The following is a 53,736-nucleotide window of genomic DNA, read 5'->3' as shown; positions in this document are numbered from 1 at the left end:
CAGAACAGGAAATGGTATCTGATCTGCGAATCTTCAGATTCTTCCTGATCTTTCTCTCTATCTTTTGTCTTTTGTCTTTCGTCTTGTTATGTCTCGAAATCGCCACCACGGCCAGTGGACCCGGCTGGAACGTAAGAACACGCTCCCAACCGCGGAGTCAGGTCAGGAAAGAATCCCAACGCCACCACACTGCTTCCTCTTCGTTCCCCAACGCAACCACCGCACAGTGGCCGTCAAAATTTGGAAACAACCAAAGCCACGAGCCCCCCAACCCACAATCAACTCAGCTGAACCGGAAACACAGCCAAATCATTCTGAGTAAGCACAGGCAAATTCCCAATCTCCTCAACCGGAACCGCCAACCGCACCCCCGGAAACCGCTCAAACAGCGCAGGAAGCGCAATAGCAGCCTCGAGCCGAGCCAACGCCGCCCCCGGACAGATATGCGGCCCATAACCAAAGGAAATATTGCGGTGAGCCGTCGGCCGAGTGATATCGAACTCGTCGGCATCCTCGCCGTGAATCGCGGTATCGCGCCCAATAGCACGGTAGGACATAACCACCCCCTCACCCTTCTCGATGACGGTGTCGCCGATGGTGATGTCCTCGGTTGCGAAACGCATGAGCAGGTGGATCACAGGCCCGTCGAACCGCAGGGTTTCCTCGATGACGGCCTTCCACTCGTACTCCCCGCTGCGGACCTTCTCGAGCTGTTCGGGGTTGGTGAGCAGCGCGCGCACAGCACTGAGGATGAGGCTGACAGTGGTTTCGTGGCCAGCGGCGACGAGGGCCTTGAGGTTGCCGACCACTTCTTCCTCGGTCAGCGGCTCGCCGCCCTCATCGGCCTGGATGAGGGCACTGGTGAGATCGTCGGTAGGTGTCGCGGTCTTGTCGCGCACCATCTTCTCGTAGAATATGTCGAGGTCGGCGAGCACCTGCAACCGCTCATCCTGCGGGGTAAGCATGGAGAAGAACTTCTTGTACGACTCCAACAGCATCGAGTGCGCGGACCGGTCGACGCCCATGAGTTCGCTGACCACCCGCATCGGCAGCGGGTAGGCGAAGATCTGCTTCAGGTCCACGACCGCGCCGTCACGCGAGGCCTCATCGAGGTCGTCGAGCAGTTCTTTGACGAACCGTTCGATCATGGGCCGCAACGCTTCCAGCCGCCGTGGCGTGAGTGCCTGCGTGGTCTTGATGCGCAGCCGCCGGTGCTCGGCACCGTCGACGGTGAACATGGAGCGGCCCGCGTCGATCATGCCGATGAGCGGCCACTGCCGGGTGATGACGCCCGAGGTCCACAGCCCCCAGGCATTGATGTCCTTGACCAGGCGGGTGTCGACCAGCAACTGTCGCGCGATGGTGTGATCGGTGACGGTCCAGGCCGGTGCGCCGAGCAGGTCGATGCGGGCCAGTGGTCCGGCGGCACGCAGCCGGTCGGTCTCCCCTGCGAGGTCGCTGATCATCGGATCGATGGCGATGGGGCATTGTGAACTCACGGGGTACCTCCGACAGCGCGAACTGGTGTGAAACGAACAGGGAGAGAGGTCATTCCGCGCAGAAATGGCGACGGTCGCCGCACCAGGTTCTGTGGCGGAATCGCCAAATCTACGTCCGGGAGCCGATCGAGCAGCACCTCGATACCGGTGCGGGCGATGACTTCCGCGATCTGCTGCGCCGGATACGGGCAGCGGTACTCGCCGTGGCTGAACGAGAAGTGTGCACTATTGCCGAGGTGCGCCGAGGTGGATCCGTCGGAAAGGTGCTGCCGCACATGCGGATCCACATTGGCCGCGCCCAAACCGAGTAGTACCAGGTCTCCGGCGCGAATTGTCTTCTCCGCCAACCGGGTATCGCGGGCGGCCCAGCGCCCGGCGAGGATCTGTGTCGGTGTGTCCTCCCACAGCGCCTCGTTCATGGCCTGTCCGACGCTGCTGCGTCCGCCGCCGAAGGCCGCCGCGAAGCGGTCATCGGTGAGCATGAGCCGCAATGAGTTGACCAGCCAGTCGGCGGTGGTGAGGTACCCGGCGGCGAGGATGGCCTGTAGATCGAGGGCGTATTCCTCGGCGGTGAACGGTTCCGGGCATGCCAGCATTACCGACACCAGATCATTGCCGGGCCGCGACTGCTTGACCGCCACCAGCCGCTGCATGGCCCCGGCGAAGCGCCCGTACGCCTCCTGAGATTCGGCGCCACCGTCGGCCATGACCTTCATGGTCGTCGCCAGCTCGAGCGCTTCTTCATCGGGAAAGCCCATGATTCGCGCCAGCGCCAGCACGGGCAGCGCCATCGCGAACGACGCGACCAGGTCGGCCTCACCGCGCCCACAGAAGCCGTCGATGAGCTGGTCGGCCAGATCCTCACAGGTGCGTCGCAAATCGAACGGATTCACCGCCTCCAGCGCGGGTTCCACCATGGCCACATGCCGTCGATGCTCGGCCCCGGCCGTGAAGTAGATGGAGGGCATGGGCTGGCCCACCATTGGCAGCAGCGGCCAATCCGGCGGAATATTGGGCCACTGATTCCACAGGGCGACATTTCGCGGGAACGAATCCGGATCACTTGTCACCTGGTGCAATTCGCGATAGCCGATCACCAGCCACGCCGGAATCCCACCGGGCAGTTCGACCGCGACCACGGGCCCGTGCTCGCGCCGCATCTCGGCGTACAGCTGAAAGGGATCGGTGTGGAAGCGCGGACCGCTCAGCGGCACAGCGGATTCGGAGTGCCGCACGGGACAGCCGCCGGTACGGTCGGACGTGACTTCGGGGGAGGTCATGACGCGGTCTCCGGGGTGAGGGCGGAACGCCGAGCGGTTTCGGCGTAGAGGTGCTCGACGAGTCCGATCAGGACCCGCTTGCTGGATTCGCGGGAGCGGGCATCGCAAGTCAGCAGTGGCACACTCGGATCAAGATCCAGGGCGTCGCGAACCTCGCCGGGCATATGCGGGTGTCCGCCGAAATCGTTGCATGCCACCACGAATGGCGTCTGCTGGTGTTCGAGTCGGTCGATGGCGTACCAGCAGTCGGCGATGCGGCGCGGATCGACCAGCACGATCGCGCCGAGCGCGCCGGTGAACAATCGGTCCCACAGGAACCAGAAGCGTTCCTGGCCGGGTGCGCCGAAAAGGTACAGCACATGCTCATTGTCGATGGTGATACGCCCGAAGTCGAAGGCGACGGTGGTGGTCGACTTACCCGGTGCCGCGGTGGGATCGTCGATGCCGACGCCCATATCGGTCATGGTCGCCTCGGTATCGAGTGGACGGATCTCGCTGACCGAACGCACCAGGGTGGTCTTGCCGACGCCGAAACCGCCTACGACGACGATTTTCAGCCCGTGGCGCGCGGTGCTGTGCAGCGGTGCGTCGGCGCGTGCCGGTCGAGGGTCGGATGCGGGCGGGATATCAGAGCTTGCGGAGTCCAACGAGTACCTTCTCGAGGGTGGAGGCATCCGCTACCGAGGACCACAGCGCACCGGGGGTGGCGGGGCCGGTGTGCGGATGGCGCACGGTGATCCTGCCCGCGTGCAGCAGGTCCGACAGCAGGATGGTGGCGATGCCGACCGGGATGCGCAGTTCCGCCGCGATTTCCACGACGGCGGTCGGGGCCTGGCACATACGGAGGATGGCCGCGTGTTCGGACTGCATACCGATCGTCGGAGCGCATTCGCTGACAACGAGAGTCACAAGGTCGAAGGCATCGGAGTCGGGTCTGGTCCGACCCCCGGTCAGCGTGTAGAGCCGATCGGGAGTGTCGTCGCGGCCTGATCTGGTCACGGCACGCTCGTTCCCCTACGTGGTGCGGCCGACAGATGGTCGCCGAGCTGCTCGACCAGTTCGCGCATATTGTGGCCGACCAGTCCGGCATCGGCGTCCTCGGCGGCGACCACCGCGATATGCGCGCCCATACCGGCCTCGACGATAAAGAGGATGCCGCCGTAGAACTCGGTCATGGATTGGCGTACCCCGCTGCGGCCGTCCCCGAATTCGACGGAAGCGCCGTGCGAGAGGCTCTGGATTCCGGCGGAGATCGCGGCCAGCTGATCGGCCGAATCGGTGGTGAGTTCCGGTGTGTGGCAGATCTTCAGCCCATCACTGGACAGCAGTAGCGCGTGTCTGGCGTTCGGGGTACGAGAGAGCAGCTGCTCCAGCAGCCACCCCAATTGTGCTGTCGCGGTCGTTGTCATCGATCATTCTCCGAGGAAGGGGTTGTGGTACTCGCGCTGTCGCGCCCGCTGACCGCGCGCTGGAAGGCACCCAGCGCGGACGGCTTGGACGGCGCGGCCGGAGCCACAACGGGATTCGGGGTGGACAGACCTTGGGGGTGCACCGCGGCGAGCGTGCTACCCCGCTGTCGCTTGGGCAGTACCGACTCGGTGGGAGCCGGCGGGATCGGGGCTATCGCGGGTTGCTCGCCGGTGATCACCAGTTGTTCCCCGGTGATCGAGGACGGTGCGACAGTGCTCGCGAGCTGCGCACCGGTGCTCGCGAACTGTCCGGTATTGCTCCCCGGCCGCGCGCCGCTGCTCTGCGACCTGTCGGAAATAGCCGCGGCCATGGGGGATAGCGTGCGCTGCGCGGGCGCTATCCGTGCGGTGAGATCGCGCGGCACCACCACGACAACCGCGGTACCGCCGATCGCCGACGGGCGATACGACACGGTGAGCCCGTGCTTGCGCGCCAGATGCCCCACCACGGCGAGTCCAAGCCGGGTGCCGGTCAGTGAGGACAGGTCCGAGCGGATATCGCGTCCGTCGCCCCCCGAGACCGCGGATTCGGCCCGGCGCAACGCGGATTCGCTCATGACCAGCCCGCTGTCCTCGATGGTGATCACCACGCCCGCGGGCACCTCGGCGGCATAGACGTGCACCTCCGTGGTGGGCGGGGAGAAGTTGCAGGCATTGTCGAGCAGCTCCGCCAGGGCGTGCATCACACCCTCGGCGGCATGGCCGGAGACAGCGATATCGGAGATGGCGCGCAGTCGAACTCGCTGATATCCGGCCACCCGTCCCATCGCCCCACGCAGGATCGATTCCATGGCAATGGGTTTGGCCCAGCGCCGTCCCGACCGCGCACCACTGAGTACGGCGATACTGTCGGCCAGCCGACCCGCCTGCGCGGTGCGGTGATCCAGATGCAGCAGATCGGTGAGCATGGCCGGATCGGCGTGCCGGTGCTCCATCTCGCGTAGTTCCGCCAGCATGCTGGTGGTCATGGCCTGCATACGGCCCGCCGCGCCGGCGAACGCGGCCATGGCCGCGGCCCGGCGGGTTTCGGCGCTCTGGGCCTCGCGCGCGTGGCGGGTCGCATTTTCGTTCACGGTCTCGATATGCGCGGCCGCATCGGTCGCAGCCGTAGTGAGGACGCGCCGGAACTGTTCGGCGTCGCGGCGCAGCCGGACGTTCTCCGCGCGGTAGTGGAAGGCGGCGGTTACGGTGGCACACAGCGCGATAGCCATCACCAGCGCACTCGCCGTTATCGGTATTCGAAGATCGGTGGGTGCGGCGAGTACCGCGGCCACCCCGAGGGCTGTGGTCAGGATCGCGCAGACCAGCAGTGCCGAATAGGGCTGGCGTAGACCACCGATGCTGGGTCGGGGTTGTTCGTCGTCCGGGGGAGTAGATGAATCTGGCAAGTTCCGCACTTCCGCACTCGTGTCGACCACGGGAAACGCAGCGGTTTCCTGGCTTCGACCCGCGTGCACGCGCCATTCCAAAAAACGTGGCCGACAAGCGGTTTCGAAGGTCGCGTGGATTGTAGCCCTCGTATTCGGTGGCCGCCAGTCGAGTCCCGCTGGCAATGTTGTACGTCCGAAAGGAAGTCCGGTCCGGTCATCGGTTGAGCTGTATGGCGACCGGCGCGCCAGTGTGACCGCGACCACCTCCAGAAGAGCAATCCTGCGGCTACCAAACTCGACCGGAAGTGATTCACAAGAAACCACTGGGAAGATCGCACTGTCAGCAGCGAGTATTGAGAGCAGGAGGTTCCGATGGCAATCAAACAGCTAGCAATTTGGCCGCGCGTCGAGACGGAAGATCCGGCATGGCGAGAACTCGGCTTGTGCGCGCAGACCGATCCGGATGTGTTCTTCCCGGAGAAGGGCGGCTCCACCCGCGAGGCCAAGCTGGTGTGCGGTCGCTGCGAAGTGCGTTGGGAATGCCTGGAATACGCGCTCGCCCACGATGAGCGCTTCGGAATCTGGGGCGGACTGTCGGAGCGGGAGCGGCGTAAGCGTAAGGAAGAGTTCCGTCAGTACGGTGAGCTGCGCCGCGCCGGATAGGTGCGACGCGGCCCCAACCCTCACTTGTGCGCGTACTCCCAATCGATGTCCTCGTCGAGCGCCTGACGGACGCGCTGTGCGAGATCCGGTGTCCAGTCCGGAGGTTGAGCGACGGCGGCCCAGCCGTCGAGGACGAGCGTCCCGTACTTGTGGCCGTGTCCGGCCGGTACCTTCTGCGCGTTCGCGAGGTCCGCGCTGATCTGCCAGAACGTGACAATGGGCCACCAGCGCACCGAGCGCGATACATCCGCGCCGCGCGGTTCGGCGAGCCAATCCGGTTCCTGGAAGAGCAGATCCGGCGACCACCACACAATCGGATCCGACGCGTGCTGGAGATAGACAATGCGCGGATCCCACCACTGATCATGCGGCCGGTCCAGGTCGGCGGCCGATCCGGCGAACCGCACCACCAGCCCGTCGGCGTAGATGGGCAGCACCTCGGGCGTACCGGGGTCGCGTCGAGCCTCCAGAGCGCTCCAGATGTGATTGGAGTTCGGCGGGCCGACCCACATCACCCCGTCGACCATGGCGCGAATGTCCTCGAGTCCGGTGAACGCGCCCTCGGAACCCTGTGAACCCAGGCTTTCGCCGTAGACGAGCAGCTTAGGTCGCGACTCCGGCGGTAATTGGGACCAGCGGGCGTGGACCGCGTCGATCACCAGTCGCCCGGCCTCGGTGGCCTTCGACCTATCCGACAGAAACGACAGCACACTCGGTAGGTACGAGTACTGTGTCGCGGCGATCGCGGTATCGCCGCCGTACATGTATTCGATGGCTTCGGCGGTCGTGGAATCCACCCAGCCGGTGCCCGTGGTGGTCACCACCACCAGAACCTTGCGTTCGAAGGCCTTGGTGCGGTCCAGTTCCCGCACCACCAGATCGGCCACGTCCTGCGGAGTAGGAGCCGATTCGAGTCCCGCGTATACGCGAATGGGTTCGCGGGCGGGCCTGCCGGTGACGGCCGTAATGCGTTCGGCCGAGGGAACATAGGACACGAACCAGCGGCCCTCGGAGCCGAGCGTATTCCAGGGCGCGAGTGACGCCGGGCTGCCCGAGCGTTCCGGAATCGTCGGCTGCGCCGCGGAGTCGGAGGTATGGCCGTTGCGCAGGCTGAATGCCGAATTCGCCACGGAGAAGCTGGCTTTCACCAGCACACCCTGGAACAGCAGTACACAGAACACGGTCACCAGCACGACCGCGCTCGGCAGCGCCAGCGCTCGCGGTATGTGTAGATCGATATTGAGTGCGCGCGTGGTCTTCTGTACCGCCCAGCGCAGTGTGCGGTACAGCCCGATGACCAAGGCGACCGTGGCGAAACCCAGCAGTTCGGTGCGCAGATATCCGGAGGTGGTGGTCGGCTCCATACCCATCAGGGTCTGGAGATCGCGCTGCCAGCGCGCCGACCGCGCCAGAATTACGGCCGCGCCGAGGACCACCACCAACATGGTCGCGACCTTGACCGGGGCGCGCACCGGGTGCGTCGGGTTCAGCAGTGCGCTCGATCGCCAGGCCTGCGGCAGGCGCGGTCGCACCCATCTCCGATACGCCCATTCCAGCTGGCAGCCCACCCCATAGCCGATGGCGGCACTGATACCGCTGACGAGGCCCTGGAACAGCCAGGTGCGTGGCAGCAGCGACGGGGATACCGACCAGGCGAAGAAGATCGCGCCAACCACTACGCCCGGGTAGTTGGGGTGGATGGCGCGTTCCGCCCGCACCAGCAGCGCCAGCCCGCGCGACAGAATGGAAACGCTCCGCTGCGGTAACTCGACACTGTGCTGTTGCTCGGCGGTCATCCACAGAGTGTTACCCGCAGTTAGCTGACATGGCGGCGAGCGACACGGATGAGAGCCGGATCACGTATTGCAGCGACTGTGCAATATGCCATTTTGCTATCGCCAATCGATTGTTCTGTGGCTATTTTCGATTCGTACCCGCAGTCCAGTGACGAAGGATTTCTTGTGCCCATTATCGACCTCGGTTCTGCCGCTTTGAATCTCGCGAATGTCGTGACGAGCATCGCTTCCAACATCACCTACCTGCTGCACGCGTGGGGTCTCGCCTGATCTGAACTATTTGCTGGCGCGGGGCGGAAATCACCGCTCCAGGAACACTTTTTCACCGTTCACCCGGGCTGTGTGCCAGACTGCAAATCGCTAGGTACAGCGGGTGTGGGGTGGAATGGTGAGCAACGAACAACTCTCCGGACGGGTGATTCAGTTCCCGGGTCGAGGGCGGCGTGGTCAGGGGCTGCCGCCCACGACCAGGTTCAAGCGAGACGCGAAACTGGCGGCGATACCCGTCGCCTACGCCGGTCGACGAGCCAAAGGCCTCGGTCAGCGGATGATCGGGAAGTCCCCGGCGGAGATCGACCTCGATATCCAAGTGCGCACGGCCGAACATCTGGTCGACGTCCTGGGGGATCTGCGTGGGTGCGCGGCCAAGGTCGGACAGATGGCATCGGTATATCGCACGGCCATGCCGCTGGTGCCGCTCGAGTTCGGCGAGTTAGCGGGGGATGCGCTGGGCCGATTGCAGACCTCCGCGCCGCCGATGATGCCCGCGCTTGTGCATCAGGTGCTCGCCGAAAACCTCGGCCCGGGGTGGCGGGAGGAATTCCGCGAATTCAATGAGCGCCCGGCCGCTGCCGCATCGCTGGGACAGGTGCATCGCGCGGTGTGGCGCGACGGTCGCGCGGTCGCCGTGAAGGTGATGTACCCGGGTGCTCGTAAAGCGGTCGATTCCGATCTGCGGTTATTGCGGAGTCTGTCCGGCGTGATCGCTGTCTTCATGCCCGGCGCGGATGTCGCGGCGGTAATCGAGACCGTCTGTGGCCTGGTGGACGACGAACTCGACTATCACCGTGAGGCCGCCCATCAGCAGGCGTGTGCCGACGCCTTCGCGGACGATCCGCAATATGTGGTGCCGAATGTCGTGGCGCATACCGACGAGGTGCTGATCAGCGACTGGGTCGAGGGTATTTCGGTGAACCGCTTGATCTCCGGGGGCAGCCCGCACGAGCGCGGCCGGTTGGGACTGCTCATCTTCCATTTCCTGGAGGAAGCGATTCATCGGGCCGGGGTGCTCTACAGCGATGTTCATCCGGGCAACTTCCTGGTGCTGCCTGACGGACGGTTGGCCGTAGTCGATTTCGGCGCGTGTGAGGACTATCCGCAGGATATGCGCAGCATTGTCATCGAACTCGGCGAGGTGGTCTACAACGGGACACCCGCACAGCTGGAAGAGGCGTTGCGCAGGCACGGATTCGTCCGTCCCGAACAGGATTTCGATGCCGAAGAGTTGTTGCGCATCGTCACTCCCTTCCGTGACGTCCTAATCCAGGAGGACTTCCGTATGTCGTCGGAATGGCTGCGCGAACAGGTGGATGCCATTGCCGTGCTGCGGTTGTCGAATGTCTTCCGGCAGATGACGCTCCCGCCCCAACTCACCGCCTTCGCCCGAAAGGTGGGCACCACAATCGGTACCCTCTCGCTGCTGGGCACCGATGGACTGGGTCCGGCATTCCTGCGCTGGTGGCCGGAGGTGGCGGAGTCGGTGCGTCGCTTCGAGAACAGTGGTCGAGTGCATTCGTGATGGTCAGCGCACCGCGGAGTTACGTCGCACCGGTCGACCGGTACGCAGCTGCCGAACTACTGCCAGATCGGTCGGCTGGTCGCGGCGGGCGTCGAAGCGCTCCAGCACCGCGGCCAATTCCGGTGAGTACCGGGTGAATTCGGCGCGGATCGCACCGTCGGTCCCGAGTCGGCAGGCCACGCCGAGCGCGGTGAGCAGGGCGCGGCCGAAGGGTGTGAACCATGGTGGGATGGTCAGCTGCCGATTGACATTGGACAGTCGCAGATCCACGTTGTGGCACACCACCCTGCGCATCCAATCCTCGGTGAGACGGAAGGTCGGCTGGGCCAGTGGTTCGGTGACCATGGTCAGCGCCTCGGCGACAGCCTCGGCGTCGAAAGGGCGACCGGGTGCGACAAAGCCGTGGGCGCGCATGGCGGTATCGATCTGTGCGGCATCGCCATTGAAGGTGGCGTCCATCATATCGCCGACCCACTCGTCGAATCCGGCCACCGGCCAGGCGAGGCAGGCGCCGAAGTCCACTACGCCGAGCCGCCCGTCCGGCATTACCCGGAAGTTTCCCGGATGCGGATCGCAGTAGAGCAATCCGCTGCGTGTCCACGCGGACAGGACGAAACGCAGAATCAGTAGGCCGACCCGGCTACGTTCCTCGGGCGCACCGGATTCCATGATGCGCGATACCGGAGTGCCGTTCAGCCATTCGCTGACGATGGTGTCGCCGCGTTGGGAAAGTACCCGGGGCACCACGAAATCCGGGTCGTCGGCATAGGCCTCGGCAAATCGCCGCTGGTACAAGGCTTCCGCCTCGTAGTCGAGTTCATCGCGCACGCAGGTGCAAATGGCCTCGGTCACCGCCTTGACGTCCGCGCCCGGTACGAACACGGTGGCCAGGATGGAGATGCGGCGCAATTGTTCGAGATCGGCGAGTACGGCTTCGCGGGCACCCGGGTACATCACCTTCACCGCCACCGGGCGACCGTCGCGCCATACGCCTCGATGTACCTGCCCGATGGAGGCGGCCGCGGCACGCCGATCATCGAATTCCTCGAAGTGCCACTGCCAACTCTCGCCCATGCTGTCGGCCATGGCGGTGCGCACGGTCTCGGGCAACATGACCGGCACGGAGTCCTGTAGCTGGGCCAATGCGGTTCGATATGGGTCGGCCAGCTCCGGCGGCAGCGCCAGTTCGAAGATGGATAGCAGCTGGCCGAGTTTCGTGGCGCAGCCCTTCAACTCGCCGAGTACCTCGAAAAGGTGCTGAGCGGTGCGCGTCTGAATGTCGTTATTGATCTCGGCTGGCGATCGGCCCAGCGTCCTCTTGCCGACACCCGCCGCTTGCCGTCCGGCGTAGGCGACCGGCAGGGCCGCCAACTTGGCATTGCGGGCCATCCCGCGCATCGGCGGTGTGCCCCCGGACCCCTTCGAACGGTCGCCGCCGATTCGTCGTATCGACATCTGCTCACCTCATCGTGTGCGCGGCCACACAGTTGTGCACGTGCAGTGTGGCATATGAGAGCCTAAACTGTCTGAGACGAGTTTGAAAGTTGTCGAAAGGAGACAGGATGGGCGCGCAGACGGTCGTCGCCGATGTGGCCGATGAACTTGTTCGCCGCATCGCGGCCGGGTAGTACGTGCTCGGTGACCTGACGCCTGCGGCTACGGCGTGGAAGTCGGCATGAAAGCTGCTGCACCGCTGCCGCTTTGGCTGTGGACAGTTCTTAGTCAACGCACAATTGACCACCTGTCTGGGACAACTTAACGTGGATCTGTGTGCTCGGCAATGACGCCGACGCGGGAATGAGGTACCACCATGGCAGGTAGCAGGCGCACGGGACTGGCACGCTCGGCGAAACTGGCGGCGCTGCCGATGGGCATAGTGGCGCGCCGCGTCGCCGCCACCGGCAAGGGCATCTTCACCGGTGCCGAGCGTGGCGAGATCGACGATGCCCTGGTCGACAAGGCCGCCGACGAGGTGTTCCGCGTACTGGGCGAACTCAAGGGCGGGGCTATGAAACTGGGCCAGGCACTGAGTGTGGCCGAGGCCGCGGTACCGCCCCGCTTCTCGGATCGGTATCGGGAAGCACTGACGCGGCTACAGTCCCAGGCCCCGCCGATGCCCGCGCAACAGGTACACCGGGTGTTGGCCGAACAACTCGGTACCCGCTGGCGGGACCGGTTCACCAGCTTCGATTCCGAGGCGGTGGCGGCGGCCAGTATCGGTCAGGTGCATCGGGCGGTGTGGGCGGACGGGCGCGCCGTGGCGGTGAAGATCCAGTACCCGGGCGCGGATGTGGCGCTCATGTCGGATCTGAAGATGCTGCAAATGCTTTCGGGTGCGTTCGGGATGTTCATGCCCGGTGTGGATGTGCGCGCGCTCATCGGTGAATTCGTCGATCGGACGGCGGAGGAACTCGACTATCGGATCGAGGGCGACCACCAGCGCCGCTTCGCGCGTGCCTATGCGGCCGATCCGCACTTCTTCGTACCGCGCGTCATCGCCAGTGCACCGAAGGTCATGGTGACCGAGTGGATGGAGGCCACACCGCTATCGACGATCATTGCGAGCGGCACCGCAGCCCAGCGTAATCGCGCCGGACTGCGGCTGGCGGAATTCGCGCTCTCCTCGCCGGAGAAGGTCGGCTACCTGCACTGCGACCCGCACCCGGGCAACTATCAGCTGCTCGACGACGGCCGCCTCGGTGTCATCGACTTCGGTGCGGCCATCGCCGTGCCCGAGGGGCTGCCGCCGGTGGTGGGCGAGCTGGCCCGTCACGCGGTCGCCGAGGACTACGACCGGCTGTTGGACTGCCTGCGCGACAACGACTTCGTGCGTGCGGGCCACCGGCTGGAACTCGATCCCATCACGCGCCTGGTCACCCCGCTGGTGGCACAGTTCGACGGCGATCGGGTGCACATCAGCCGGGAACTGCTCCAGGGCCATATGGCGCGGGCCATGGACGTGAAGAACATGTCCATGAACAACACCCTCGCCGTCCGGATGCCGGAGGACCTGCCGGATATGGTCATGCTGGGCCGGGTATTCGCCGGAATCATCGGCGTCTGTGCGCAACTCGACGCCGACGGTCCCTTCCTGGCGCTGGTGCGGCGCTGGCTGCCCGGCTACGCGGCGGCGGGCGAAGCGGCGTAGCGCGGGCCCGGTGTCATCCGGCGACGACCGTGGCGGCCGCGAACAGTGCGCCGATAATGGCGATGGCCATGACCGCCAGAATCACCAGATTCCCTCGGGTCGGCGGTTCGGCACCTGGAAGGTTGGGGTGATCGGCCATCGTCGACATCTCCTCGGCGGTATCGGTGGCGGCACGGACGCTTCGTATCGCGGTGCCTCCCAATAGGTTTGCAGACCACGACGGTAGAGCATGGGGTCACCCGTCCAACGGGCGACTCCGCTGACCGGGACAATACTGCCCGTGGCGTCGTCGGTGCGGCATCAGAAGCGGCCGAAGAGGACCGCCGCATTGTGGCCACCGAAGCCGAACGAATTATTCATGGCGAATTCGATAGTCGTATGGCGCGGCTTGGAGTGCACCACGTCGAGGTCGATTTCGGAGTCCTGGTTGTCGAGATTGAGGGTCGGGGGGATTACCTGGTCACGGAGGGTGAGGACCGAGAGCGCGGCCTCCAGCGCACCGACCGCGCCGACGGAGTGGCCGAGCGCGGATTTCGGCGCGTAGACCGACGGATGGTTGCCGATGGCGGCGGCAATCCCCTTGGCCTCGGCCAGATCCCCCATGGTGGTGCCGGTGGCGTGCGCGTTGACGTGATCGATCTCCGCAGCGGTGACCCCCGCGGTCTCGATGGCGCGGCGCATGGCACGGGCACAGCCGGTCCCCTCCGGATCGGGTGCGACCAGGTGGTAGCCGTCGGCGGTGAGGCCCGCGCCGAGCAGGCGCGCCAGGGGTTTCGCGCCGCGCGCCAGGGCGTGCGCCTCGGATTCCACGATCAGCAGAGCGGCCGCCTCGCCGAAGACGAATCCGTCGCGATCGCGGTCGAAGGGGCGGGAGGCTTTCTCCGGTTCGTCGAGTCGGGAGCTCAGCGCCCGTGCCATGGAAAACCCAGCGATGGCAACGGGATTGATATAGCCCTCCACCCCGCCCGCGACCACCATATCGGCCTCGCCGAGGATGATCGAGCGCCAGGCATGTACGAGAGCTTCGCAGCCGGAGGCGCAGGCGGATACCGGCGTCACCAGGCTGGCACGTGCGCCGATCTCCAAGCCGACCACACCGGATACCCCGTTGGGCATACTCATCGGTACCGCGAACGGCGAGACCTTGCGGTAGCCGAGATTGTGCATGGCGTCATTGGCGGCGATGATGGAGTCGGCTCCTCCCAAGCCGGTGCCGATGCACACGCCGAGGCGATCCTTATCGACGTCGGGCCGACCAATGCTGTCCCACAGGCGTTTACCCATGACGTACGACATTTGCTGGACGTAACACATGCGGCGTTTGCGGACCCGGTCCAATTCGTCGGTGGGATCGCTGACGAGTTTGCCACCGATGGCATTCGGCAGCTTGTGCCGGGTGATATCCGGATCGGTGAGTGGCTTGATTCCACTCGACCCCGATAGCAGGCCCTGCCAAGTGCCTTCGGTATCGGCGGCGAGCGAGGTGGTCAATTCCACCGCCGTCACCACGACATTGCGGAACCCGCCGGCGCGGGTGGAAAAACTGTCGAGGGTCTGCACTATGGTCCAATCCTCACTGTGTCGATCCCACAGGCTCGAACGCGGCAGCACCGGAAGGTCGGCCGAGACGGCGTTGTCTATCGGCGCGTGGCGTGTGGGCGACCAATTGTTGAGCGCGGTAGTGAAATTCCGCGCCTGGGTCAGGGTAACCCGAAAAGTGTGGGACAGCAGGCGGAGTGCGCATCTGAGGGAAGGCAAAAGTCATTGCCACTCAGTGAATTTGGGAGCCGACGAGCTCAGTCGAGCACCGCGATGGTGATCACCGAGGCCAGGTACTCCTGCCCGGCGAGATTGGCGTGCAACGGGACCGTCGGGGTATCCGGTACGGGCCCGTTGACCCAACGGGTGTCCGGTGGCTGACAGATATCGTGTCCCGTCTTCGCGTAACTATCGGCGAAGCGGGCCGAATGTGTGGCCGCCACCTCGCGGAGCGCATCGGTAAGGCGCTGTCCGCCACCGTGGTCGATGATCCCGTAGCAATTGCCGTGGGGCGGCAGATATCGCAGGTAGGTGGTGAGTACGACGGTGGCATGTGGTGCGCGCCGGTGAATGTCGTCGAGGATCGCGCCGACCCGGGCACGCATGGTGTCGAGTTGCTGGTCGGTGATCACATTGACATTGAAGGCACCGACATCGTTGGCCCCGATGGTGATTGTCACCAGGTCGGTGTCCGGAGTGAGTGCGTCGAGTTGCGGTGGATTCGGCGGCCCGTTCATGCCGTACTGGGGTGCTGTCATATTCGATGGCTTTGCGCCGCTGCAGCTGACATCGACGAATTCGGTCACTCCGAGTGTATGAGCCAAGACCGAGGGGTAGTTGTCCTCGGCCCGGCGGCAGAAACGCGGGCTGTCAGGTTTCAATTTGTCGACCGAGCCGACCGCCGCCGCGGAATCTCCGAGCGCGACGTACTTGTCGAAGCGAGGAGCGGATTCGGTAGGCACCGCGCCCACGGTGGTGATCGATAGGGCGGCGGCGATGGCGGTGAGCAGTGCGATCCGGCGTGGCCCCGTTGCGCGCATATCCTGTCTCCTCGGCGTCGGTGTCCAGTCTCCGGCACGACGGTGGGGTTGTGCCAGCTGGGCGCGCGGAACTCGAGCCGGTCGCGGAGCAGAATCTGAACCGGCACCTCGCTATCGCCGCCACGAGCCGTGCGGCGGTTGTGGATAGCGAAAAGGTTGTCCACAGCACCGATTTCCACCCTGCCGCCGGTGTGCTGCGGCTGCTAGATTCGCTGGCAGACAGGGGGTTTCCAAATGGGGGAAATATTGCGAGCCGATCTCGAAGCACTTCGAGTCATGGCTGCGGGAGTGCGGGGCGAGGCCGGAACCATCAGCGGAATCGACCCGGTGGATCTGGTCGCGAGTGTCGGTCGGGCCATGCCGAATTCGGCCATCGGATCGGCCGCGGTGGGGGTGGGTGAGCCCCTATTGTCTGCCTTACATGGGATGGCCGAACGTTTGCGGGGAATGGCGGAGGCGGCCGAGAACGGTGCTACCACGTATGAGAACGCCGATCGGGTTTTCGCCGAGCAACTCGAGCGATATCTGCATGGGCCGTTGTAGTCGGTAGCGGGGATCTCGGTCCGGGGGTACGGAAATGGCGCGGGCGACCGTATCGCAGGTTCGTGGGTGGGATCCCACGGCCACCGCGGCGGCGAGTGATGCGCTGGTGGCGGCGAACCGGGCATTCGGAGCCGCCATGCGGCAGGGGAGTCGCCATATCGATGCCGCACTGGCGGATTGGCGGGGAGATGCCGCGGCGGCGGCCGCGCTGCGAGCGCTGGACTCGCAGTTGATGTCCAATCATCTCGGTGCCACCATCGTCGCGATCGCCGACGCGTTCGCCGATGCGGTCAATCTGGAAGAGGTGTGCGCGGCCGTGCGCGGCATCGAGCGGGATGCGGCCGCCAAGGGATGCGTGATCGCCGAGGACGGCACGGTCGCCGCGCCCGAGGCCGATACCGGCAATCCCGCATTGGATGTCACCTTGCAAGCGGGCTTCGATACCGAGGCCGCCACCCTGCAGGCCCGACTCATCCCACTGCTGGACACCGCCGGGGATATCGACCGCACCGCGGGCGCACAGCTCGTGGCGGCCACCGCCGCCCTTGCCGCCCTACAGACGAATCCGCAGGGCGCACCGCTCGATTCGCGAGTCCGCGCCATCCTCGACGGCACCGCCTTCCTCCCCGCCGATCCGCGCGCCATGTACGAGCTGTGGGAATCGCTCACCCCGGCCGACCATGACGCGCTGTTCGCCTACGACCCCTCCATTGGTAATCGCGACGGCATCGCGGGCGTGGCAAAGGATCACTACAACCGGCTCTACCTCGAACAGTTGCGCACACGGGCGAGCGCCGAGCTGGTCGGCTCGGGCGGACCGCACGACTGGTCGGACACCACCGATCCGCCGTCCACGCTGGCCGAATGGCGACGGTTCAACGATGTGGCCGCCGCCGAACGGAAAGTCCGTACCCGTCTCGCCGACTACGACGAGGTCGCCGACCAACTCACCCGGCGCGGCGCGACTCGCCTCCTCCTCGGCATCGACGACCAGGGCCGCGGTGTCGTCGCCCTCGGTAATCCGGACTCCGCGCGCAATATCGCGACCTTCGTCCCGGGCGCGTCCGCCACCCTCGCCGGTATTGGGCAGGGTGTCGACCGTGCGACCGCACTGCTGGGCGCGGCCACACGCTCCGACGCATCCGCCCGCACCGCGGTCATCACCTGGTACGGCTACCACGCGCCGCCGGACCTGGTCGCCGCGCGCCGGGACGACTACGCCGACGCCGCCGCCCCCGACCTGGATCGCTTCCAGGACGGTCTGCGCGCGACCCACGCCGGTCCGCCCTCGCACAACACCGTCGTGGGCCACAGTTACGGCAGCACAGTGATCGGCGTCGCCGCCGGCGACGGTCGGTCACTCGCGGTCGATGATGTGATCTTCGTCGGCAGTCCGGGCGTCGAAGCCGACCGCGTCACCGACCTGAGACTCGACAATGTGCCCGCCGCCGACAACCACCGCCGGATCTTCGCCACCGCGGCCGCCGCCGACCCCATACCTCTTTTCGGTCAACTCGCCCACGGCATCTCTCCCGTCGAACGTGCGTTCGGCGCAACGGTTTTCGAGTCGTCCTCCGGTGCGGTCCTACAGCGTCCGCCGCTTCCGATCGTCGGGTACGAGCCGTGGGCGCATGGTACGTACTGGGACCTTGACAACCCCGGCTTGACTACCCAGGGCGAGATCATCGCTGGCAGGCACCCCGGGTGACCCCCGCATAAATGGTCACTGGATGATTGCTCTCGGTATTTTCTGGACGATTGACCGTGTTATGGTGCGTGTGATCCGGGGCACAAAGCCCGAGCTGGACATTCGGCACGGATTTTGATCAGGGTTGTAGTTGGAAGGTTCGACGATGGTGAACACCGCTGGCGAGATTCCGGCGCAGGCGGATTCGTGTGGTGCTGTAAGCGTCGACGTGAACGGCTCGAGGACGTAATGCGCCACGACGCCATTCGACGCAAGTTCAAGCTGCACGAGGATCAGCGACGGGCAAGTGAATTGCCGCAGCTGCTGCTCGGGCTGGAGGTCCACGGATTCGTCCGGGCCGATGAGCTGCCCCAGCAACTGCTCGATACGCTCGCCGACTTCGCGACCGGCGCCACGGCTCCGCATCAGCGGATCTACGCCGGTACCGCCAAAACCAGGGTCGATGAATGGCATTCCGAACTGCTGCGACGCGCGGGTATCGGCGAGCGATTCTTCCTGCAGACCGGCCTCGAGTACTTCCCCTGGGCGGATTGCCGCATTACCGATGAGCGGTGGCTGGATTCGGTCCGCGGTGTGCTCGGCCAGAGCCTGGGCTTCATTGCGCACGATCGTAATTCGGCGGTGGTGACCGTCCCGGTGGGTCATGATGTGCTCGGCTACCTTACCGTGCCCCTGCGGGCGCCCGCCGATAACGCGAACGAGGCGACCGTACTGATGGCTCGGATCGATCCGAGCGCGCCCCGAGAATCCGAAGTGGCGGGTGGCTAACCCTCGAACCGGGCGTCGCGGGGCTACGTTATTCGGGTAGCCGCGCGACGGAAATCGAGGTGCCGCCATGTATTTGTCAGGCCCTGCTCTCTCCGGCCCGACCACCTTCAACGGCCTGCCCGCACACGTACTTCTGGTTCACGCGCTGGTGGTGCTGGTCCCCTTGACCGCGGCGCTACTCATCGTGTCCGCCGTTTGGGCCGCCGCCCGGCGACGTTTGGTCTGGTTGACGGCTGTGCTCGCGGCGGTGGTGGTCGCGCTGACTCCGCTCACGACCGAGGCGGGGGAGTGGTTGGCGCAGCGGGTCGGCTCGACGCCGGAGGTAGAGAAGCACATCGAACTCGGTGGTTCGACATTGTATTTCGTGATTCCGCTGCTGGTGGTGGCCGTATTGCTGCTGCTGTGGCACTGGCGCGAACAGCGTGGCGCGACCGTGGGCAAGGGCGTGGTGAGCATCTTCATCGTGCTGGCGATCGTCGCCGGGGTGGCGGCGAGCGTGCACATCTACCGCGTGGGCGATTCGGGAACGCGCGCGGTCTGGGGTGGAATCACCGCGGTGTAGCCGCTCGGGCAACAGCCCATGGGCAACAGCCCATGGGCAAAGAAAACCGCCGTGGCCCGGCGCCCGGTCTGCGGGCGGCCGCCCGACCACGGCGGTCCAGCACGGTCAGACCTTGCGGATCACCGTGACAACTTTGCCGAGAATCTGCGCGTCATTGCCTGGAATGGGTTCGAACAGCGGGTTGTGCGGCATCAACCACACCTGGGACCCGGTGCGCTTGAATGTCTTCACCGTGGCCTCGCCGTCGATCATGGCGGCCACGATATCGCCGTTGTCGGCCACATTCTGCTGTCGCACGACCACCCAGTCGTTATCGCAGATGGCGGCATCGACCATGGACTGGCCGACCACCTTCAGCAGGAACAGCGAACCCTCGCCGACCAGTTCGCGCGGTAGTGGGAAGACGTCTTCCACGGCCTGCTCGGCCAGTATCGGCCCACCGGCGGCGATTCGACCCAGCACCGGCACGTAGGTCGGGGTCGGGTGATCGCTGTCCGGAGTTTCCGAGGCGACCGGGCGCAGGTGGGGCGCACCCGCCGCGGCGCGCATGGCCGTTTCGTCCAGACCCCGAACGTCCACGGCACGCGGACGATTGGGGTCGCGGCGCAGATATCCCTTACGCTCCAGGGCGCGCAATTGGTGCGCGACCGAGGAGGTGGAGGTGAGCCCGACCGCATCGCCGATTTCGCGAATGCTGGGCGGATAGCCACGATCGCTCACCGAGCTGCGGATAACCTCGAGCACCTTACGCTGACGGACGGTCAGATCCGCCTCCACAGCGGACGGTTCGGTGCTGTCATGGCCGACCGGTCCGTTGTCACCGTCCACGCCGCCGTGTTCGCTCACCGCCGCCGTCCTCCGTTCCCTGCTGTGTCTCACCGGAATTCGTAGCTACCGGATTCGTGTCTCGACTGTAGACCGAGCGCGGCCGCTGATCAAACATCTGTTCGACGCATGTCGCGCAAATAGTTCACTTTGTCGGTGCGGCGTGGTAGAAATTCGAACATCAGTTCTTCGAACACATGATCGAACCCGCTAGGTATATGCCAGTCCAAGTCCACCTCGGAGGTTTGTTCGATGCGCACAGTCGTCAGCGAATTCGACACCCTTGGAAGCGATCTCGGCTTCGACACCATCCCGCACACCATCCGCGCCAATTGGGCACCCGTGCGTGTCGAGGCCCCGACCCGGCCGGTTGCTGATCGGCGGCCGTGCAAGGTGCGGCCGCGCTCGGGTGTCGTGTCCTATGGACATGCGCGCGTCCGCCGCGACCGCGTTGTGGTGCGCGCCGAATCCGACACGCCGCGGGGTCGGCGATCGCTGAGTCGGATGCAGCGGGCGCAGGCCGGATTTGCCGCGCTAGCGGTCGCTGCCCTGGTCAGCGCCCTGGCGGTCACCGGCCTGATCGCGCTGGCGCAGCTGCGGTCCGGTGACTTCGGTTCGCAAACCGTGCCCTCGGAGATCGCCCCCGCGCTGCCGCGCTAGTGCGGGCAGCTCCTGCGGCGACTGGGGAAGGCCGCCGCGGGAGTGGAATGACGCGCCGATAGCCTGTTGGTAGCCGGTCTATCGATCGGGGCGGGCGGCCAGGCGGTGTGGCCGAAATTGTTGATCGCATCCTGCAACGTGTTGCTACGGTCCTCGGGATGTGACAGAGGCAACACCGCGCCGATCCGGGTGGATCGGCGGGAATCAGCAGGGGACTTCGCGATCGATGACACGCCGCACCAGCACACTCCGGATTCGATCCATGGTCCGGACCCTCGGATTACTCACCTGCTTCGCGGTCGGATTCGTTTCGGTCCCGACCACCCTGCCCGCACTACCCGCCGCGCACGCCGAAGCGGCGTACGCCGCATATCTGGATCTCCCGTCGATCAATGATGATGGCTCCGGTGGCGGCGGCTTACATCCCGCGCTGCCGCTCGACCCGTCGGCTCTGCGAGAGGCTGTAGAACAGGCCCGAGCGGCCGGAGTGCCGCCGAAGCGCTATGCGACCCTGCTGCACCAGCACTGGCTCGTGACCGCCACCCGCAATGCCGATATCGATCTGGCCGCGTGGGATCCGAACCGGGGCGTTCCCGCCAATAGCCGCACCTTCATCCAGGTGTATGTGAACTACCTGCGGCTCAATAATGAGCACCCGGACTTCTACTGGGTGGGCCTGGCCGGGCTGGCGGGCGGCTCGTTCGCTTCCGGCTTCTTCGATATGAGCGATGTCGGCCCGATCGTGAGCGTGCCGGGCGTCCATCAGGTCGGCAGTACCGTCGCCGATCTGCTGCGCGGCACGCCGGTCGAACTGCTGAATCTGCTGCCCTCCGATATCCGGCTGCTCGCCGCCGAGGGCGCTCGCCTGACCGCCGAGGATCTGTCCTGGTACCAGCAGCGGCTGATGATTATGCAGAAGCACATCTTCATCGACCAGGTGCCGATGCACGAGGCGTATATCGCCGAGGGACTCGCCGGTGTCGAGGAGATGTATCGGGCCGGGGTCCTGGACGAGAACGCGATCCTCGCCTGGCGCGGTATCGCGGCCGGGACGAGTGCGGGCCTGGCCGATGCGGCGGTGCGTATGACGGACCGGGAACAGAACCAGATCATTGCCGACCAGTGGGATGCGACCTCGAGCGGCCGGGGCGTCATGGGACGGGTGCTGACCTATGTCAGCACCCTCGCCGGTAAGGCCGCCGTACCGGGTGTCCGCGCGCCCGGCGTCTTCGCGCCCACCACGATCACCGCCGATGCGGATGGTCGCACCATATCGCTGCGTGCTCCGCTCCCGAATTTCAATTGGGCGGATCGCGAGACGCGCTGGCACTACATCACCAATGATCTGCTGCCGAACTACCTCGCCCTGGTCGAGAACGAGGCGGTCGCGAGACCCGTTCTCGCCGAACCCTTCCCGAATAAGCTGGCCCAGGGCCGACTGCTCATGCGGCTGCCGGATCTGCTCGCGGATATGAGCGCCGAGTGGCAGCTGACGGTCTGATCGCCAGGCCGGGCGCACGATAACTGCGTCCGGCCGGGTATCCTCGGATTGCTGAGGACCCCAGGCATCGACGAAGGATCCCGGATGCATTGCCCGTACTGTCGTCACCCGGATTCGCGGGTGGTCGACTCCCGTGAGGCCGAGGAAGGTACCGCCATCAGAAGGCGCCGTGCCTGCCCGCAGTGTGGGCGACGCTTCAGTACGGTCGAAACGGCGATTCTCTCGGTGGTCAAGCGCAGTGGCGTGAGCGAGTCGTTCAGCCGTGAGAAGGTCATCCGCGGTGTCCGCCGCGCCTGCCAAGGCCGCGAAATCGACGATGACGCGCTCAACCTGCTGGCCCAGCAGGTCGAGGACGCGGTGCGCGCCAAGGGCTCCCCGGAGGTCCCGAGCCACGAGGTCGGCTTGGCGATCCTGGGCCCGCTACGCGACCTCGACGATGTGGCGTATCTGCGCTTCGCCTCGGTATACCGATCCTTCAGTTCCGCCGAGGATTTCGAGCGCGAGATCGCGGAACTGCGCAAGCACCGCGAGGAGTCCGCGGTCGGCGTCACGGCGGACTGACTCGCCCGTGCCAGCTGCTCAGCGGCGAGTAGGCGGTGCCTTGCGGACGGTATCGATGGCTTTCTCGATGCGCTTGGCGGATACCGGATATGGCGTGCCGAGTTGCTGCGCGAACAGGCTGACGCGCAACTCCTCGATCATCCACCAGATTTCGATGACCTCACGGCCGTGCTTGCGGGCCTCCGGCAGGGCGGCGACGAGCCGGTCGTAGGCGGCGTGGACGCGGTCGAGTTCGACCATGGCCTGCCGATCGCGATTGGCGGCGGCGGGTAGCGCTACCAGTCGTACGCGTGCGGCTTCCAAGTAGCGAGGCAGCTCCCGCAGCCGGGTGCTGCCCCATTCGGAGACAAAGCCCGCGAACACCAGATCATCGAGCTGATGTACGACATCGTCACCGGCCTCGCGGTCGCGATTATCGGCCAGTGCCGATCGCAGCCGATGCGCTTCGGCGAGTACCGGCACCACCAGGCGCACGATCCGCGCCACCGTCTCGGTGAACTTGGGCCGCACCTGCTCCACGAGGGTCCGGAATTGCTCGGGGCTGCGGACCGGGCCGCCATTGGCCGCGATGAGTTCATCGGCGGCACAGGCTCTACAGTCCTCGAGCAGAGCGTCCAGGGAGCCGTACGGATTCTGGCTCAGCGCGAGCCGGTCCGTGGGCGGCAGACTCGCCGTCACGGTGCGCGGCGAAGTCTGAATGGCTCCCAGCAGCAGGGCTCGAGTTCCGGCGCGCATGGCAGCGGCCTGTTCACCGGGGGAGCTGAGCACCCGCACCGCCACGCCCGCGGGCTCGGCCACCAGCGCCGGGTATCCGGTAATGGTCTGGCCGCCGACCTGTCGCTTCACCGCGGCCGGGAGGGTGCCCAGCGATTCCGAGGTCCACACCGTGGCGGGCGCGCGTTCGGCGGCATTATTGGCACGGGCCACCGATTTCGACACCTGTTCGGCGAGCTTGGTTTTCAGCTCGGTGAGGCTCTTGCTGCGCGCCATGATCTCCCCGGCCGGGTTGGTGGCGGCGAAGGTCATGCGCAGGTGATCGGGAAGCCCCGCGGGATCGAGATCGGCGGGCGAGATGGTGATCGAACCCAGCTGTGACAGCTCCCGCGCCAACCCGGTGCGCAGCGGTTCCGCGCGCGGGGTCAGCCGCTCGAGCGCGGCGCGGGCGAAGTCCGGTGCGGGAACGACCATGCGGCGCAGCGTTTTCGGCAGCGTCTTGATGAGCGAGACCACCAGTTCCTCGCGCATACCCGGCACCAGCCAGTCGAAGCCGACGGCGCGCACATGCGCCAGCTGCGCGACTGGAATGTGCAGTGTCACACCGTCATCGGCCTGCCCGGGCTCGAATTGGTAGGTGAGCGGGAAGGTCAGCTCACCCTGGCGCCAGCTGTCCGGGTAGGCGGTCGGATCCAGCAGTGCCGCATCCTCATTGACAATGGTGGAGGCGGTGAAGTCCAGCAGATCGGGATTCGTTCGCTGTTCCTTCTTCCACCAGCTGTCGAAGTGGCGCACCGACACCACATCGGACGGCAGGCGCTCATCGTAGAAGCCGAACAGCACCTCATCGTCGACGAGAATGTCGCGACGGCGGGCGCGGTGCTCGAGATCGGCGACATCCTCGAGTAGATCCCGGTTGCGCTGGAAGAATTCGTGCCGCGTCTGCCATTCGCCCTGTACCAGGGCATGTCGAATGAACAGCTCCCGCGACAATTGCGGGTCGATGCGCCCGAAGTCCACACGCCGCTGCGTCACCAGCGGGACGCCGTAGAGCGTGACGCGCTCGTATGCCAGGGCCGCGCCGCGCTTACTTGACCAATGTGGTTCGGAATAGGTGCGTTTCACCAGATCCCCGGCGAGCCGCTCGGCCCACTCGGGTTCGACGCGCGCGGCCATCCGGCCCCAGAGTCGCGAGGTCTCCACCAGTTCGGCGGCCATGACCCAGCGCGGCGGCTTCTTTGCCAGCGAGGAGCCGGGGAAGATCATGAACTTGGCATTGCGGGCACCCAGGAATTCGCGCGACTCGGCCTCACGGACACCGAGATGCGAGAGCATGCCCGCCAGCAGCGCCTGATGGATCGAGGTGGTGTCCCACGGCATCGCCTCGTCAGCGGCGAGCTGTGCGACCTGCGCGGCCGAGCGATCGGGTCGTTCACCACCGGAGTTGCGCGCGTTCCGACCTCGGCGCCGCCGCCCGCCGTCCTCGGGCGTGGCAGTGTCGGAGGTGTTCTCACTTCGCGGCCGGTCGACCGCGTCCGTGGACCAGCCGAGCCCCCGCGTGATCGTGCGCAGCTGCCCGTGTAGGTCCTGCCATTCCCGAATACGCAGGTAGTGCAGGAACTCGTCGCGACAGACGCGGCGGAACTGGTTGGATGACAGCGCTTTCCGCTGCTCACCCAGGTAGTCCCAGAGCCGTAGGTAGGCGAGGAAGTCCGAGCCCTCCACCGTGAACCGGGCATGCTTGGTATCGGCGGCCTGCTGGTGTTCGACCGGCCGTTCCCGCACATCCTGAATCGACAGTGCCGCAACGATCTTCAGTACATCGGCGAGTGTGCCATTGCGATTGGCCTCCACCAGCATGCGCGCCATGCGCGGATCCACCGGCAACTGTGCCATTTCGCGGCCGACCGCCGTGAGCACCAGGCTCGCGTTCGGCTGCTTCGCCGACTCCGCCTCGGAGCGGCGGGCCAGTGCGCCCAGCTCCTCCAGCAGCGCGACGCCATCACGAATGGCGCGGTTGTCGGGGGCCTCCACGAATGGGAAGCTCTCGATATCGCCGAGACCCAGCGCCGTCATCTGCAAAATGACGGCGGCGAGATTGGTGCGCAGGATCTCCGGTTCGGTGAAGGTGGGCCGCGACTCGAAATCGTCCTCGGAGTACAGCCGAATCGCGATACCGTCCGCCACCCGGCCACAGCGCCCGGAGCGCTGCCGCGCCGACGCCTGCGAAATCGTCTCGATCGGCAGTCGCTGCACCTTGGTGCGCATGGAGTACCGCGAAATACGCGCCGTGCCAGGATCGATGACGTAGCGGATACCCGGCACGGTCAGCGAGGTCTCGGCGACATTGGTGGCCAGTACGACCCGGCGGCCGGTGTGCGCACTGAACACCCGGTGCTGTTCGGCCGCCGAGAGCCGCGCGTACAGCGGCAGGATCTCGGTGCGCGAAAGCTTCAGATCGCGCAAAGAGTCGGCGGTATCCCGGATTTCGCGTTCACCGGAGAGGAAGACCAGGATATCGCCGTCGCCCTCGTGTTGCAGCTCCCGCACCGCGTCGGCGATCGCGTCGGTCGGATCGCGGTCGACGATCTCGGTGTTCTCGTCATCGGCGTCATCGGAGGTGAGCGGAACCTCCAGGGCGAGTGGCCGATATCGGATCTCCACCGGGAACGAGCGCCCCGACACCTCGACAATCGGTGCGGGAGTGCCCTTCTCGTCACTGCTCGGGTCATCTGTGTGCTTCGCAAAGTGCCGCGCGAACAACTCCGGATCGATGGTCGCGGAGGTAATGATGAGCTTCAGGTCGGGCCGCCGTGGCAGCAGCTGCTTGAGATAGCCCATCAGGAAGTCGATATTGAGGCTGCGTTCGTGCGCCTCGTCGATAATGATCGTGTCGTAGCGGCGTAGCAGCCGGTCACGCTGGATCTCGGCGAGCAGAATGCCATCGGTCATGAGTTTGACCAGTGTGCGGTCGGAGGCCTGATCGGTGAAGCGGACCGTATAGCCGACCACATCACCCAGGTCGGTACCGAGCTCCTCCGCGATACGTTCGGCCACCGTGCGGGCGGCCAGGCGGCGCGGTTGGGTGTGGCCGATGGTGCCGCGAATACCGCGCCCGAGTTCCAGACAGATCTTGGGTATCTGGGTGGTCTTTCCGGAGCCGGTCTCACCGGCCACGATCACGACCTGATTGTCGGCGATGGCTTTGGCGATATCGTCGCGCCGGGCGGAGACGGGTAGCTGCTCCGGATAGCGGATGGTCGGCACCGCATCGCGGCGGTTGGCGACCCGCTGCGCGGCGGAGTCGATATCGGCTTCGAGTTGGCTGAGGTCTGTGCCGCGGGCCTTGTCGAGTCGGCGACGCAGTCGGTATTCGTCGCGGATCGAAAGATCGGCCAGGCGGGTACGAAGCTCGCGGGCGGTGGCGGCTGTCCTGGTCATTGCATCAACCAGCGTAGCGAAGTCTTTGCCCGCTTTCGTCGTCGGCGCTGGCAGAGAGCGCCGTCACAGCTTGCCGATCGGTTGCCAACGCGGCGAATATGCGCGATTTCGACGCCGCACTGTGCGACGATCATGATCATGATCGCCAGATCAGGGACCCCGCTGTGGATTCGGTTGGCGCGGATTGCGTTCGGAGTGCTCGCAATCGTCGCGCTGGTGTGGATTCCGGTGCGCAACCTCGACGTCGCGTCCTTCTCCGCCACGAACTACTTCAGCTACTTCACGATCGAGTCGAATATTCTCGGCGTGATCGTGCTGCTCATCGGTGGTCTGCGCGATCCCCGATCGCATGGCTGGCAGCTGGTGCGTGGGGCCGTCACCCTCTACCTGGTGATCACCGGCATTGTCTACGCGGTGCTCCTGGCGAATATCGACGTCATGCTGCAGGACGATTGGGTCAACACCGTCCTGCACCGGCTCATGCCAATCGTGCTGCTGGTGGATTGGCTGCTGGTGTCGGGACGGCTGACATCGAGTGCCCGACTGATCGGCCTGTGGCTGATCTACCCCATTGCCTATGGCGTGTACACCCTTGTTCGCGGACCGATCGTGGACTGGTATCCGTACCCGTTCCTCGACCCGCGCGGTCAGGGCTACCTGTCGCTGTCTCTCGGGCTGGTGGTGCTGGTGGTGGTCTTCGCGCTGCTGGCCGTGGCGGTGGCATCGATCGACGGGCTACTCGGCGGCTGGATCGGATTGTCACGCAACCAGGTCGGGAAGCACGCCAAATCGGACAACACCTCGTCCGCACCGTAGTCGCGGAGCGTGTCCGCGCTGAACCCGCCGGTGGCGACCGCCAGACTGAACGCGTCGGCGGCCCGCGCCGCATCCACATCGCCGGGATGATCGCCGACGTACACCGTCGCCGCGTGCTCACGCAGTGCGCTACCTTTCGCCGCCGCCCAGAGCCCGCCCTGGATCACATCGACCGGTAGCTCGAGGAATTCGACCGTGGCCACGGTGTCGCGGTGATTCTTGGCCGAAACGACCATGGTCCGGCCACCGGCCACGCGGACTGCCTCCACCGCCTCGCGCGCCCCGGGCATGGCCTTGCTGGCCGGAACCGCGATATCCGGATACAACTCGCGATACCGCTCGACCACGGCGTCCACCCGATCCGCCGGGAACCAGTTCGCCATCTCCATTTCCAGCGGCGGACCCAGCCGCGAAGTCACCAGGTCGACGTCGATGAACACCCCGGTCTCCGCGGCGATCCGGGCGTAGCAAGCCCCGATTCCCGCCCGCGTATCCGCCAGGGTCATATCGAGATCGAAGCCCACCATCACGGTGATCAGCCTAGGGATCGGGTCATGAACACGCTGTGCGGGTCCGCGGCGTAGTCGGCGAAGGGCCCGCAGTGGCTGAACCCGTGCCGCTCGTAGAGACGCACTGCGGGCAGGTAGAAGTCGGCGGCTCCGGTCTCGAGACTCAGCCGTTCGTATCCGCGGGTACCCGCCTCGGTGATGATGTGGCGTAGGAGCTGTCCGGCAATGCCGCGCCCCTGCGCCGCGGCGACCGTGCGCATGGATTTGATCTCACCGTGGGTGGCGTCCAGTTCCTTGAGTACGCCGCAGCCCGTGAGAGTGTCGCCGTCCCATACCGACCAGACGGTGACCTCGGGTTTGCGCAGCCCGTCCAGATTCAGCGCGTGCATGCTGTCCTCGGGAGAGTTATCGCCCATCTCGACCACATGAGCCTCGAGCAGGGCGATTACCCGTGGGTCGGTGAGGTTGTCGACAGCGATGCGCATGCCGGTCAGATTAGTCGCAGGAGTTCTGTGCCCGAATTCGGGCAGGAAAGTTGTCGCAACCGGCATTCGACTGTCTAGGGTGGTCCGCGTGCCTGCTACCGATGGACCGCCGCGCGATCTGGTTCGGCATGTCGCCGGGTCGACCGGACTGCCCATTGCCGTCGCGGCCCGGGTGGTCGCGGATGTGATCGCGTACTTCGGTGAGACGACCGATGAGTACGTGCGGCGGCGGCATGCGGAGCTGCGCGGACGCGGACACAAGAACGCGGAGATCTGGGCCGAGCTCGCCGATGAATTGGCGGCCCGGCCGGTGCGGGCGGGCGCGCTGACCGAACGGCAGCTGCGCCGGCTCGTGTACGGGTGAGTGCCGGGGCCGGCTGAACCAGCCGGGCGGAACCAACCACGGCTTGAATACTGAACGGGAGAGCGTATGTGCGGAATCGTCGGCTATGTCGGTCATAAATCGGCGACACCGATCCTGCTGGAGGGGCTGCGGCGACTGGAATACCGCGGTTACGACTCGGCGGGTATCGCGGTACTGCACCGCGGGCGGATGAAGGTCACCAAGGCGGCCGTACGCGTCGACGAACTCCGCGACCTGGTCGGCGACGGCAGCCCGGGGACCATCGGTATCGGCCACACCCGCTGGGCCACCCACGGTCCGCCGTCGGAGGCCAACTCGCACCCGCATTTCGATACCGCCAAGCGAATCGCGGTGGTGCACAACGGTATTATCGAGAATGCCGATGTGCTGCGGGCCAAGCTCACCGGTGCGGGCGTGGTGTTCGCCTCCGAGACCGATACCGAATGCATCGCACATCTGGTGGCCGCCGCGATGGAGAGCGGCGCGGCCACCCTGGAGGACGCGGTCCGCATCGCACTCACCGAGATCGACGGCGCGTACGGCCTGGTCGTCCTGGATCTGCGCCATCCCAATGAACTGGTGGTGGCCCGCAATGGCAGCCCCATCGTGCTGGGTATCGGCGAGGGCGAGATGTTCGTGGCCTCCGATGTCGCGGCCCTGGTGCGGCACACCCAGCGGGTGGTGTTCCTCGACGACGGCGAACTGGCCACCCTCACCGCCGACGACTTCCACACCAGCACACTGCAATCGGTGCGCACCGCCAAGACCCCCACCACCGTCGCGGTCGACGACGCCGACTACCGCCTCGGCGGCCACGACGATTTCATGCACAAGGAGATGGCCGAGCAGCCCGACGCCATCCGCCGCGCCCTGCTCGGTCGCCTCGACGAGCGCTTCTCCACCTCACGATTGGATGGACTGCGCCTGGATGCCCGTGAGCTGCGGGCGATTCGGCGGGTGAAGTTCCTCGGCTGCGGATCGGCCTACTACGCGGGCCAGCTCGGTGCGAGTCTGGTGGAGGAGCTGTCGCGACTGCCCGCGGATGCCGAACCGGCCTCGGAGTTCCGCTACCGCAATCCGGTGGTCGAGCACGACACGCTGTATGTCGCGGTCAGCCAATCCGGGGAAACCGCAGACACTTTGGCGGCGGTGCAGGAGCTCAAGCGCAAGGGTGGCCAGGTTATCGGCGTCGTCAATGGCGTGGGTAGCGCCATTGCCCGTGAGTGTGGTCGTGGCGTCTTCCTGCATGCCGGACCGGAGGTCTCGGTCGCCTCGACCAAGGCCGTCACCAATATGAGCGTCTGCTTCGCCCTGCTGGCAACACTGCTCGGTCGCGTCCGCGATCTCGGTGTCGCCGACGGCGCGCGCATGGTTTCGGCGCTATCGGCCCTCCCGGACCATGTGGCCGCGGTACTGGCTCAGGATGATGAAATCGCCGCCGTGGCAAGGAAATTCAAGGATGCGCGCCGCATGTTCTTCATCGGCCGTGTCCGCTGCTGGCCGGTGGCCCGGGAGGGTGCGCAGAAGCTCAAGGAGATCTCCTACGTCCACGCCGAGGCGTACCAGGCCTCCGAGCTCAAGCACGGCCCGCTGGCCTTGATCGATCCGGATATGCCGTCGGTGGTGCTCGTCCCCGATGACGAACTCCTCACCAAGAACATCGCCACCATCGAACAGATCAAGGCCCGCGGCGGCCCGGTTATCGCGGTCACCAATGCCGATCTGCCGGAGGGCTTGGCGGACGCGGTGATTCGTGCCCCGCGCATCACCCGTGAACTGGACCCGATTCTGCTGACGGTGCCATTGCAGATGTTCGCCTACCACCTGGCCCGGGAACTCGGCCGCGATATCGACAAGCCGCGCAATCTGGCGAAGAGCGTCACTGTCGAATAGCGGTCTGCGGTACCGGATTCAGCGCAGCGCCAGGGCCAGGAAGAAGTCGACGCGGTCTTCGAGACGCGACAGATCGCGTCCGGTGAGCTCCTCGATGCGCTGGATCCGGTACCGCAGCGTATTGACGTGGACGTGCAGCATCTCCGAACATCGGGCCCAGGACCCGGACAGCTCCAGGAATGTCTCCAGGGTCCGGACCAGGTCGGCGCGATTGTCCTTGTCGTAACTGCTCAGCGGGTCGATCAGCCGGACCCGGAACATTCGGCGGACCTCATCGGGGACGCTGGCCAGCAGCATCATGTGGGTGGCCAGTTCGTCGTGCCGGACCACATTGGTGGGGTTGGGGCGTTCGGCGGCCATACGGCGCGCGTAGCGGGCCTCCTCGACCGCACCACGCAGGCCCTCGCCGTCGACCGCGCCGCTGATGCCCACCGATAGCCGACTGCCCTGCAAACCCGGCTCCAGGGCCTCCACGGCGCGGTGAATGCGGTCGGTGAGGGCGGCGTCGTCACCGCGCGGGACCAGCACGATGGCCTCACCGTCGACGACACCGGCGGCGGGGCTGCGGCCGTGCAGGATTTCGCGCAATAGCGCGCGCAGCTCACGAGGGCGGACAGCACCGGAATCGGTGGTCGCCGCCACCGCGAGATAGCGCTCCGACAATGCGAGCCCGGTGAGTTCGAGCCGGGAGACGATCTCGGCCGGTTTGGCGTCGGAGACGATCAATTCGATCAGGTCCTGGGCGAGCCGCCCCTCGGCGCTCTGCCGGTCGTCCTGGCGGGCGTGCTCGAGCGAGACGACCGCCGCGAGTTCGCCGACGAGCGCGCGGCGCTCCTCCGGCCAATCCTTGTAATCGCCCGCGAAGACCAGGCACCAGTCCGCGACCCGGGAGGTGCCGTCGGCATCGACGGCGAACAGCGAATACCGCGTGCCCTCGACCGTGTGCGTATGTGGCAGCCGCCGGGCCCCGAGGAAGGCCGCGCACAGTTCGGGCGGCGGCGGCTGGGCCGGACCGGCGAGCACCCGGCCGGTCGACGACACCACCCAGCAGGGCATGCCGAGATTGCGTTCGACCAGTTCCAGCACCGATCCGAGGCCGTCGCCCGACACCAGTCGGCGGTGCTGATCCAGAATCGCGGAGAGATCGGCGGCCCGCCCGGTCGAGAGCTTCCGATTGACCTGCTCGGTGACCGTCGCGAAGGCGATGTGTTCCGGCACCCGGAACAGCGGGACGCGGTGGCGGCGGCAGGCGTCGAGCAGATCGGCGGGCGGTTCGCCGAAGAGGGCGTCACCGGCGGCCAGTCCGGCCACCTTGGCGCGGGCCAGCGCGGAAACGAACGACTCGCTATCGGCGGGTTCCAGCCGCCACTGCAGGCCGCTGAGCACCAGTTCACCACCGGAGAGGTAGCGGCTCGGGTCGAGCATGTCGGTGGTGACCACCCAGCGCACGAACCGTTCCAACTCGTCCTCACCGGTGACGAGTTCCAGGGGGCCGAGGTCGGCCATGGCGAGCAGGGAGCGCAAACGCATGATTGCCGAGGCTAACAGCAGGTGACATCCGAGTTACCGCTCTTGGATGTATCTACAAATCGGCCGCTGTGAACTGGGCCACAGATTCGGAGGTCTCGTCCCTGCCGTCGCGGGCACGGGGCCGGTGTACTTACCGGCAGTAACCGAAACGGATGGAGGTCGGATGTCGAGTCGGCTGGAATGGCTCGGTTCGCTGCCCCTCGAAGAGGCCGAGGAGCAGCTGCTCAGCTGCTGTGCCTCACGGCAGTGGGCACGCAAAATGGTGGCGAACAGGCCCTACGCGAATGAGGCGAGTCTGCTCGAGGCCGCGGAGGCGGGGATCGCGGAACTCGCGTGGGCCGATGTGCAGGAGGCGCTGTCGGCGCATCCGCGCATCGGTGAGCGGGAAGCCGCTCGACACGGGGGACTGTCGGCGCAGGAGGCCGAATGGTCCCAGCAGGAACAGTCCGGTGCTGCCACCGCGGACGCCGCGGTGCAGGCCGAGTTCGTCGCTCGGAACCTGGCCTATGAGGACCGGTTCGGGCACGTCTTCCTGATTCGCGCCACCGGTCGCAGTGCCACCGAGATGTTGGCGGCGCTGCATCGCCGACTGCACAACACGGTCGAGGACGAACGCGCCCTGGTGCGTGCCGAACTCGCGGATATCGCCGTGCTGCGTATCCGAAAGCTGTTGGGACTGATATGAGCCTGTCGACCCATGTGTTGAACGCGGCGACCGGTAAGCCGGCCGCGGACCTGGCGGTGCGCCTGGAAACCGCTGACGGCCGAGTGCTCGCCGACGGCCGCACCGACGCCGACGGCCGTATCAAGGACCTGCCCGCCCCGGATCCCGGTTCCTATCGCCTGGTCTTCGATACCGGCGAGCTCAGTCCCTTCTATCCCTCGGTGACCATCGCCTTCACGGTCACCGATGCGGCCGAGCACTACCACGTGCCGCTCTTGCTCAGTCCCTATTCCTTCTCCACCTATCGAGGTAGCTGAACCATGTCGATCACGCTAGGCCCCAACCGTTACGGCAAGGCGGAGACGCGTGTTGTCCGCGTCACCAAGAACGGGAACAAGCACGACCTTCGGGACCTGAACGTCGGTGTGGCGCTGTCCGGCGATATGGAGGCCGTCCACCTGACCGGTGACAATGGCGCGTGTCTGCCCACCGACACCCAGAAGAACACCGTCTTCGCCTTCGCCAAGAAGTTCGGCATCGCCTCCCCGGAGGAGTTCGGTCTGAAGCTGGCCCGCCACTTCGTCGATTCGCAGCCGACCATCGACCACGCGCGCATCGAGTTGGAGGAGTACACCTGGGAGCGCAATGTGGTGGGGCTCAACAGCCACCCGCATTCGTTCGTGCGTGCCAACCGCGAAACCCGTACCGCGCTGGTGCATTACGACGGCGATCGGTCCTGGGTGGTCTCGGGCTTGAAGGACCTCACGGTGCTCAACACCACCGGCTCGGAGTTCTTCGGCTACATCAAGGACGAATACACCACGCTGCGGGAGACCCACGACCGGGTGCTGGCCACCGAGGTAGCGGCGCAATGGCGGCATTCCGGTGACTCGGAGGAGTGGGATAAGTCCTACGAGGTCGTGAAGCGTTGCCTGCTCCAGGCTTTCGCCGATACCCACAGCCTGTCGTTGCAGCAGACGCTGTACGCGATGGGGGAGCGGGTGCTCGAAACCTGCTCGGGGATTGTGGAAGTCAAGCTGACTCTGCCCAATAAGCACCACTTCGAGGTGGACCTGTCGCCGTTCGGCATGGTCAACGGCAACGAGGTGTTCTGGGCCGCCGACCGCCCCTACGGCCTGATCGAGGGCACGGTGGTCCGGTCGGTCCCTACCGCCGGACCCGCCTGGGATTGAGATCGGCAGCGAAACAATGGATTTCCTACGTCATGAGTGGCGGGCGACCGAGCGGGAGGTGGCGGTCGAATGAGCAAGATTGTCATTGAGAACGCCTACATCGCACCGGTCGTCGGCGATGAAATCCCCTCCGGCCATCTCGTCATCGACAATGGCCGGATCGAAAGCCTCGGTGCCGGACCGGCACCGACGGTGGTGGGAGCCGAACGCCTCTCCGGCACCGGCTGCCTGGTAACCCCGGGCCTGGTGAACACCCACCACCACCTCTACCAATGGGCCACCCAGGGTCTCTATCAGGATTCGACACTGTTCGAATGGCTGACCGGGCTGTACCGGACCTGGGCCGGAATGGACGCCGACGTCGTATACGGCGCGGCGACAGCCGGATTGGGCTGGCTGGCATTGACCGGCTGCACCACCTCCAGCGATCACCACTACATCTTCCCCAAGGGGCGTGGCGATCTGTTCGAGGCAGAGGTCCGGGCGGCCGCGGAGGTGGGGCTGCGCTTCCACCCGTGCCGTGGCTCCATGGACCGCGGCCGGTCCGACGGCGGTCTTCCGCCGGACGAGGTCGTGGAGCACCGCGACGAGATCTTGGCCGATACCGCCGAACTCATCGACCGGTACCACGATCCGTCGTTCGACTCCATGCTGCGTGTCGCCGTCGCGCCCTGCTCGCCGTTCTCGGTGAGCGAGGGGCTCATGCTCGACGCCGCCGCTCTGGCGCGCGACAAGGGTGTGCGCCTGCACACCCACCTCGCCGAAACCGTCGACGAGGAGACGCACTGCATCGAGCAGATGGGCTGCACCCCGGTCGAATACATGGAGAAGCTGGGCTGGCTCGGTGACGACGTGTGGTTCGCCCACGCCGTGCACCTGCACGACGCGGATATCCGCCGCTTCGCCCGGACCGGCACCGGTTCGGCGCACTGCCCCAGTTCCAATGCCCGCCTCGGCGCGGGTATCGCCCGGGTCTCGGACCTGCTGGCCGCCGGTGCGCCGGTCGGACTCGGCGTGGACGGGGCGGCGTCGAGTGAACTCACTTCTCTCGCAGGCGAAATGCGTCAGGCCATGCTCTTCCAGCGTGCCATTCACGGTCCAACCGCGCTCACCGCTCGCCAGGCCCTCGAAATGGGCACCCTGGGCGGTGCGCGAAATCTGGGTCGGCACAACGAGATCGGCAGTCTCGAGCCGGGCAAGCTCGCCGATATCGCCATCTGGCGGGTCGACGGCTTCCGTGCGGCGGTCGAGGATCCGGTGTGCGCCCTGGTATTCGGCCCCACCCCGCCACTGGCCCGGCTGCTCGTCGGCGGCCGCACCGTGGTCGCCGACGATGAGCTGCGCACCCTGCCGCAGGACATGGTCGGTCGCGCCGGTGTGCTGGCTCGCAAACGTCTGCTGCGTCAGGAAACCCGATGACCGCGTCACAGATTCGAAGACTCGGCCCGGCAGTTATGGAGGAAATACAGGGCACCGGAATTATCACCCGGGTGCCGCTACGGCCGGACGACATCATCCGGAGCAGTTGATCAACAGGGGCAGACCGCCCGTATTCGCCCCGAATACGTCGGTAGGGACCCCACAACCGCCACAACCGAATCCGCGGCCCGGCACACCCTTGCCGGACCGTAGGTCGGCTACGCCCTGAGGAGGGCAGCCATGACCCAGATCCAAGACCGTTCCGCCACACCGTCGGCCGAACCGTCCGCGCTCGATCGGTTCTTCAAACTGAGCGAACGCAAGACCACCGTATCCCGTGAAGTTCGCGGCGGCATCACCACATTCGTGGCGATGGCCTATGTGATCCTCCTGGTCCCGCTGATACTCGGCGGCGTCACCGATATCAATGGTGACAAACTGAATATCGCCCAGCTCACCACCGCGACGGCCTTCGCGGCCGGGCTCTCCACCATCCTGATGGGCCTGGTCGGCAATGTCCCGCTCGCACTCGCCGCCGGGCTCGGTCTGGTGCCGGTGGTCGCCTTCCAGGCGGCCCCGCACATGACCTGGCCACAGGCCATGGGCCTGGTGGTACTGATGGGCGCGGTCATTGTCGTACTCGCCGCCACCGGACTACGCACCATGATCATCAATGCCATTCCGATAGCGCTCAAGAACGCCATCGGTGTCGGTATCGGCATGTTCATCGCCATGATCGGCCTGGTGTCCTCCGGAGTGGTGGGCCACGGTGCGGTCGACGGTCCGCCGGTCACGATGGGTGTGGACGGACACCTACAGGGCTGGCCGGTCGCGGTTTTCGCGTTCGGACTGCTGCTCATGCTCGGGTTGTATGCCCGCAAGGTGCCGGGTGCGATCCTGATCAGCATTGTCATCACGACGGTGCTCGCCATCATCATCAATGCCGCGGCGACCATCGAACCGATGGCGTGGGGAACCGTGGTGCCGGAAGCGCCCGAATCTCTCTTCGCCGCACCGGACTTCGGCCTCATGTTCAATATCGACCTGATCGGCGGCTTCGCGCAAGCCGGTGCCCTGGTGGCCAGCGTGGTGCTGTTCACCCTGGTGCTCACCGGATTCTTCGACGCCATGGGGACGATATTCGGCGTCTGCGACGAGGCGAAACTGCTCGACGAGAAGGGCACCATGCCCGGCTTCGGCAAGATCCTGACCGCCGACGGCGTCGCCCAGATCATCGGCGGTGCCAGTGGTGGTGCGGGCAGCACGGTGTACGTGGAATCCGCGACGGGCGTCGGTGAGGGCGCTCGTACCGGACTCACCAGCGTGGTCACCGGCGGATTGTTCTGTGCGGCAATCTTCTTCACCCCGCTCGCGGCCGTCGTTCCCATGCAGGCCGCCGCCCCCGCCCTGGTGCTGGTCGGCGCGCTCATGATGATGCAGGCCCGCAAGATCGACTGGTCCGATATCGAGGTCGCGATCCCCGCCTTCGTGACCATCGTGCTCATGCCGTTCACCTACTCCATTACCAACGGTGTGGGCGCGGGCCTCATCGCTTACGTGGTGATCAAGGCGGCGCGTGGCAAGTTCCGGGAGATTCACGCCCTGGTGTGGGTGGTGAGCGCCGTCTTCGTCGCCTACTTCGGCATCTCGGCGATCCAATCGGTGCTGGGAGGCTAGAAATGCGCGGCTTCACAGCAGAGCTCCTCACCTGGCATACGGCGGGAAAGACCTACGCCATTGCCACCGTTATCGGGGTCTCGGGCAGTGCGCCCCGACCGGTCGGCGCGGCCATGGCCGTCGACGCCGAGGGCGCCGTTATCGGCGGCCTCTCCGGCGGCGGCGTCGAGGCGGCGGTGTACGAGCTCTGCTGTGCGGCCCTTCGTACAGGGCAGCCCATGCGAGAAACCTTCGGCCACAGCGATTCCGATGCTTTCGGCTCGACCGATGGCCGACTCGAGGTCTTCGTGCAGCGCGTCGATGTGGCGAACCGGGCCGCCATCGAAGCCGTGCTGCGCGCCAACGAGTCCGTCGCGCTCATTCGCGATCTGAACACCGGTGCGGCGATGGCACTCGGCTCCTGGTGGAGCGTCGGCTCCGCCTTCGGCGAGCGGGTCGTCGCCGAGGCTCGCGTCATGCTCGACGCGGCGGTAACCGGAATCCGGACAGTCGGCCGCGATGACACCGACACCACGGTATTCGTGGAGTCATGGGTGCGAGCGCGTTCACCAGGGTCGAGTTGCCGGACTCGCCCGAGCTCGCCAGGCAGTGAACTCGCGCTCAGCGCAGGTCGGCCGACAATGCTCGGCCGACCTGCGTGAGCAGCGGTACGGCCCGCTCGATCAGTTCATCGGTCATCCGGCCCGCCGGACCGGATACCGAAATGGCCAGTCGCGCGGGTGCTTCCGGTACCGCCACCGCGACACACCGAACACCCACCTCCTGTTCGCCCTCATCGGTTGCGTACCCGGCCGCGGCGGTCAGTTCGAGCTGTCGGGCGAATTCCCGCGGTTCGGTAATGGTGTGGTCGGTGTAGCGCTGCATTCCGGTGCGCTGCAACAGCTCCCGGACCCGTTCCGGCGGCATCTCGGCGAGCATCGCCTTGCCCACCGCCGTGCAGTGCGGCAGCACCCGCCGACCCACCTCGGTGAACATGCGCATGGAATGGCGCGAGGGCACCTGCGCCACGTAGACGATCCGATCCCCGTCCAGCATGGCCATATTCGCCGATTCGCCCAGCTCGTCCACCAGCCGCGCCAGATGCGGCCGCGCCCGTACACTCAACATGCGCGCCGAACTCTCGCCCAGCTTGATGAGCTTGGGCCCCAAGACATACTGCCGAGACGGATCCTGATGCAGATAGCCCAGATCGACCAGCGTCCGGACCAGCCGGTGAATGGTGGGTAGCGGCAGCCCGGAAACCTCGGCCAACTGCGACAGCCCCATCATGCCGCCGTGTTCCGCCATGGTTTCCAGAATCCCGAAGGCCCGTTCCACGGACTGGACGCTGCCCGACCGTCCACTGGTTGTACTCGCTGCAGTCACTGCCCCGCCTCGTCGAAGTTTCCGGATGGCGGAAGTTTACCGGGGTGTCGCGGCGGCGCGGGACGGTAGCCTGAGGGCCATGCGGCTGCGTGCGGAATTCACGACCGAACCCTTCCACGGTGAGGGTGCGCCGCCGCCGCATGCCACCGAGACCATGGAGGTTCTCGAGAAGGCCGGTCTCGCATGTGAATTCGGTCCACTGGGCACCTCTGTAGCCGGTCCGGCCGCGACACTGCTGCCCGCGCTCCAGGAGGTGCTCGCCGCCGCCTTCACGCATGGCGCGACGCGGGTGACCCTGCAGGTCGAGCATGTCGATGGGTAAGCGCGCACCGCTGGATGCCGGGCATCCGGTACTGGTGACTCTGGCGCCGCTGCTGGAGCGCATCGGCGCTCGGCTGGTGCCTCCGGGGGAGCGATTGTCCGATGACGTCCCGCTGGTGTGGGAGGGTGCGACGCTGGCCGCGGTGCGACTGCCCGGCGCCGATGCCGAGCCCGATCAGGGGATCGATCGACTGCTGAGCGAGGTCGCCGCCGAATTCGGCTGTCTGCTCACCGATCTGCCGCGCGAGGAGAAGCAGCGCGCGGTGCGACTGCTCGAGGAGCGCGGTGCGTTCAGCTACCGCAAGTCCGCCGAGAAGGTGGCCGAGGCGCTCGGTGTCACCCGCTTCACCGTCTACAACTACCTCAATCGCACCCGGTCCTGATCGACGAGCCTCCGATAGACCTTCGAATCCCACTGCACTGCAGTGGGATTCGCTGTTTTCGGGGTGGTTGGCGGCGTACTGCGAGCAGACTGTCCCGATAAGAACTTCAACAAACTGTTGACGACACCGCGTGACCTGTGACACTATTTCGTTACACGGAATATAGATTCCGCAATACGAGAAAGTCCTGGTTATGGTCACGGTCGACGAGTTCAATACGATGGAGACCGGCTGGCTCCGGCCCACCCTGCTCGACTGCTGCGATGCACCCGAATGGGCCGACGCCCTGCTGGATTCGCGGCCCTACCCGGACCTCGGCGATCTGTTCGCCACGGCGGACCGACTGGCGGGGGCGCTGAGCCCCGAGGCTGTCGATCGAGCGCTGGCGGCCCACCCCAGGATCGGTGAGCGGGCGACCGGGCCGGGCCGAGGCGCCTCCTGGTCGCGGGCGGAGCAGGCCAGCATTGCCGATGATGTCGAGACAGTCGCGGCGCTGCACTCCGCGAATCGCCTCTACGAGAAGCGATTCGGGCGTGTCTTTCTCATCTGCGCGACCGGTCTGTCGACTTCCGAGGTGCTCGCCGCCCTGCTGCTGCGGCTCGGCAATGACGAGGAGACCGAGGCCGTGGTGGTCGCCATGGAGCTGCGCAAGATCGCGCTACTGCGCCTGCGCAAAGTGGTCATCCCCGCATGAGCGCCTGTTCTACCAACAGAGGGAGTTAATCGTCATGGCCATCCAGCTCGGACACAATCAGTACGGGAAGGCCGAGAACCGGGTCGTGCGGGTCTACCGCGATGCCGATCGGCACACCATTCGCGATCTCAGTGTCTCCTCGGCGCTGCGCGGCCGATTCGAGGACGCGCACATTACCGGCGATCAGAAGGATGTTCTGCCCACCGACACCCAGAAGAACACCGCCTTCGCCTTCGCCAAGGAGAAGGGTGTCGGCGCCATCGAGGATTTCGGCCTGACCCTGGCCGACCACTTCATCTCGCGCTGCCCCGGCGCGGACGGCGCACGCGTCGCGATCGAGGAGTACGCCTGGGATCGGATCCCGGTCGACGGTGCGGGGCATGATTATTCGTTCGTCCAGGGCGGCGGCGGGGTGCGCACCACGGTGATCAATATGGACGGCTACGGCGCGGACCGTCGCGCCCACGTGGTCTCCGGCATCAAGGATCTGGTGCTGTTCAAGTCCACCGGCTCGGAATTCAGCGGCTTCTTCGAAGACAAGTACACCACCCTGGAACCCACCAAGGACCGCATCATGGCGACCTCCCTGGTCGCCCGGTGGCGCTACGACCGCACGGATGTGGACTGGGACAAGTCCTACGCCGCGATCCGCACCACCCTGCTGCGGCAGTTCGCGGTGGTGCATTCGCTGGCGCTGCAGCAGACCCTCTACAGCATGGGGCGCGCGGTGCTCGAGCAGTACCGAGAGGTCGCCGAGATCAAGTTCTCGGCCCCGAACAAGCATCACTTCCTGGTGGATCTGAGCCCGTTCCACGTGGAGAACCCGGGCGAGGTGTTCATCGCGGCCGACCGCCCCTACGGCCTGATCGAAGCGTCCCTGCACCGTGACGACGCGACCCCGGCCGGCAATGCCTGGCTCGGTGTTCCCGGGTTCTGTTGAGAAGAACCCAGTGTTGAGGAGAAGCCAGTGTTCAGTGCGAAACTGCAAGGCAGGCCACGACATCCAGGGCCCGAGGACGAGCGGTATCCGATAGGTAAGACGCTCGCCTACGGGCTCCAGCATATCTTGACCATGTACGGCGGAGTCATCGCGCCACCGCTCATCGTGGGTGGCGCGGCCGGATTGTCGGGTACCGATATGGCGCTGCTGGTCACCGCCGGTCTGTTCGTTTCCGGCGCGGCGACCATGTTGCAGACCCTCGGGCTCGGCCGGGTAGGTAGCAGATTGCCTATTGTGCAAGGCATTTCGTTCGCTGCCGTATCGACCATGGTGGCGATCGCCCACACCGACGGGCTGCGCTCGGTATACGGCGCGATCATCGTGTCCGGGCTGATCGGCCTAGTTCTGTCGTCGTTCTTCGCCAAGCTGGTGCGGCTGTTCCCGGCGGTGGTCACCGGCACCATCATCACGGTGATCGGCCTATCGCTCATGCCGGTGGCATTCAACTGGGCGTTGGGCGGTAACAACCCGGACCAAGCCGGGTACGGCTCGATGGGCAATCTCGGCCTGGCGGGGCTCACACTCCTGGTGATCCTGGTGATCAGCCGGGTATTCCAGGGCGCGATCTCGCGACTGTCCATCCTGATCGGGTTGGTGGTGGGCACCATCGTCGCCGCCATCGTGGGCAAGGCCGATTTCTCCTCGGTGGGGGAGACCAAGCTGTTCTCGTTGCCGACGGTCCTGCCCTTCGGCTCACCCACCTTCGAAATCGGCGCAATCGTCTCGATGACCATCGTGATGTTGGTGATCATGACCGAGACCGTCGCCGACATCATCACCATCGGTGAGGTCATCGGTAGCGATATCGATACCGGCCGGGTCGCGGACGGGCTGCGGGCGGATATGGCCTCCTCGGCCGTGGCGCCGTTGTTCGGATCCTTTCCGTGCAGCGCGTTCGCGCAGAACATCGGCCTGGTGGCGCTGACCGGCGTCAAGAGCCGATTCGTGGTCGCCACCGGCGGTGGGGTACTGCTCCTGCTGGGGTTGCTACCGGTATTCGGTGCGGTGGTGGCGGGGATTCCGTACCCGGTACTCGGTGGAGCCGGCGTCGTACTGTTCGGAACCGTTGCGGCGGCCGGGATTCGGACGCTGGCGCGGGTGGAGTTCCACGACAACCTGAATATGGTGATCGTCGCGGTGGCCCTGGCGGCCGGGCTCATTCCGATTGCGGCCCCGACGTTCTGGGACGCCTTCCCGGAATGGCTCGGCACGATCATGCACTCCGGGATCAGCGCGACCGCCATTGTGGCCATCATCCTCAATCTCGCCTTCAACGAGGTGAAGCTCGGCAACCGCAAGGGTGCCTCGGTCTTCGCCGCCGCGGAGGACAAGCGGGACGTTCTCGGTGAACGTATCGACGACGACATCCGCGACTGATCCTGTCCGGCTGGACGAATCTACAAAATCGAAACCTATTAGATCCGAATGTTTGGTGCTGATCGGCGCTATCGCCGGTGCTGTGACTCCGGACATACTTTTCCCCATCGGGGGAGTAAGGACTTTTCGATGCCTCTCATTTTCCTGAACGGCGGAGCCATGCGCGGCGGGCCGCTCAACCATCTCCTCGCGGGAGCACCATTCGCCGGCGAGGTGAAGACGACACCGCAATACCGGTTCTATTCGGTCGGTGATCGTTTCCCAGGTCTGCATCCCGTTTCCGACGGGGGCGCGACCATTACCGGTGAATTGTTCGACGTGTCGGAAGAGGTGCTGCGCACCAGCCTGCTGCCCGCCGAACCGCCCGAGCTCGAGCTCGGCGTCATCGAACTCGACGACGGTCGCTCGGTGTTCTCCATGGTGCTGCGCCGCCCGCCCGTCTCCTACCCAGAGCTGATCGACATTACCGAACACGGCAGCTGGACGACCTATCGCGAAGGAAAACGATGAAGTACACAGCGGGGGGAGCACTCCGGAAATACGACGTCAATTGCTCGATTCTCTTCACCGATCTGCCTTTGCTGGAGCGGCCCGCCGCGGCAAAGGCCGCCGGATTCGACGCCGTCGAATTCTGGTGGCCCTTCGGGGAGGATCCCACGCCCGGCGATAAGGAGGTCGACGCCTTCGTCGGCGCGATCTCAGATGCCGGAGTGCAATTGGTCGGACTGAACTTCATCGATCTGATTCCCGCCGGACGTGGACTGGTATCGGTCCCCGGTGAGGAGAACAGGTTCCGCGACAATATCGACGTCGCCGTCGAGATCGCCGCCCGCACCGGATGCCGTGCGTTGAATGCCCTCTATGGCAACCGGATTCCCGGTACCGATCCGGAGAAGCAGGACGCACTCGCGCTGGAGAACCTGGGGCTGGCGGCCCGCGCGGCGCAGAAGGTCGGCGCGACCGTACTTCTCGAAGCCCTGAATTCCTATGAATCACAGGCATATCCGATTGTGTCCTCCGCGCACGCGGTACGGATTATCGAGCAGGTCGGCGAGCCCAATATGCGGTTCCTGTGCGACTTCTACCACCTGGCACGTATGGGCGAGAACCTGACCGGCGTCATTGACACCTGGGGCCGCTACATCGGCCACGTGCAGATCGCCGATTCACCGGACCGTGGCCGTCCGGGTAGTGGCGTCCTCGACTTCGAGGCGCTGTTCGCTGCCCTGGACGCCAGTGGCTACGACGGTTACATCGGCCTGGAATACAAAGACCCTGAACTGGATTGGGAGTGGATCAAGTGACAAGTATCGGATTCGTCGGTCTCGGCATCATGGGTGGGCCGATGGCCGGGCACCTGGTCAAGGCCGGACACAAGGTCACCGTCTACGACCTCAATCCCGCATCGGTGGACAAGCTGACGACCCTCGGAGCGACCGGCGGTAGCAGTATCGCGGAGACGGTGCGCGACAAGGACTTCGTCATCACCATGCTGCCGCAGGACGAGCACGTGGAGTCGGTGTTCACCGAGATCCTCGAGCACGCCGCCACCGGCACCGTCTACATCGACTTCTCCACCATCACCCCGCGCACGGCCGAATGGACCTACACCGAAGGCGTGAAGAAGGGGCTGCGGGTGCTCGACGCCCCGGTCAGCGGTGGCGAACCCGGCGCGATCAATGCCGCACTGTCCATCATGGTCGGCGGCAATGAGGCCGACTTCGAAACCGCCACACCGATTTTCGAGACCGTGGGCAAGACCTTCGCCCTGGTCGGCCCCAACGGCGCCGGGCAGGTCGTGAAGGCGGCCAACCAGCTCGTCGTCGGCGGCACCTACGCCCTGCTGGCCGAGGCCATCCTGCTCATGGAGCGCCTGGGAGCCGACGCAGAGAAGGGGCTCGACGTGCTGGCCGGCGGGCTCGCGGGTAGCAAGATCCTCGACCTCAAGCGCAAGACCATGCTGGAGCGCAGCTTCGCGCCGGGCTTCCGTATCGACCTGCACCACAAGGATATGGGCATCATTATCGCGGCTGCCCGTCAGGCCGAGGTGCCGATCCCGATGGGAGCGCAGGTCGCTCAGCAGATCGCCGCCGCCCGCGCCATGGGCCACGGTTCGCTCGATCATTCGGCACTGCTGCTGGTCGCCGAGGCGCTGGCCGGGCGGGAGAGCTGAGATGGCACGTATGCGCGCCGTCGACGCGGCGGTCCTGATCCTCGAAAAAGAGGGCGCCACCCAGGCCTTCGGCCTACCCGGCGCGGCGATCAACCCCTTCTACAGTGCCATGCGCAAGCACGGCGGCATCCGGCACGTGCTGGCACGCCATGTCGAAGCCGCCTCGCATATGGCCGAGGGCTTCACCCGCGCCGCGCCCGGCAATATCGGTATCTGCATCGGCACCTCCGGTCCGGCCGGTACCGACATGATCACCGGGTTGTACTCCGCGAGTGCGGATTCCATTCCGATCCTGTGCATTACCGGCCAGGCGCCGGTGTCGAAGCTGCACAAGGAGGACTTCCAGGCCGTCGACATCGCCTCGATCGCCGCGCCGGTCAGCAAGTGGGCCGTTACGGTGCTGGAGGCCGCGCAGGTTCCGGGCGCCTTCCAGAAGGCGTTCGAACTCATGCGCTCCGGGCGTCCGGGGCCGGTGCTCGTCGACCTGCCGATCGATGTGCAGCTCACCGAGATCGAATTCGATATCGACACCTACGAGCCGCTCGTCGTGCATCGGCCGGTCGCCACCCGAGCGCAGGCGGAGAAGGCACTCACCATGCTCGCCGCGGCCGAGCGACCGCTGCTGGTCGCGGGCGGTGGCGTGGTGAATGCCGATGCGGCCGACCTGTTCCTGGAATTCGCCGAGCTGACCGGCATTCCCGTGGTGCCCACCCTGATGGGCTGGGGCGTCGTGCCGGATGATCACCCGCTGCACGCGGGCATGGTCGGTCTACAGACCTCGCACCGCTACGGCAATGCCACCCTGCTGGAGTCGGATTTCGTGCTGGGTATCGGCAACCGGTGGGCCAACCGCCACACCGGCGGCGTCGAAACCTACACCCAGGGACGCACTTTCGTGCACGTCGATATCGAGCCGACGCAGATCGGGCGGGTGTTCGCACCCGACTTCGGCATCGTCTCCGATGCGGCCGCGGCCCTGACGGTCTTCCTCGAGGTGGCCCGTGAGATGGTGCGCGAGGGTCGACTGCCCGACCGCTCCGAGTGGGCCGCGCAGTGCCGGGCGCGTAAGCGGACCCTGCTGCGCAAGACCCACTTCGACGCGGTGCCGATCAAGCCGCAGCGCGTGTACCAGGAGATGAACCGGGCCTTCGGTCCCGACACCCGCTACGTCACCACCATCGGGCTGTCGCAGATTCAGGCGGCGCAGCTACTGCACGTGTACAAGCCGCGGCACTGGATCAATGCCGGACAGGCCGGCCCGCTCGGCTGGACCCTGCCCGCGGCCATCGGCGTCGCCACCGCACTGCCGGATACCCCGGTGGTCGCGCTGTCCGGTGACTACGACTTCCAGTTCCTCATCGAGGAATTGGCCGTCGGCGCGCAGTTCAATATCCCGTACATCCATGTCGTCGTGAACAACTCGTACCTGGGTCTGATCCGTCAGGCGCAGCGCGCTTTCGATATGGACTACTACGTGCAGCTGTCCTTCGAGAACATCAACAGCCCCGAGGTCGGTGGCTACGGTGTCGACCACCTCAAGGTGGCGGAAGGACTGGGCTGCAAGGCCGTTCGAGTGACGGAGCCGGATCGTATCGGCGACGCCCTCGAGGAGGCCAAGAAGCTCATGGCCGAACACCGCGTGCCGGTGCTGGTCGAGGTCATTCTCGAACGCGTCACCAATGTGTCCATGGGACTCGAGATCGACAATATCAACGAGTTCGAGGACCTGGCCGTCTCGGTCGAGGACGCGCCCACCTCGATTGCCGCGCTGGAATACGAATCGAGCGGGAGCGCAGTGTGATCGCGCCGCGCGGTGGTACGCGAAAGGGATGGCAGGAGGGCCACGTGCTGGTGGCCCCCGACAAGTTCAAGGGGTCGCTCACCGCACCTCAGGTCGCCGAGCACATTGTGGCGGGACTGCGGCGTTCGCGCCCGGATCTCCCCGTCGTGAGCGCGCCGGTGGCCGATGGTGGTGACGGCACCGTGGACGCCATGGTGGCCGCGGGCTTCGCTCGTCTACAGACGGGCGTCACCGGACCGGTCGGGAAGCAGGTGGCCGCCTCGTTCGCGATGAGGGGCGAGACGGCCGTCGTAGAACTCGCCGAAGCCTCCGGGCTGCGGTTGCTTCCCGACCGGCCCAGCGCCACCACCGCCCTGACGGCCACCAGCGCGGGTACCGGTGAACTCATGCGGACCGCCGCCATGCGCGGCGCGAAGCACATTGTGCTCGGACTGGGCGGCAGCGCGTGCACCGATGGCGGAGCGGGCATGCTCACGGCCCTCGGTGCCCGACTCCTCGACGAGGACGAGAAGCCCATCCCGCCCGGCGGGGCAGGGTTGCTGCGGTTGGCGCGCATCGATACCCGGGATCTGATCCGGGTATCGGTGACCGTCGCCTCCGATGTGGACAACCCACTGCTCGGGTCGCGCGGTGCGGCGGAGGTCTACGCGCCGCAGAAGGGCGCGGGCCCGAGTGAAGTGGCGCAATTGCAAGCAGGCTTGGCCCATTTGGCCGAAATCGTCCGTCGCGACTTGGGCGTCGATGCGACGGATCGCCCGGGAGCGGGCGCGGCGGGCGGCGTGGGTTTCACGGCCCTCGCCGTCCTCGGCGCGTCCATGCGCCCGGGTATCGAGATCTTGCTCGAGCAGTTGGATTTCGACGCACTCCTCGCGGGTGCGCGCTTGGTGATCACCGGCGAGGGCTCCCTCGACCGGCAGACACTGCACGGCAAGGCGCCGATCGGTGTGGCGCGGGCCGCCGCCCGCGCCGAGGTGCCGGTGGTGGCGGTATCGGGTCAGCGACAGCTGACCCGTGATGTGCTACGCCGCTTCGGGTTCGAGGATGCGTACGCGCTGACCGATATCGAACCCGATCCGGAGGTCTGTATGGCCCAGGCCGGACCTCTGCTGGAGGAGCTGGCGGTGCGCATCGCGGATGCCCACCTGGAGCAGAGCTTGTCTCGTAACCGCTGAGCCCGCAATCACTGAGAGAGAACATATGTCGGACTTCACCAGCTTGCCGGATCTGGCCCTGCGCACGAACCGCGCGGGGGTCATCGCCGCGAGTGACGAATCCTTCGAGGAACGCGAAAACCTCATCCACCCCTGGGAACCGCGCTTCTCCGCCGAAACCTTCGGCACCAAGGGCCAGGAGTACGACGGCTGGGAGACTCGCCGCCGCCGGGGTGCCCCCGGCCACGACTGGGCCATTATCCGGCTCGGTATGCCCGGCAACATTCACGGCGTAGTCGTCGACACCGCGTGGTTCAAGGGCAACTACCCGCCGTTCGCGTCCATCGAGGCCTGCCGCGCCTTCGACTATCCCTCAGCGGCGCAGCTGGATTCGGCCGACTGGGTGGAGATTGTCCCCCGCAGCGCACTCAGCGGCGACAGCCGCCACGAGTTCCCGGTGGCCGACGACCGTGTGTTCAGCCACGTGCGACTCAATATCCACCCGGACGGCGGCGTGGCGCGCCTGCGGGTGCACGGTGAGGTGGTCCCCGACCCGATCCTGCTCACCGGTCTCACCGTGGATCTGGCGGCGCTGGAGAACGGTGCCCGCGCCATCGCGTGCTCGAACTTCTTCTACTCGGCGCCCGACAATATGCTCGCCCCCGGTCTGGCCCGCAATCAGGCCGAAGGCTGGGAGACCGGCCGTCGCCGCGATGACGGCAATGACTGGGCCGTTATCCGCTTGGCGGGTCAGGGCATTCCCGAACTGATCGAACTCGATACGACGAACCTGCTGCACAACTCCCCGGCCGAGATTCGGCTGCTCGGCATCGATCATTCCGATGATGAGCCGTTGCCCGCCGCGGACAGTGGCGACTGGTTCGAGCTGCTGCCGAAGACTCAGGTGCAACCCGATACGCCGCACCGGATTCGACTGGCCGCGCACGCCACGCGTCCGACGACCCATGTCCGCCTGGACATTTACCCCGACGGTGGCATCGCGCGACTGCGTATCCACGGCTCACTCACCGCCGCGGGCACCAGCGCACTGGAATCTCGCTGGCAGTGAAGCCGGGTTGAGGCAACCCTCGCGTTGCGGATACGACTGATGCGGAGGGCGTTATCGTCCACGCGTACGCGGATCATCGTCGGGAAACTCCATCCTGGAGGCGGGCACGGCGCGCGGCTTCGCCCATTCGCGCCATGCGGTGATCTGGTCGCCGTGCAGGGCCGACAGCGGCACGGTGTTCGCCACCGAATGGAACAGATCCGCCGCGTCGAGGGGACGTCGCGCCGAGTAGGCGTCGAAGAGCCCGGCCACCAGGGCCTGTTCGATTTCCGTGCCGGAGAACCCCTCGGTATCGCGGGCGAGATCGTGCAGCAGGGTGGGGGTGATGTCGAGCCCGGCGGCGGGGCCGGTGCGACGACGAGCCAGATGCAGGCGCCAAATGGCTTCGCGCTCGCTGGCGCGCGGTAGATCCACGAAGAAGATCTCGTCGAAGCGGCCCTTGCGCAGAAAATCCGGTGGCAGATTCTCGACGCTGTTGGCGGTGGCGATGACGAATACCGGTCGGGTCTTCTCCTGTAGCCAGGTGAGGAAGGTGCCGAAAACCCGTGCGCTGGTGTCGGTACCGCCGGAGGCGTCAGCGTCCGCGAACGGATTGTCGATCTCATCGACCCACAGCACGCAGGGTGCGGAGGTTTCGGCGGTGGCCAGCGCCGCACGCATATTGTGGTCGCTCGCACCGGACGGTCCGACGAATACCCGCCCGAGATCCAGACGGATGAGGGGCAGCCCCCATGCGGCGGCAACAGCCTTGGCCGTGAGGGTCTTTCCGCATCCGGGTACGCCGGTGATGAGCACGCCCTTCGGTGCAGGTAGCCCGTAGGCGACAGCCTCGGCGAGCCAGAAGTCCCGGCGTTTCTCCAGCCAGGCCTTGAGCTCCCCGAGCCCGCCCACATCACCGAGATTCACCTCGGTGCGCACCAGCTCGAGCAGCCCGGACTTGCGAATGGATTGCGCCTTTTCCGTGAGCACCACCTCCGCATCGGATTCGGTGAGGCTGCTGCCATCCACCATGGCGAGGGCGAAGGCCTTCTCGGCTTCGAAGAGGGTCATGCCGAGCGCGGCCCGGATGAGGCGGTCACGGCCGTGGTCGTCCAGGGTCACCGTGACGGTGTCCTGTTGCTCGGAAATCATGCCGTCCAACAGGCCCCGGATCGCAGGCTCATCGGGCAGGGCGAAATCGACCACGGTGACGTCTTTTTGGAGTTCCGGGGGTATGCGAAGGATGGGGGCGACAATGATCGCGGTGCGCGCCAGATGCCCGGAACGGAAGTCGCGCACCAGATCCCGCAGCGCCCGCACCACGTGCAGGTCCGCGGGGCGGGTGCCATCACCGAGGAAGGCGTGTAGATCGCTGAAAACGAACACCGCTTCCTCACCGATCCGGCGCACCCGGGGGAGCAGCTGCGCGGGATCGTGGGTATTGCGTTCGGGCAGTCCTCCGGAACGCCGCATACCGTCGGTGGTCGACCAATGCCATAGGGCGCGTGGAGACTCCAATTCGGCGACGGTGGCGGCGATTTCGTCGAGAACGCGCTGCTCTTCGAAGGCCTCGACGTAGAGCAGCGGAAAGCGCGCCTGCAGCAGATGAGTCAGGGTGCGGCGGAACGGGTGCACAGCTGCTGATGGTAGTGCCGGGAATATTCGCTGGCCGGGTCAACGATGCGCTTCTACCCTGAAAACCCGACATATCTGGACGAAGGGACCACATTTGGAAGCGACAGTGACGGTGACCCCGGATCAGTTGCCGGAGTTGCTGCTGCACGTCGCGGTGGTTCGACCGGTATTTCTGTGGGGGGCGCCCGGAATCGGCAAGAGTTCGCTGGTGCGCGCATTCGCGGAATCGCTCGGCCTGGAATGCGTCACCCTGTTGGGCACCCAGCTCGCGCCCGAGGACCTCATCGGCGTGCCGCAGATCATCGACGACCGCAGCCGCTTCGCGCCGCCGGAGATGATCGCCCGGCCCGAACCGTATTGCCTGTTCCTCGACGAATTGAATGCCGCGCCCGCCGAGGTGCAGAAGTCGTTCTACTCGCTGATTCTGGATCGACGTATCGGTGCGTACGAGCTGCCCGCGGGCTCGGTGGTGATCGGTGCGGGCAACCGCGCCACGGACAACGCCCTGGCCCGACCGATGGCCTCGGCGCTGGTGAACCGCATGGTGCACATGCATTTGCGCGCCGACGTCGACGATTGGCTGAAGTGGGCCGCGCACAATGGGATTCACCCGTGGGTGGTGGACTACATCGTGCAGCGGCCGGATCATCTGTGGTCGGCGCCGCCCAAGACCGAACAGCCGTTCTCCACACCGCGCGGGTGGCACATGCTCTCGGATGCACTGCACTCCTACGGGGATGGTGTCGCGGACGAGATGCTGTGGGTGCTGTCGTCGGGCGCGCTGACGCCCGCGCATGCCTCGGGGTTTCGGGCGTATGTGAAGACGGTGCGGCATGCCTTCGACTTGGAGGCGGTGATCAAGGGGGACGCGGGTTGGCCACGTGACCCGGGTGACCGCGATCTGCTGTACTTCCTGTCGGAGGCGTTTCGGGCACGATTGCTCAAGGAGCTGCCCGCCTCCAAGGAGCACGCCTCGGGTGGTGTGAAGCGTTTCGCCATGCGCGCCAAGACAATGCTCGCCGAGTTGGCCGAAATTTCGGTGGAATGTGCGCAGTTGGTGATTTCCGCCGATGACGATGGCGTGCCGCTGCTGCCGTCCTGGTTCCTGGTCGAGGTGTCGCGCGACCTGCCGCGCCTCGCCGCGCGACGGTAGCGATGTCGGGACGATCCGGGCGCAGAAAGCGCCGTACGAAGCCACCCAATCCGTGGGAAGAGGCGATCATCGCCGGATGGCGGCAGGTGAACGAGCACCCCATGTTCCGGGGTTTGCGGGGTGGGCTGGGGGCGGGCGACTCGAACAGTATGCCCGCCGAGATCTGGGCGTTCACGACCGAAAGCGGTGGGGTGCAGTACAACCCGAGGCATCGCGCCTCGGCCGCCGAATGGGCATGGGTCTTCGCGCACTGCCTGCTGCACGCCGGTTTCGGGCATCTCGATCCACGAACCGCGCCGGAGCGGGCGCTCGCGGAGAACACTGTCACCGACGGCCGGTACGGGGATCATCAGCCCCATGCCGTCTACCGGGCGGCATGCTGTGCGGTGATCGACCAGTATCTGGCGACCCTCAAGATCGGCCAGCCGCCCTTCGCGCTGCCGCCGCCGCCCGGCGGTTCCGATGAGTTCGCGCTCACTGAACGTTGGTTGGAAGGTGGTGTGCCGGAAGACTATCGCGTCGGCGAGTTTCCCGATTTCTTCGTGAGCAGCGTCGAGACCGCCAAGCGGTGCAATCATCGCAACACCTTCGCCGCCGGGATCGCCGCAGCGGCTCGCGATGCATTGGAGGACGCCGGACGCGACGTCACGCGAGCCCGCCGCACAGAGATGCGGGTCTGGGATCGAGCCTTGAACTGGTTCGTATCCTCGTACCCGCTGCTCGGCGGTCTCGCTGCCGGGATGAAGATTGTCGCAGACGCGGACGTCGCTCGCGGATGGGATATTTCGATCGCGGCGGTCAATGCCGAGGCTGCCGAAATCTACATCAATCCCTATGCTGGGTTGTCCAACGAGGAATGGAAGTTCGTTCTCGCTCATGAAATGCTGCACGCCGCCCTTCGGCACGGGGAGCGCGTGGGTTGGCGGGATCCCTATCTGTTCAATGTGGCCGCCGACTATGTGATCAACGGGTGGTTGATCGAAATGGGGGTCGGTGAGATGCCGGAAGGGCTGCTCTACGACCCTGGCCTGAAAGGCTGGTCGGCGGAACAGGTTTACGATCGGATTGCCGGAGATATGCGCCGGTTGCGCAAACTCGCCACCCTGCGTGGGAAGGGTAAGGGCGACATCTTCGGAGAGCCGTTGCCGCACAGCCATTCTCCTGGTCGCTTCCTCGACCTCGATGAGTACTACCGCGGCGCGCTCGCCACCGGCCTGGCCTATCACCTGTCATCCGGCCGAGGGCTGTTGCCTGCCGGGCTGGAGCAGGAAATCAGGGCGCTGGACCAGCCGCCGCTGCCCTGGGATACGCAGTTGGCGCAGTGGTTCGACGAGTTCATCCCGGCTGTGGAGAGGCGGCGCAGCTACGCGCGGGCCTCTCGGCGTCAGGCATCGACGCCCGACATTCCTCGTCCGGCGTGGGTCAAGCCCGAGGAGCAGGTTCGGCTGCCTACGTTCGGCGTGGTCCTTGATACCAGTGGGTCGATGTCATCCGAGCTCATGGGAAAAGGGTTGGGGGCCATTGCATCCTATGCGCGTGCCCGTGATGTTCCGTATGCGCGTGTGGTCTTCTGTGATGCTGCCGCGTACGACGCGGGGTATACTCCGGTCGACGATATCGCCGGTCGGGTTCGGGTGCGAGGGCGTGGTGGGACTGTCTTGCAGCCTGGTATTCGGCTATTGGAGCGTGCGGATGATTTTCCTGCTGAGGGGCCGATTCTGATTATTACCGATGGTGCTTGTGATGTGGTGCGTGTTCGTCATGAACATGCTTTTCTTGTTCCGGTGGGGGTGGGGCTTCCGTTTCGGCCTCATGGGCCGGTGTTTCGGATGAGTTGATTGTTGGGGGGCTCGTGGCTTTGGTTGTCTCCAAATTTTGACGGCCACTGTGCGGTGGTTGCGTTGGGGAACGAAGAGGAAGCAGTGTGGTGGCGTTGGGATTCTTTCCTGACCTGACTCCGCGGTTGGGAGCCGTGATCTTGCGTTCCAGCCGGGTCCACTGGCCGTGGTGGCGATTTCGAGACATAAACAAAAGACAAAGACCAAAGATGAAGAGAGAAAGATCGAGAGTAATCTGAAGATTCGCAGATCAGATACCATTTTCCATTCTGTCGCAACACCATTCGCGATAGAATGGAAGTATGACTATCGGGGAGCATTTCGGGGAGGATCGTCGCACCATCGCGGAATTACTCGCGGTG

49 protein-coding genes and 1 pseudogene are annotated in these 53,736 nt (G+C 65.7%); 32 read left to right on the top strand and 18 right to left on the bottom strand.

What is annotated here, in order from left to right:
• Window positions 1-278 precede the first annotated feature (278 nt).
• From NU1_RS37835 to NU1_RS37810, 6 genes are read right to left on the bottom strand one after another with little or no spacing between them, the layout of a single operon-like run.
• Window positions 279-1,499, bottom strand: a complete 1,221-nt coding sequence (locus NU1_RS37835) for a cytochrome P450 family protein (RefSeq protein ID WP_067529061.1) — start codon at window positions 1,497-1,499, stop codon at window positions 279-281.
• Window positions 1,496-2,779 (bottom strand): cytochrome P450, encoded by a 1,284-nt coding sequence (locus NU1_RS37830; RefSeq protein ID WP_067529060.1) that lies wholly within the window; start codon window positions 2,777-2,779, stop codon window positions 1,496-1,498. The genes NU1_RS37835 and NU1_RS37830 overlap by 4 nt, the downstream gene beginning before the upstream one ends.
• On the bottom strand, window positions 2,776-3,426 hold the full coding sequence (locus NU1_RS37825) for a GTP-binding protein (RefSeq protein WP_067529059.1): 651 nt from the start codon (window positions 3,424-3,426) through the stop codon (window positions 2,776-2,778). The genes NU1_RS37830 and NU1_RS37825 overlap by 4 nt, the downstream gene beginning before the upstream one ends.
• A complete protein-coding gene (locus tag NU1_RS37820) occupies window positions 3,407-3,778 on the bottom strand; it encodes a DUF742 domain-containing protein (protein ID WP_067529058.1) in 372 nt (123 codons plus the stop codon). Before NU1_RS37820 ends, NU1_RS37825 begins: the two co-directional genes overlap by 20 nt.
• The gene (locus NU1_RS37815; RefSeq protein ID WP_067529057.1) at window positions 3,775-4,188 is read right to left on the bottom strand and encodes a roadblock/LC7 domain-containing protein; all 414 of its coding nucleotides are present in this window, start codon (window positions 4,186-4,188) and stop codon (window positions 3,775-3,777) included. The genes NU1_RS37820 and NU1_RS37815 overlap by 4 nt, the downstream gene beginning before the upstream one ends.
• Window positions 4,185-5,636, bottom strand: a complete 1,452-nt coding sequence (locus NU1_RS37810; RefSeq protein ID WP_245720498.1) for a sensor histidine kinase — start codon at window positions 5,634-5,636, stop codon at window positions 4,185-4,187. The genes NU1_RS37815 and NU1_RS37810 overlap by 4 nt, the downstream gene beginning before the upstream one ends.
• A gap of 354 nt (window positions 5,637-5,990) precedes the next feature.
• On the opposite strand from NU1_RS37810, the gene NU1_RS37805 reads away from it, so the two are divergent.
• The gene (locus tag NU1_RS37805) at window positions 5,991-6,281 is read left to right on the top strand and encodes a WhiB family transcriptional regulator (protein ID WP_067529056.1); all 291 of its coding nucleotides are present in this window, start codon (window positions 5,991-5,993) and stop codon (window positions 6,279-6,281) included.
• 20 nt (window positions 6,282-6,301) lie between these two features.
• On the opposite strand, the gene NU1_RS37800 is transcribed toward NU1_RS37805, so the two are convergent.
• Entirely contained in the window at window positions 6,302-8,077 is a 1,776-nt protein-coding gene (locus NU1_RS37800) for an alpha/beta hydrolase (RefSeq protein ID WP_067529055.1), read from the bottom strand.
• 388 nt (window positions 8,078-8,465) lie between these two features.
• On the opposite strand from NU1_RS37800, the gene NU1_RS37795 reads away from it, so the two are divergent.
• A complete protein-coding gene (locus NU1_RS37795; protein WP_067529069.1) occupies window positions 8,466-9,875 on the top strand; it encodes an ABC1 kinase family protein in 1,410 nt (469 codons plus the stop codon).
• 3 nt (window positions 9,876-9,878) lie between these two features.
• Here the strand turns inward: NU1_RS37795 and NU1_RS37790 are convergent, their stop codons facing one another.
• Complete coding sequence (locus NU1_RS37790) at window positions 9,879-11,330, bottom strand: ABC1 kinase family protein (RefSeq protein WP_245720497.1); 1,452 nt, start codon at window positions 11,328-11,330, stop codon at window positions 9,879-9,881.
• A 355-nt stretch (window positions 11,331-11,685) separates the two neighbouring features.
• Here NU1_RS37790 and NU1_RS37785 point away from each other — a divergent pair, with 355 nt between their 5' ends.
• Window positions 11,686-13,023 carry an ABC1 kinase family protein gene (locus NU1_RS37785; RefSeq protein ID WP_067529053.1) on the top strand — a complete coding sequence of 446 codons (1,338 nt, stop codon included), beginning with the start codon at window positions 11,686-11,688 and terminating at the stop codon, window positions 13,021-13,023.
• 13 nt (window positions 13,024-13,036) lie between these two features.
• On the opposite strand, the gene NU1_RS43920 is transcribed toward NU1_RS37785, so the two are convergent.
• The 3 genes from NU1_RS43920 to NU1_RS37770 all read right to left on the bottom strand — a co-directional run bounded on the left by NU1_RS43920 (window position 13,037) and on the right by NU1_RS37770 (window position 15,602).
• Complete coding sequence (locus NU1_RS43920) at window positions 13,037-13,162, bottom strand: hypothetical protein (protein WP_281221291.1); 126 nt, start codon at window positions 13,160-13,162, stop codon at window positions 13,037-13,039.
• A gap of 161 nt (window positions 13,163-13,323) precedes the next feature.
• Window positions 13,324-14,583 (bottom strand): KasA/KasB family beta-ketoacyl-ACP synthase, encoded by a 1,260-nt coding sequence (locus tag NU1_RS37775; protein WP_067529051.1) that lies wholly within the window; start codon window positions 14,581-14,583, stop codon window positions 13,324-13,326.
• Between the two features lie 236 nt (window positions 14,584-14,819).
• On the bottom strand, window positions 14,820-15,602 hold the full coding sequence (locus NU1_RS37770; RefSeq protein ID WP_067529050.1) for an SGNH/GDSL hydrolase family protein: 783 nt from the start codon (window positions 15,600-15,602) through the stop codon (window positions 14,820-14,822).
• Between the two features lie 234 nt (window positions 15,603-15,836).
• Here NU1_RS37770 and NU1_RS37765 point away from each other — a divergent pair, with 234 nt between their 5' ends.
• The 4 genes from NU1_RS37765 to NU1_RS37750 all read left to right on the top strand — a co-directional run bounded on the left by NU1_RS37765 (window position 15,837) and on the right by NU1_RS37750 (window position 19,183).
• Window positions 15,837-16,145 (top strand): DUF7162 family protein, encoded by a 309-nt coding sequence (locus NU1_RS37765; RefSeq protein ID WP_067529049.1) that lies wholly within the window; start codon window positions 15,837-15,839, stop codon window positions 16,143-16,145.
• A gap of 34 nt (window positions 16,146-16,179) precedes the next feature.
• Window positions 16,180-17,853: an alpha/beta hydrolase gene (locus NU1_RS37760; protein WP_067529048.1), complete on the top strand. Its 1,674-nt coding sequence runs from the start codon at window positions 16,180-16,182 to the stop codon at window positions 17,851-17,853.
• A 228-nt stretch (window positions 17,854-18,081) separates the two neighbouring features.
• Entirely contained in the window at window positions 18,082-18,621 is a 540-nt protein-coding gene (locus tag NU1_RS37755; RefSeq protein ID WP_067529047.1) for a hypothetical protein, read from the top strand.
• A gap of 67 nt (window positions 18,622-18,688) precedes the next feature.
• Window positions 18,689-19,183 (top strand): DUF2231 domain-containing protein, encoded by a 495-nt coding sequence (locus tag NU1_RS37750; RefSeq protein WP_067529046.1) that lies wholly within the window; start codon window positions 18,689-18,691, stop codon window positions 19,181-19,183.
• Window positions 19,184-19,288: 105 nt separating this feature from the next.
• On the opposite strand, the gene lexA is transcribed toward NU1_RS37750, so the two are convergent.
• Window positions 19,289-20,011, bottom strand: coding sequence for a transcriptional repressor LexA (gene lexA, locus NU1_RS37745; RefSeq protein WP_067529068.1), 723 nt, complete (start codon window positions 20,009-20,011; stop codon window positions 19,289-19,291).
• 249 nt (window positions 20,012-20,260) lie between these two features.
• Between lexA and NU1_RS37740 the strand changes: the two genes are divergently transcribed.
• The 3 genes from NU1_RS37740 (at window position 20,261) to nrdR (ending at window position 22,730) form a co-directional block, all read left to right on the top strand.
• Window positions 20,261-20,668 carry a hypothetical protein gene (locus NU1_RS37740; RefSeq protein ID WP_067529045.1) on the top strand — a complete coding sequence of 136 codons (408 nt, stop codon included), beginning with the start codon at window positions 20,261-20,263 and terminating at the stop codon, window positions 20,666-20,668.
• Between the two features lie 262 nt (window positions 20,669-20,930).
• Window positions 20,931-22,169, top strand: coding sequence for a hypothetical protein (locus NU1_RS37735; protein WP_245720496.1), 1,239 nt, complete (start codon window positions 20,931-20,933; stop codon window positions 22,167-22,169).
• A gap of 84 nt (window positions 22,170-22,253) precedes the next feature.
• Complete coding sequence (nrdR, locus tag NU1_RS37730; RefSeq protein ID WP_067529043.1) at window positions 22,254-22,730, top strand: transcriptional regulator NrdR; 477 nt, start codon at window positions 22,254-22,256, stop codon at window positions 22,728-22,730.
• Between the two features lie 18 nt (window positions 22,731-22,748).
• Here the strand turns inward: nrdR and hrpA are convergent, their stop codons facing one another.
• Entirely contained in the window at window positions 22,749-26,885 is a 4,137-nt protein-coding gene (hrpA, locus tag NU1_RS37725; RefSeq protein ID WP_067529042.1) for an ATP-dependent RNA helicase HrpA, read from the bottom strand.
• A 138-nt stretch (window positions 26,886-27,023) separates the two neighbouring features.
• On the opposite strand from hrpA, the gene NU1_RS42920 reads away from it, so the two are divergent.
• Complete coding sequence (locus tag NU1_RS42920) at window positions 27,024-27,701, top strand: Pr6Pr family membrane protein (RefSeq protein ID WP_067529067.1); 678 nt, start codon at window positions 27,024-27,026, stop codon at window positions 27,699-27,701.
• 26 nt (window positions 27,702-27,727) lie between these two features.
• Here NU1_RS42920 and NU1_RS43660 read toward each other — a convergent pair.
• Window positions 27,728-28,228: pseudogene (locus NU1_RS43660) on the bottom strand (HAD family hydrolase); the annotation flags it as partial.
• 8 nt (window positions 28,229-28,236) lie between these two features.
• Window positions 28,237-28,695 carry a GNAT family N-acetyltransferase gene (locus tag NU1_RS37715; protein WP_067529041.1) on the bottom strand — a complete coding sequence of 153 codons (459 nt, stop codon included), beginning with the start codon at window positions 28,693-28,695 and terminating at the stop codon, window positions 28,237-28,239.
• Between the two features lie 88 nt (window positions 28,696-28,783).
• On the opposite strand from NU1_RS37715, the gene NU1_RS37710 reads away from it, so the two are divergent.
• Entirely contained in the window at window positions 28,784-29,059 is a 276-nt protein-coding gene (locus NU1_RS37710; protein WP_067529066.1) for a hypothetical protein, read from the top strand.
• Window positions 29,060-29,125: 66 nt separating this feature from the next.
• Window positions 29,126-30,952, top strand: coding sequence for a glutamine--fructose-6-phosphate transaminase (isomerizing) (glmS, locus tag NU1_RS37705; RefSeq protein ID WP_067529040.1), 1,827 nt, complete (start codon window positions 29,126-29,128; stop codon window positions 30,950-30,952).
• A gap of 18 nt (window positions 30,953-30,970) precedes the next feature.
• On the opposite strand, the gene NU1_RS37700 is transcribed toward glmS, so the two are convergent.
• The gene (locus NU1_RS37700) at window positions 30,971-32,482 is read right to left on the bottom strand and encodes a PucR family transcriptional regulator (protein WP_067529039.1); all 1,512 of its coding nucleotides are present in this window, start codon (window positions 32,480-32,482) and stop codon (window positions 30,971-30,973) included.
• A gap of 163 nt (window positions 32,483-32,645) precedes the next feature.
• Between NU1_RS37700 and uraD (NU1_RS37695) the strand changes: the two genes are divergently transcribed.
• The 6 genes from uraD (NU1_RS37695) (at window position 32,646) to NU1_RS37670 (ending at window position 38,076) form a co-directional block, all read left to right on the top strand.
• Window positions 32,646-33,167: a 2-oxo-4-hydroxy-4-carboxy-5-ureidoimidazoline decarboxylase gene (gene uraD, locus NU1_RS37695; protein WP_067529038.1), complete on the top strand. Its 522-nt coding sequence runs from the start codon at window positions 32,646-32,648 to the stop codon at window positions 33,165-33,167.
• Window positions 33,164-33,463, top strand: a complete 300-nt coding sequence (gene uraH / locus NU1_RS37690) for a hydroxyisourate hydrolase (protein ID WP_067529037.1) — start codon at window positions 33,164-33,166, stop codon at window positions 33,461-33,463. The genes uraD (NU1_RS37695) and uraH overlap by 4 nt, the downstream gene beginning before the upstream one ends.
• 3 nt (window positions 33,464-33,466) lie before the next feature.
• Window positions 33,467-34,339, top strand: coding sequence for a factor-independent urate hydroxylase (pucL, locus tag NU1_RS37685; protein ID WP_067529036.1), 873 nt, complete (start codon window positions 33,467-33,469; stop codon window positions 34,337-34,339).
• A gap of 69 nt (window positions 34,340-34,408) precedes the next feature.
• On the top strand, window positions 34,409-35,758 hold the full coding sequence (locus tag NU1_RS37680) for an 8-oxoguanine deaminase (protein ID WP_067529035.1): 1,350 nt from the start codon (window positions 34,409-34,411) through the stop codon (window positions 35,756-35,758).
• Window positions 35,759-35,998: 240 nt separating this feature from the next.
• On the top strand, window positions 35,999-37,435 hold the full coding sequence (locus NU1_RS37675; protein WP_067529034.1) for an NCS2 family permease: 1,437 nt from the start codon (window positions 35,999-36,001) through the stop codon (window positions 37,433-37,435).
• A gap of 2 nt (window positions 37,436-37,437) precedes the next feature.
• Window positions 37,438-38,076: an XdhC family protein gene (locus NU1_RS37670; protein ID WP_067529033.1), complete on the top strand. Its 639-nt coding sequence runs from the start codon at window positions 37,438-37,440 to the stop codon at window positions 38,074-38,076.
• On the opposite strand, the gene NU1_RS37665 is transcribed toward NU1_RS37670, so the two are convergent.
• A complete protein-coding gene (locus NU1_RS37665) occupies window positions 38,036-38,752 on the bottom strand; it encodes an IclR family transcriptional regulator (RefSeq protein ID WP_281221290.1) in 717 nt (238 codons plus the stop codon). The genes NU1_RS37670 and NU1_RS37665 overlap by 41 nt on opposite strands.
• Window positions 38,753-38,879: 127 nt before the next feature.
• Between NU1_RS37665 and NU1_RS37660 the strand changes: the two genes are divergently transcribed.
• From NU1_RS37660 to alc, 11 genes are all read left to right on the top strand, one after another.
• Window positions 38,880-39,122 carry a thiamine-binding protein gene (locus tag NU1_RS37660; protein WP_067529065.1) on the top strand — a complete coding sequence of 81 codons (243 nt, stop codon included), beginning with the start codon at window positions 38,880-38,882 and terminating at the stop codon, window positions 39,120-39,122.
• A complete protein-coding gene (locus NU1_RS37655; protein WP_067529031.1) occupies window positions 39,115-39,504 on the top strand; it encodes a helix-turn-helix domain-containing protein in 390 nt (129 codons plus the stop codon). Before NU1_RS37660 ends, NU1_RS37655 begins: the two co-directional genes overlap by 8 nt.
• A gap of 193 nt (window positions 39,505-39,697) precedes the next feature.
• Window positions 39,698-40,198 (top strand): 2-oxo-4-hydroxy-4-carboxy-5-ureidoimidazoline decarboxylase, encoded by a 501-nt coding sequence (uraD, locus tag NU1_RS37650; RefSeq protein ID WP_067529030.1) that lies wholly within the window; start codon window positions 39,698-39,700, stop codon window positions 40,196-40,198.
• Window positions 40,199-40,232: 34 nt separating this feature from the next.
• Window positions 40,233-41,138, top strand: a complete 906-nt coding sequence (gene pucL / locus NU1_RS37645) for a factor-independent urate hydroxylase (protein WP_067529029.1) — start codon at window positions 40,233-40,235, stop codon at window positions 41,136-41,138.
• A 27-nt stretch (window positions 41,139-41,165) separates the two neighbouring features.
• Window positions 41,166-42,575 carry a nucleobase:cation symporter-2 family protein gene (locus tag NU1_RS37640; protein WP_084522174.1) on the top strand — a complete coding sequence of 470 codons (1,410 nt, stop codon included), beginning with the start codon at window positions 41,166-41,168 and terminating at the stop codon, window positions 42,573-42,575.
• A 129-nt stretch (window positions 42,576-42,704) separates the two neighbouring features.
• Window positions 42,705-43,085: an allophanate hydrolase-related protein gene (locus NU1_RS37635; RefSeq protein WP_067529028.1), complete on the top strand. Its 381-nt coding sequence runs from the start codon at window positions 42,705-42,707 to the stop codon at window positions 43,083-43,085.
• Window positions 43,082-43,879, top strand: a complete 798-nt coding sequence (locus NU1_RS37630; protein ID WP_067529027.1) for a hydroxypyruvate isomerase family protein — start codon at window positions 43,082-43,084, stop codon at window positions 43,877-43,879. The genes NU1_RS37635 and NU1_RS37630 overlap by 4 nt, the downstream gene beginning before the upstream one ends.
• Window positions 43,876-44,748 carry an NAD(P)-dependent oxidoreductase gene (locus NU1_RS37625; RefSeq protein ID WP_084522178.1) on the top strand — a complete coding sequence of 291 codons (873 nt, stop codon included), beginning with the start codon at window positions 43,876-43,878 and terminating at the stop codon, window positions 44,746-44,748. Before NU1_RS37630 ends, NU1_RS37625 begins: the two co-directional genes overlap by 4 nt.
• Before the next feature lies 1 nt (window position 44,749).
• Complete coding sequence (gene gcl, locus NU1_RS37620; protein WP_067529026.1) at window positions 44,750-46,549, top strand: glyoxylate carboligase; 1,800 nt, start codon at window positions 44,750-44,752, stop codon at window positions 46,547-46,549.
• Window positions 46,546-47,721, top strand: a complete 1,176-nt coding sequence (locus tag NU1_RS37615) for a glycerate kinase (protein ID WP_245720495.1) — start codon at window positions 46,546-46,548, stop codon at window positions 47,719-47,721. Before gcl ends, NU1_RS37615 begins: the two co-directional genes overlap by 4 nt.
• A gap of 25 nt (window positions 47,722-47,746) precedes the next feature.
• Window positions 47,747-48,769, top strand: a complete 1,023-nt coding sequence (gene alc / locus NU1_RS37610) for an allantoicase (RefSeq protein WP_067529025.1) — start codon at window positions 47,747-47,749, stop codon at window positions 48,767-48,769.
• Between the two features lie 51 nt (window positions 48,770-48,820).
• Here alc and NU1_RS37605 read toward each other — a convergent pair whose 3' ends face one another.
• Complete coding sequence (locus tag NU1_RS37605) at window positions 48,821-50,383, bottom strand: Ycf46 family AAA ATPase (protein ID WP_067529024.1); 1,563 nt, start codon at window positions 50,381-50,383, stop codon at window positions 48,821-48,823.
• Window positions 50,384-50,489: 106 nt separating this feature from the next.
• On the opposite strand from NU1_RS37605, the gene NU1_RS37600 reads away from it, so the two are divergent.
• Window positions 50,490-51,536: an AAA family ATPase gene (locus NU1_RS37600; protein WP_212762282.1), complete on the top strand. Its 1,047-nt coding sequence runs from the start codon at window positions 50,490-50,492 to the stop codon at window positions 51,534-51,536.
• A 149-nt stretch (window positions 51,537-51,685) separates the two neighbouring features.
• Window positions 51,686-53,374, top strand: a complete 1,689-nt coding sequence (locus NU1_RS37595) for a vWA domain-containing protein (RefSeq protein WP_212762281.1) — start codon at window positions 51,686-51,688, stop codon at window positions 53,372-53,374.
• The last annotated feature ends 362 nt before the right edge of the window (window positions 53,375-53,736 follow it).

It is taken from the genome of Nocardia uniformis NBRC 13702 (genome assembly GCF_001613345.1).
In the GTDB taxonomy this organism is placed as follows: Bacteria; Actinomycetota; Actinomycetes; order Mycobacteriales; family Mycobacteriaceae; genus Nocardia; species Nocardia uniformis.
Note: the sequence above shows the minus strand (reverse complement) of the source record. Positions and strands in the feature narration are given on the sequence as shown.

Bases quoted from the DNA above. Each gene is read 5' to 3' on its own strand.
- NU1_RS42920 (WP_067529067.1), top strand. From the start codon at position 27,024: ATGATCGCCAGATCAGGGACCCCGCTGTGGATTCGGTTGGCGCGGATT.
- NU1_RS37785 (WP_067529053.1), top strand. From the start codon at position 11,686: ATGGCAGGTAGCAGGCGCACGGGACTGGCACGCTCGGCGAAACTGGCG.
- NU1_RS37655 (WP_067529031.1), top strand. From the start codon at position 39,115: ATGGGTAAGCGCGCACCGCTGGATGCCGGGCATCCGGTACTGGTGACT.
- NU1_RS37805 (WP_067529056.1), top strand. From the start codon at position 5,991: ATGGCAATCAAACAGCTAGCAATTTGGCCGCGCGTCGAGACGGAAGAT.
- pucL (WP_067529036.1), top strand. From the start codon at position 33,467: ATGTCGATCACGCTAGGCCCCAACCGTTACGGCAAGGCGGAGACGCGT.
- NU1_RS37715 (WP_067529041.1), bottom strand. From the start codon at position 28,695: ATGCGCATCGCTGTCGACAACCTCACCGACCCACGGGTAATCGCCCTG.
- uraD (WP_067529030.1), top strand. From the start codon at position 39,698: ATGGTCACGGTCGACGAGTTCAATACGATGGAGACCGGCTGGCTCCGG.
- NU1_RS37735 (WP_245720496.1), top strand. From the start codon at position 20,931: ATGGTCCGGACCCTCGGATTACTCACCTGCTTCGCGGTCGGATTCGTT.
- hrpA (WP_067529042.1), bottom strand. From the start codon at position 26,885: ATGACCAGGACAGCCGCCACCGCCCGCGAGCTTCGTACCCGCCTGGCC.
- NU1_RS37790 (WP_245720497.1), bottom strand. From the start codon at position 11,330: ATGTCGATACGACGAATCGGCGGCGACCGTTCGAAGGGGTCCGGGGGC.
- NU1_RS37630 (WP_067529027.1), top strand. From the start codon at position 43,082: ATGAAGTACACAGCGGGGGGAGCACTCCGGAAATACGACGTCAATTGC.
- NU1_RS37755 (WP_067529047.1), top strand. From the start codon at position 18,082: ATGCGCCACGACGCCATTCGACGCAAGTTCAAGCTGCACGAGGATCAG.
- nrdR (WP_067529043.1), top strand. From the start codon at position 22,254: ATGCATTGCCCGTACTGTCGTCACCCGGATTCGCGGGTGGTCGACTCC.
- NU1_RS37765 (WP_067529049.1), top strand. From the start codon at position 15,837: ATGGGGGAAATATTGCGAGCCGATCTCGAAGCACTTCGAGTCATGGCT.
- NU1_RS37635 (WP_067529028.1), top strand. From the start codon at position 42,705: ATGCCTCTCATTTTCCTGAACGGCGGAGCCATGCGCGGCGGGCCGCTC.
- NU1_RS37670 (WP_067529033.1), top strand. From the start codon at position 37,438: ATGCGCGGCTTCACAGCAGAGCTCCTCACCTGGCATACGGCGGGAAAG.
- NU1_RS37660 (WP_067529065.1), top strand. From the start codon at position 38,880: ATGCGGCTGCGTGCGGAATTCACGACCGAACCCTTCCACGGTGAGGGT.
- NU1_RS37800 (WP_067529055.1), bottom strand. From the start codon at position 8,077: ATGACCGCCGAGCAACAGCACAGTGTCGAGTTACCGCAGCGGAGCGTT.
- uraD (WP_067529038.1), top strand. From the start codon at position 32,646: ATGTCGAGTCGGCTGGAATGGCTCGGTTCGCTGCCCCTCGAAGAGGCC.
- NU1_RS37815 (WP_067529057.1), bottom strand. From the start codon at position 4,188: ATGACAACGACCGCGACAGCACAATTGGGGTGGCTGCTGGAGCAGCTG.
- NU1_RS37595 (WP_212762281.1), top strand. From the start codon at position 51,686: ATGCCCGCCGAGATCTGGGCGTTCACGACCGAAAGCGGTGGGGTGCAG.
- gcl (WP_067529026.1), top strand. From the start codon at position 44,750: ATGGCACGTATGCGCGCCGTCGACGCGGCGGTCCTGATCCTCGAAAAA.
- NU1_RS37680 (WP_067529035.1), top strand. From the start codon at position 34,409: ATGAGCAAGATTGTCATTGAGAACGCCTACATCGCACCGGTCGTCGGC.
- NU1_RS37740 (WP_067529045.1), top strand. From the start codon at position 20,261: ATGCGCACAGTCGTCAGCGAATTCGACACCCTTGGAAGCGATCTCGGC.
- NU1_RS37700 (WP_067529039.1), bottom strand. From the start codon at position 32,482: ATGCGTTTGCGCTCCCTGCTCGCCATGGCCGACCTCGGCCCCCTGGAA.
- uraH (WP_067529037.1), top strand. From the start codon at position 33,164: ATGAGCCTGTCGACCCATGTGTTGAACGCGGCGACCGGTAAGCCGGCC.
- NU1_RS37830 (WP_067529060.1), bottom strand. From the start codon at position 2,779: ATGACCTCCCCCGAAGTCACGTCCGACCGTACCGGCGGCTGTCCCGTG.
- pucL (WP_067529029.1), top strand. From the start codon at position 40,233: ATGGCCATCCAGCTCGGACACAATCAGTACGGGAAGGCCGAGAACCGG.
- NU1_RS37760 (WP_067529048.1), top strand. From the start codon at position 16,180: ATGGCGCGGGCGACCGTATCGCAGGTTCGTGGGTGGGATCCCACGGCC.
- alc (WP_067529025.1), top strand. From the start codon at position 47,747: ATGTCGGACTTCACCAGCTTGCCGGATCTGGCCCTGCGCACGAACCGC.
- glmS (WP_067529040.1), top strand. From the start codon at position 29,126: ATGTGCGGAATCGTCGGCTATGTCGGTCATAAATCGGCGACACCGATC.
- NU1_RS37770 (WP_067529050.1), bottom strand. From the start codon at position 15,602: ATGCGCGCAACGGGGCCACGCCGGATCGCACTGCTCACCGCCATCGCC.
- NU1_RS43920 (WP_281221291.1), bottom strand. From the start codon at position 13,162: ATGGCCGATCACCCCAACCTTCCAGGTGCCGAACCGCCGACCCGAGGG.
- NU1_RS37750 (WP_067529046.1), top strand. From the start codon at position 18,689: ATGTATTTGTCAGGCCCTGCTCTCTCCGGCCCGACCACCTTCAACGGC.
- NU1_RS37675 (WP_067529034.1), top strand. From the start codon at position 35,999: ATGACCCAGATCCAAGACCGTTCCGCCACACCGTCGGCCGAACCGTCC.